The organism is Aureimonas sp. AU22, from assembly GCF_001463745.1.
GTDB lineage: Bacteria > Pseudomonadota > Alphaproteobacteria > Rhizobiales > Rhizobiaceae > Aureimonas.
In genome coordinates this window covers 56677-107329 of sequence record NZ_BBWJ01000019.1, presented here as the reverse complement: position 1 = coordinate 107329, position 50653 = coordinate 56677, and the positions used below count along the sequence as shown (strand labels likewise).

The window sequence follows — 50653 nt, the reverse complement described above, 5'->3', positions numbered from 1 at the left end:
TCGAGGTCGACCAGACAAACACCGGAGCCCGGCCCTAGCGGCCGGGTTTTTTGTTTCGCGCTGGGAGACCTTCCCGGAACTCGTCCGGCAAGGCGTCGTTAGGCACGCATTCATCCCTCAGGAGAAATCCGAATGCGTAAGATGCTTCTTGCCGCCGCTGGCCTGTTCCTCTTGTCCGGCGCGGCTGCGCAGGCCCAGGGCGCCGCCCTGGTCGAGGTCGACGGCAGCGTGATGCTGATGCCGTGGAACAAGACGGCCGATTCGATCGAGGACGCAAAGGTCCTGAAGAGCGGTGACGGCGTGGAACTCGGCGAAGTCGAGGAAGTGCTCGGCACGGACGCCAAGACGCCCGTCGCCCTCGTCGTGGATTTCGCCGGCACGACGACCGGCTTCACCGGCCGCAAGGTGATCCCGATCGAGCGCTTCTCGCCGGACGGCAACCGCCTGACGCTGACGACCTCGGCCGCCGAGGTCGCGTCCTTCCCGGCCTACGAAGACTGATCAAACACAAAAGGGGCACCGCAAGGCGCCCCTTTTTCTTCAGAACCGCGTTGGAGAGCGTCAGGCTGCGAGCTTACCCTCGATCGCAGTGATCGCCTCGCCGGCCTTGTCGGCATCGGGACCACCCGCCTGTGCCATGTCCGGCCGGCCACCGCCGCCCTTGCCGCCGATGGCTTCGGACGCCGCGCGAACGAGGTCGACCGCGCTGAACCGCCCCGTCAGATCCGCCGTCACGCCGACCACGACGCTCGCCTTGCCGTCCGCCACGCCGACGAACGCCACGACGCCGGAGCCGAGCCCCGCCTTCACCTCGTCCACCAATCCCTTGAGATCCTTCGCCGCCACGCCGTCGAGCACCCGACCGACGAAGGCGACGCCGCCGATCTCCTTGGGAGCGGACGAGGAGGCCGAGCCGTCGCCGGCGAGCGCCAGCTTCTTCTTCGCCTCCGTCAACTCGCGCTCCAGACGCCGGCGCTCCTCGACGAGCGCCTCGACACGATCGGCGATCTCGGCGGGGCCGACTTTCAGCGACCCCGCGATGCGACGCACGCGCGCGTCCTGCTCGAGGAAATAGTCCCGCGCCGCCTCGCCGGTCAGCGCCTCGACACGGCGCACGCCGGCACCGACCGCGCTTTCGGACACGACGTGGACGAGCCCGATGTCGCCGGTTGCGCGCGCATGGGTGCCGCCGCACAGTTCGATCGAATAGGCGGCCTTCGCGCTGCCCTCCTTCGCGCCGCCCATGGACACGACGCGGACCTCGTCGCCGTACTTCTCGCCGAACAACGCCATGGCGCCGAGCGCGATCGCGTCGTCCACCGCCATCAGGCGCGTCTCGACTGGGGTGTTCTCGCGGATCACGTCGTTGGCGAGCGCCTCGATGCGCGCGAGTTCCTCGGCCTCGACCGGCTTGGGATGCGAGAAGTCGAAGCGCAGGCGGTCGGGCGAGACCATCGAGCCCTTCTGGGCGACGTGGGTGCCGAGCACCTCGCGCAGGCCCTGGTGCAGAAGGTGCGTCGCCGAGTGATTGGCGCGAATGCGCGACCGACGGCCATGGTCGACCACCAGTTCCAGCGCCGCGCCTTTCTTCAGCGTGCCCTCGGCCACCGTGCCGCGGTGGATGAAGAGGCCGTCCGCGACCTTCTGCGTATCGGTGACGGTGAAGCGGACGCCCTCGCCCTTCATCGTGCCGGTGTCGCCGACCTGGCCGCCCGACTCGGCGTAGAACGGCGTCTGGTTGAGGACGACGGTCGCCTCCTCGCCGGCTCCCGCAGAGGCGATTTCCTTGCCGTCACGCACGAGCGTCAGGACCTGGGCTTCCGCAGTCTCGGTATCGTAACCGAGAAACTCCGTGGCGCCCTCGCGCTCGCGGATTGCGAACCACACCGTCTCGGCCGCCGACTCGCCCGAGCCCGCCCAGCTCGCACGGGCTTCCGCCTTCTGGCGCTGCATGGCCGAATCGAAGCCGGACAGGTCCACGCCGACGCCGCGCGCACGCAAGGCGTCCTGCGTCAGATCGAGCGGAAAGCCGTAGGTATCGTAAAGCTTGAAGGCGGTCTCGCCGTCGAGCATGTCGCCGTTCCCGAGCGAGGACGACGCGTCGTTGAGAAGCGACAGGCCGCGGTCGAGCGTGACGAGGAAGCGCTTCTCCTCGAGCTTCAGCGTCTCGGAGATCAGCGACTCGGCGCGGGTGAGTTCGGGATAGGCGCGGCCCATCTCGGCGACGAGCGTCGGCAGGACCTTGTAGATGACGGGCTCGCGGGCGCCGAGCAGCTTCGCGTGGCGCATGGCGCGGCGCATGATGCGGCGGAGCACGTAGCCGCGGCCCTCGTTCGACGGCAGCACGCCGTCGGCGATCAGGAAGGCGGTGGCCCGCAGGTGATCGGCGATGACGCGATGGGAGGCCAGCGCATCCCCTTCGGCACGCGAGCCGATGGCCTCCTCGACGGCGGCGATCAGGCGGCGGAAAAGGTCGGTCTCGTAGTTCGAGGTGACACCCTGCAGGATCGCGGCCATGCGCTCCAGGCCCATGCCGGTGTCGATCGACGGGCGCGGCAGGTCGAGGCGCTCGCCGGGCGAGACCTGCTCGAACTGCATGAAGACGAGATTCCAGAACTCCAGGAAACGGTCTCCGTCCTCCTCTGCCGAGCCCGGAGGGCCGCCCCAGACGCTCTCGCCCTGGTCGTAGAAGATCTCGGAGCACGGACCGCAAGGGCCGGTCTCGCCCATGGTCCAAAAGTTGTCGGAGGTCGGGATGCGGATGATACGATCGTCGGAAAAGCCGGCGATCGACTTCCAGAGGCGAGCCGCCTCTTCGTCTTCCGAATAGACGGTGACGAGCAGGCGCGACTTGTCGAGCGCGAACTCCTTGGTGACGAGGTTCCAGGCGAGGCTGATCGCCTCCTCCTTGAAATAGTCGCCGAACGAGAAGTTGCCCAGCATCTCGAAGAAGGTGTGATGGCGCGCGGTGTAGCCGACGTTGTCGAGGTCGTTGTGCTTGCCGCCGGCGCGCACGACCTTCTGCGCCGTCGTCGCGCGGCTGTAGGGACGCTTTTCGAGGCCCGTGAAGACGTTCTTGAACTGCACCATGCCGGCGTTCGTGAACATCAGCGTCGGGTCGTTGCGCGGCACTAGCGGCGAGGAGGCGACCGGCTCGTGTCCGTTCTTCGCGAAGTACTGGAGGAACGTCGACCGGATCTCGTTCACGCCGCTCATGGCAAAACCTTAACCTATGCTGAGGAACGGCCGGCGGGAAAACGCTGGCGCAGCCGCCTTTTACCCAGCGTGCCAGGGGCTGTCCATGCCGCCGCGCGGCGTGGCGCGACGCGTTTCACGGCCGGATAATCAGTTCCATCCGCTCCGCCGGGAAGCGCGTGCGAAGCGCCTGCACCGGGCGACCGTCCGCATCCACATCGATGGCCGCCGAAACGAGGACGATGCTATCAAGCGGCAGTTCCAGATGCTCGGCGTCGACGGGATTAACGCGTTCGGCGGTGATCCGCGTCTCTTGACGGCGGTAGTCCATGACCCCGTGCAGCTTGAGGGCCTCGGTGACCGATCCGGTTTCGGCATAGCCGCGCACGATGTTGGGGAAACGGTCGGCCGGAAAGTACCCGGTGGAAACCGACAGTGGCAGGCCGTTGGCGACCGACAGCTTGTCGAGGCGAAACAGCGCAGCGCCCACCGCGCAGTCGAGCATGTCGGCAAGGGCCTTGTCGGCCCTGACGGACTCCGATCGAATCAGCCGTCCGCTCGGCCTGCGTCCCTGCGCCGTGACGTTCTCCGAGAAGCGCGTTCTCGGCCCGACCGGGTAGGATAATCGGGGCGCCGGTGCGTTGACGAAGGTCCCGCGCCCGCGCTCGGACCGCAAAAGCCCCTCGGCGGCCAGTGACTGGATCGCCCGGCGCACCGTGTGGCGGTTCACTGCGTAGCGTTCCGCGAGTTCGGTTTCGGGCGGCAGTTGCTCGCGCACCGTGCCGTCCGCGATCGCTGCGCGGATCCTGTCCGCCACGCGCCGCCAGCGCGTTACGCCTTCGTCCGCTTCGTTCATGCCTCAGGCTCCGCCGCGATGCTTGCCGCCGTCATAGTGTTGTCACCGACGGCACGCTATATCAGAGCCAACAAGACGGATGTCTAGACAAATAGACAAATCGGATCGACATGCTCAACATGACCTCGAACTCCGACGACGCTGGACACGACACCGCGCGGCGCCGCGCGATGAGTGCCGTGGCGCTCGCTCCGACGGCATTCCTGAAGGCGCGATACGCTGATGTCGCGGCGGCCTCGCCTGCCGCAGTCCCCGTTCGCGGACCGGAGGTCGGCCTCGTGATGCTGCGCGGTCGAGCCGGCGGAGGCGGCGCGGCGTTCAACCTCGGCGAAGCCAGCGTCTGTCGCGCAACCGTGCGGCTGGAGACCGGAGAGGTCGGACACGCGATGATCCTCGGTCGCGACGCCGAGAAGGCGCGGATTGCAGCCTATATCGATGCGCTCTGGCAAATCGACGCCTGGCGCGAGCGGATCGAGGTGGAGATCGTCGGCCCGGCTCTGGCAGCCGATGCCGAAGCGTTGAAACGCCGGGCGGAGGAGACCGAAGCGACCCGGGTGGACTTCTTTACCGTGGCCCGGGGCGAGGACTGATTGGCATGAGCGTTTCCCTGTCCACCTCCATCGTCTCCAGCGGCTTCGCCGATCCGACCCTCGGCTCGCAGGCGGCGTTTCGCCGGATCATGGATGCCTTCGCCAATCCGGGAACGATCGCCGACCTCGGCGGCTTCGTATCCGCACCCGCCCCGCTGATGCCCGCCGCCGCCGCGCTCATCGCAACCCTCGCCGACGCCGATGCACCGGTGTTTCTGGACGGTGCGGGACTGGACGACGCGACGCGCTGGATCTCCTTCCAGACCGGCGCGGCGGTGGTCGCCGAACCTGCCGACGCCGCCTTCGCCCTCCTGTCGCCGGGGTCGGCTTCGGACGGCTGGAACCGTTTCCCTTTGGGCACCGATGCCTACCCGGACCGCTCCACAACGCTGATTCTGCCGGTGGACGGCTTCGAGGGTGGCCTCGGCCTTATGCTCACAGGCCCCGGCATCGAGACGAGCCTGCGGGTTGCCCCCCGTGGCTTGCCCAAGGACTTTCTGGCGGCACGCGCCGCCAACGCCGCGTTGTTCCCGCGCGGTCACGACCTCGTGCTCGTTTGCGGCGAACGTTGCCTCGCGCTGCCGCGCACCACCCGCATCGTGGAGGCCTGACATGTATGTTGCGGTGAAGGGCGGCGAAGCCGCCATCGACAAGGCCCACAAGCTTCTGGCCGACCGGCGACGCGGCGATCGAAGCGTGCCCGCGCTGACGATCGAGCAGATCGCCTCGCAGCTTGCGCTGGGGGTCGACCGGGTGATGGCGGAGGGCTCGCTCTACGATCCCGATCTCGCGGCGCTCGCCATCCGTCAGGCGCGCGGTGATTTGATCGAGGCGATCTTCCTGTTGCGCGCCTTCCGCACGACCCTGCCCCGCTTTCGCGCGGCCGCGCCGCTCGATACCGGAGCCATGCGGCTGGAGCGCCGGATTTCCGCGACCTACAAGGACCTTCCCGGCGGCCAGCTTCTCGGCCCCACCTTTGACTACACTCACCGCCTGCTCGACCCTGCGATGGCGCGCGACGAAGCGGTGGCGGAACCGGAGCGCCGCCGCGGAGCCGCGAGTGAAGCCGCGCCTCGCGTCACCGACCTTCTCGGCGCCGAAGGGCTGATCGAGAGCGATGGAGACGCGAACGGCGAACCTGGCGATATCACGCGCGACCCGCTCGATTTTCCGGCCGGACGCGACCTCCGCCTCCAGGCGCTGGCGCGGGGCGACGAAGGCTTCCTTCTGGCTCTCGGCTATTCCACCCAGCGCGGCTACGGGCGCACGCACCCGTTCGTCGGCGAAATCCGCATCGGCCTCGTCGATGTGGAGGTGGAGTTACCCGAACTCGGGTTCGCGGTCACCGTCGGCCGCGTGCGGATCACCGAATGCCAGATGGTGTCGCAGTTCACTGGCGGCGACGACGAGCCCGCCCGGTTCTCGCGGGGCTACGGCCTCGTCTTCGGTCAGTCCGAACGCAAGGCGATGGCGATGAGCCTCGTCGATCGCGCGCTGCGCGCCGACGAATACGGCGAGGAGCGCCAGTCGCCCGCGCAGGACGAGGAATTCGTCATGGAGCATTGCGACAACGTCGCTGCGACCGGCTTCGTCGAGCACCTGAAGCTTCCGCACTACGTGGATTTTCAGGCCGAACTCGACCTCGTTCGCCGGCTCAACGCCGAGCGCCAGTCCCGCCAGGAGGCTGCGGAATGAGCACCGACCTTCCCGCCGTCAACTTCGCCTATCTCGACGAAGCGACCAAGCGGATGATCCGCCGCGCGATCCTGAAGGGCATCGCGATCCCCGGCTATCAGGTGCCCTTCGCCAGCCGCGAGATGCCGATGCCCTACGGCTGGGGCACCGGCGGCGTACAGGTGACGGCGGCGATCATCGGACCGGACGACGTGCTGAAGGTGATCGACCAGGGCGCCGACGACACGACCAACGCGGTCTCGATCCGCGCTTTCTTCCAGACCGTCGCGGGTGTCGCCACCACCACGAAGACGGCCGACGCCACGATCATCCAGACCCGTCACCGCATTCCGGAGGCCCCACTGCACGCGGGCCAGGTCCTCGTCTACCAGGTGCCGATCCCCGAGCCCCTGCGCTTCCTGGAGCCGCGCGAGACGGAGACGCGCACGCTCCACGCGCTCGAGGAGTACGGCCTGATGCACGTGAAGCTTTACGAGGACATCGCGCGCCACGGCCATATCGCCACGACCTACGCCTATCCCGTCAAGATCGAGGGGCGTTACGTCATGGACCCCTCACCGATCCCGAAATTCGACAATCCGAAGATGCACCGTTCGCCGGCCCTGCAGCTCTTCGGCGCGGGCCGCGAGAAGCGGATCTACGCGCTGCCGCCTTTCACCGAAGTGCGGAGCCTCGATTTCGAGGATCATCCCTTCCGCGTCCAAAGCTTCCGCAACCCTTGCGCGCTCTGCGGCTCGACCGGCGTCTATCTCGACGAGGTGATCACCGACGATCGGGGTGGGCGGATGTTCGTCTGCTCCGATACCGACCATTGCGAAACGCAGCGCCAGGCCGGCCATGCGGGATCGGCGCTCGGGGAGGCCGCGGAATGACGAGCCCAACGCCCCTCCTCCAGGTCCGCGACCTCGAGAAGCTCTACGGCACCCGCGTCGGCTGTACCGGCGTCTCGTTCGACCTTTGGCCCGGTGAAGTGCTGGCCATCGTCGGGGAATCCGGGTCCGGAAAGACGACGCTCCTCTCCTGCATCTCGGCCCGGCTGGAGCCGACGTCGGGGAGCGTCGCCTATGCCATGCGCGACGGCGTCACCCGCGATCTCGCCACGCTGTCGGAGGCGGAGCGACGCCTTCTGATGCGCACCGATTGGGGCTTCGTGCACCAGAATCCCGCCGATGGGCTTCGCATGCGCGTCTCGGCCGGCGCCAATGTCGGCGAGCGTCTGATGGCGGTCGGCGAGCGGCACTACGGGCGTTTGCGCGAGACGGCGGGCGACTGGCTCGGTCGCGTCGAGATCGCCGAAAACCGCATCGACGATCGGCCGACGGAATTCTCCGGAGGCATGCGCCAGCGCCTCCAGATCGCACGCAACCTCGTCACCCACCCGCGCCTCGTCTTCATGGACGAGCCGACCGGCGGTCTCGACGTCTCGGTTCAGGCCCGCGTGCTCGACCTCCTGCGGGGGCTCGTGGCCGATCTCGGCCTCTCCGTGGTCATCGTCACCCACGACCTCGCCGTGGCGCGGCTCTTGTCGCAGCGGATGATCGTGATGAAGGAAGGTCGCGTGGTCGAGGAAGGGCTGACCGACCGGGTCCTCGACGACCCGCACCACCCCTACACCCAACTCCTCGTCGCCTCGATCCCGGAGTCCTGACGATGTCCTCTCCGCTCCTGTCCGTCGAAGGCGTCGCCAAGTCCTTCACCATGCACCTGCGCGGCGGGCTCAGGCTTCCCGTGGTCGAGAACGTCGCCTTCGATCTCCGACCCGGCGAATGCGTCGTGCTGGGCGGCCCCTCCGGCGTCGGCAAGAGTTCGATCCTGCGCATGATCTACGGCAACTATGCCGTCGATCGCGGCGCGATCCTGGTTCGCGATGTCGCGGACGGGGTGATGCGCGATCTCGGTGCGGGTGATCCGCGCACCGTGCTCGGCCTTCGCGAGCGTTCCATCGGCTATGTCAGCCAGTTCCTGCGCGCCGTGCCCCGCGCCTCCGCGCTGGAAGTCGTCGCCGATCCGCTCGTGCGCCTCGGGACCGCACGGGACGAAGCCCGGGAAAAGGCGGCGGACATGCTCCGCCGCCTCAACCTGCCGGAAGCGCTGCACGATCTGCCGCCGGCGACCTTTTCCGGTGGCGAGAAGCAGCGCGTCAACATCGCACGCGGCTTCCTGACCGACCATCCGATCCTGCTTCTCGACGAGCCGACCGCCTCGCTCGATGCCGCCAATCGCGACGTCGTGGTGTCGATGATCCGCGAGAAGCTGGCGCGTGGCGTCGCCATCCTCGGCATCTTCCACGACGAGCCGGTGCGCGCCGCCGTGGCGACACGCATCCTCGACGTCTCGACCTTTTCCGCCCGGAGGGCTGCCTGATGCCGAAGCTGAGCGAACACGCGCCGCGGGTCCATCCGAGCGCCGAGATCGAGACGACGACGTTCGGACGGTACACCGAGGTCGAGGCACGTTCGGTCCTTTCCGAGACCGTGCTCGGCGACTACTCCTACGTCATGCAGGACTGCCGGATCTTCGCCGCGCAGATCGGAAAGTTCGCCAACATCGCGGCGAGCGTGCGCATCAACGCGACCAACCATCCCGTCGAGCGCGCCACGCTGCACCACTTCACCTACCGCGCCGGCGACTATTTCGACGGTGCGGCCGACGAGGCCGACTTCTTCGAAGCACGGCGCCGGAATGTCGTGACAATCGGCCACGACGTGTGGATCGGCCACGGCGTGACCGTGCTGCCGGGCGTGACCATCGGCAATGGCGCGGTCGTGGGTTCCGGTGCCGTGGTGACCCGCGACGTCGCACCCTACACGATCGTCGGCGGCGTACCCGCCCGGGTCATCCGTGACCGCTTCGCTCCGGGCGTCGGGGCGCGCATGGACGCTCTGGCGTGGTGGGACTGGCCGCACGACGCGCTGCATGCTGCGCTCGATGACTTCCGCAATCTCGACGCCAGCGCATTTCTGGATCGCTACGAAGGCGTCACGCAAGCTTCATCCGCGCGTCACGCGAACCGCATCGCGTCGTGACACTGTCCGCGAAAATCGGAAGGACGACCGCCATGACCGCGATCTCCGTGTCTCGCCTCTCCAAGCGCTTCGGCACGACGCAAGCCCTTTCGGATGTCGATCTGTCCATCGAGGCCGGGGAGATGGTCTGCCTGATCGGCGCGTCCGGCTCGGGCAAGTCCACGCTCATCCGCCACATCGCGGGTCTCGAACTCGGCGACGGGGCACGGAGCCAGGTCGCGATCTTCGATGCGCCGACCCAGGCCGGCGGGCGCATGCTGCCCGGCGCCCGTGCGACCCGGCGCGACGTGTCGATCCTGTTTCAGCAGTTCAACCTCGTGTCGCGCCTCTCCGTGATGACCAACGTGCTGATCGGCAAGCTCGGGCGAATCCCGCGCTGGCGCGGCACACTCGGCGTCTTCAACAAGAGCGAGAAGGACGAGGCGAAGGCAGCCCTCGCCCGCGTCGGCATCGCCAAGGTCGTGCGCCAGCGCGCGTCCACCCTTTCGGGAGGCCAGCAGCAGCGCGCGGCCATCGCCCGGACCCTGGTCCAGCGCTCGCGCATTCTCATCGCCGACGAGCCGATCGCCTCCCTCGACCCAGCCTCGGCGCGCCGGGTGATGGACATCCTCTCCGACATCAACCGCACGGACGGCATCACCGTCCTCGTATCCCTGCATCAGGTCGAGTACGCGCGCCGCTATTTTCCGCGCACGATCGCCATGCGCGAGGGACGCGTCGTCTTCGACGGACCGTCCACGGCCCTCACCAACGCCTTCCTGTCCGAGCTCTACGGCGCGGCCTCGGAAGAACTCGTCCTGCCGGATACCCCGGCAGCGCATGCGGAACCCCGGCCCGCGCCGGTACCGCACAAGCGGCTTGGAGCCTTCGAGGCCGCCTAAGCCATTTCTCACCACCGGAGACGACAATGAACGCGATCCTCAAGGGAATGGCGGCGCTCGCGCTCGCCTCGACGCTCGCAGGCACCGCCTTGGCCGAGACCATCAACTTCGGCATCATCTCGACCGAGTCCCAGCAGAACCTGCGCACCAAGTGGCAGCCGTTCCTGGACGACATGGAGAAGGAGACGGACCTCGAGGTCGAGCCGTTCTTCGCCACCGATTATGCCGGCGTGATCGAGGGCATGCGCTTCGGCAAGGTGCAGATGGCCTGGATGGGCAACAAGTCGGCCATGGAAGCCGTGGACCGCGCCAAGGGCGAGGTCTTCGCCCAGTCGGTGCCCGAGAGTGGCGAGGCCGGCTACTACTCGCTGATCCTCGCGCCCAAGGACTCGGCTCTCACCAGCGTCGACGATCTCCTGAAGTGCGATCAGTCGGTGAACTTCGGCCTGGGTGATCCGAACTCGACCTCGGGCTTCCTGGTGCCGATGACCTTCGTCTTCGGCGCCAAGGGCGTCGATCCGAAGACCTGCTTCAATAACGTGACCAACGCCAATCACGAGACCAACGCGATGGGCGTCGCCAACGGCCAGCTCGATGCCGCCGCCAACAACACAGAGAATCTCGCCCTCATCGAGAAGAACCAGCCGGCCGCATTCGAGAAGATCAAGATCATCTGGAAGTCGCCGCTGATCCCGTCGGATCCGCTGGTCTGGTCGCAGGAGCTTTCGTCCGAAACCAAGGACAAGCTGCGGACCTTCGTTCTCGGCTACGGTACCGACCAGTCCAAGGGCGACAAGGCGGCAGAGCTGAAGACGCTCGCGGGCCTCGAATGGGCGCCGTTCCGCGCCTCGACCGACGACCAGCTTCTGCCGATCCGCGTCATGGAAGTCTCGAAGTCGATGGCGCAGGTGAATGCCGACGCTTCGCTCGCGGCCGACGCGAAGGCCACGAAGCTCAAAGCGCTCGAGGAACAGAAGGCCAGCTACGAGGCCAAGCTCGCGACGGCCCCGCAGGGCTGAAGTTCCAGGAACCAGGTCCGCTGTCGCCGCGCCCTCGGGGCGGCGGCGGTGGAGCCCGGCCTCAAGGAGTGGTCATGACCCAAGCACCCATCACCGAGGCCACGCCGGCTTCCTTCACCGAAGTGGCGCCCAAGCGATCGCTTGCCAGTCTTGCGGTCTGGGTCGGGCTCGCGCTTCTCCTCGCCTGGAGCTGGGGACCAGCCGACATGGACAGCTGGACCCAGCTGTTCAACGATTCCGGCAACATGGCGGAATACGCGTCGGGCTTCCTCTCCCCCGATTTCACGGACTGGCGCTATTATCTCGAGGAAATGGTCGTCACCGTGCAGATCGCCATCTGGGGCACGTTCCTTTCCGTGCTGCTGTCGATCCCGTTCGGCATCCTGTCGGCGAGCAACATCGCGCCATGGTGGCTGAACCAGCCGGCGCGGCGCCTGATGGACCTCTTCCGCGCCATTCACGAAGTCGTCTTCGCCGTGCTGTTCGTCGTGGCCGTCGGCCTCGGGCCCTTCGCCGGCGTCATGGCACTCTTCATCCACACGACCGGCATTCTCGCCAAGCTGTTCTCCGAGGCCGTCGAGGCAATCGATCCGCGGCCGGTCGAGGCGATCCGCACCACCGGCGCGTCCCGGCTTCAGGAGATCGTCTTCGGCGTCATCCCCCAGGTGCTGCCGCTCTGGATCTCCTTCTCGCTCTACCGCCTGGAGTCCAACGTGCGCGCCGCCACCGTTCTCGGCGTCATCGGTGCGGGCGGCATCGGTCAGGTCCTGTTCGAGACGATCCGCGGGTTCTATTATCCGCAGGCCTCGGCCATTCTCATCGTCGTGGTCGCGACGGTCACGGTGATGGACCTCATTTCGCAAAGCCTTCGAAAGCGGGTCATCTGATGCGTGCCGCCATCTACTTCACGCCGCCACACGATGCCGAGTTGACCCGCATCGCCGCCGACTGGCTGGGACGCGACGCCTTCTCAGGCCAAGGGTCCGGCGTGACCGACCCGCTAGTCGCTGAGCCCGCGCGCTACGGCTTCCATGCGACGATGAAGCCGCCGTTTCGGCTGGCGGACGGCAAGACGCTGGACGATCTTGACCAGGATCTCGCGGCGTTCTGTGCCGAAACGCCCGCGGTCACGATAGAGCGCCTAGCCTTGCGCCGTATCGGCCGGTTCTTCGCGCTTGTTCCCGAGACGCCTGCGGAAGATCTCTCCCGCCTCGCCGACGCGGCGGTGCGCCGCTTCGAGACCTTCCGCGCTCCGCTGACCGACAGCGAACTAGCCCGTCGCGCACCGGAGCGCCTCACGCAGCGCCAGCGTGAACTGCTCCAGGACTGGGGCTACCCCTATGTCTTCGACGAGTTCCGCTTCCATATGACCCTGACGGGCCCCGTCGCCGACGATGAGGCGCCGCGTGTCGAGGCGCGGCTCGCCGAGCGCTTCGCTCCCGTCCTCGGCCGAGCGCTCCCCGTCGATGGGCTCGCCCTCTTCGTGGAGGACGAGGCTGGCGCGCCGTTCCGGGTCCACGCCCTTCATTCCCTTTCTTCCGCTTCCCCAACGAGCCCGACATGAGCAGCCATCCCTCCGAAGAGGTCTTCACCAACGCCCGCATCGTTCTGAAAGACGAGGTCGTTGCCGGCAGCGTCCTCGTGCGGGGCGGACGTATCGCGGACATATCGAGCGGTGCAACGAGGACGGGGACCGACTGCGGCGGCGACCATCTCCTTCCCGGTCTCGTCGAACTGCACACGGACCATCTGGAAGGCCACTACCTGCCGCGACCCAAGGTGCGCTGGAACATCCACGCGGCTCTTCAGGCGCACGACGCGCAGGTTTGCGCTTCCGGCATCACTACGGTCTTCGATGCGCTGCGGGTGGGCATGGACGAGGATGCGGCCTTGAGCTCGGCCGACATGGGCGCGATGGCTGAGGCGATCACCGAGGCGACCGACGACGACCGGCTGAGGGCCGAGCACTTCATCCATCTGCGCTGCGAGGTCTCCGCGCCTGACGTTCTGTCGAGCTTCGAATCCTTGATGGGCAGCGAACGCGTCCGCCTGGCATCGCTGATGGATCACGCCCCGGGCCAGCGGCAGTTCGTGGACCTGCAGACCTATCGGACCTACTACCAGGGCAAGATGCGGATGACAGACGCCGCGTTCGACGCGTTCTGCGCCCGTCGCGTCGCCGAATCGGAAGCGAACTCCCCCGGCAACCGCCGCGCGATCGCCGAGCGCTGCCGCGCAACCGGCATCACCCTGGCCAGTCACGACGACGCGACGGCGGCGCATGTCGAGGAAAGCCGGGCTCTCGGCATCGCGCTCGCCGAGTTTCCGACGACGCTGGAGGCTGCGCGGCTTTCCCGGGAGTCGGGACTTTCCGTCCTGATGGGCGCCCCGAACGTGGTGCGCGGCGGCTCGCATTCCGGCAACGTCTCGGCCAAGGAACTCGTGGAGATCGGAGTGCTCGACGTCCTGTCGTCCGATTACGTGCCCTTCAGCCTGATCCAGGCGACGTTCCTCATGGCCGGGTCGATCGGCCTGCCGCAGGCCGCCGCAATGGTCACCCGCACGCCGGCCCGGGTAGCCGGGCTGGACGATCGCGGCGCGATCGAGCTCGGCCTGCGTGCCGACCTCGTTCGTGTGCGGGCGGAGCCCGGGGCCGCGACGCCGCCGGTCGTGCGAAGCGTCTGGCGCGAGGGTCGGCGCGTTGCGTGAGGATCGCCTGCGGGCGGGCCTGCTAGTGGCCGTGGTCGGGCCCAGCGGCGCCGGCAAGGATACGCTGATCCGCCTCGCCTTCGAGTCCCTCGCCGGCGAGCCGCGCATCCAGCTAGCCCGGCGCGTGATAACGCGGCCTTGCGATGGGGGAACGGAAGAGCACGACAGCCTCGACCCCGAAGCCTTCTCGCAGGCGGAAGCAGCGGGCCGGTTCTGCCTGACCTGGCGGGCGCATGGCCTTGCCTATGCGCTGCCCCGCGCGGTGGAAGAGAGCGTTCGCGCCGGCAACCTCGTCGTCGCCAATCTCTCCCGTCGCTCGCTCGGCGAAGCCGACGCTCGGTTCGGCGGGATCGCGATCGTCGAGATCACCGCACCTCGCGCCGTTCTGGTCGCGCGCATCGCGGCGCGCGGACGCGAAACGCCGGCCGAGGTCGAAGCCCGTCTTGCGCGGCAGGTGGGCCTGGATGTGCCGGATGGAGCCCGCAGCGTCGTCTCGATCGACAATTGCGGTGCACCCGAGGCCGGTGCGGAGCAGCTGCGGCGCCAGCTTGTGGCGCTTGCGGCGAGCGTCGATACCCCGTCCTTCCGACGTTCCGGTACCTAGCAAAGGCTGGGTCGATGGGCACACGGTCTTGACCGTCGAGACCGATTGCGTTCGAGAGATGCCGTCGACTTACGGGACGCGCGCATCATGAAAGCCATGGTCTTCGAAGCCTTCGGGAGGATGCCCGAGATCCGCCATGTGCCGGACCCTGTGCCCGCACCCCACGGCGTCGTCATCGAAGTGATGGCGACCGGCCTATGCCGAAGCGACTGGCACGGCTGGATGGGGCACGACACCGATATCCGTTTGCCTCACGTGCCCGGGCACGAGTTCGCCGGCGTCGTAACGGCGGTCGGATCCGAGGTCAGGAACTTCCATGCGGACGAACGGGTGACCGTACCCTTCATCGCGGCCTGCGGTCGCTGCCGCGAATGTCATGCGGGACACCAGCAGGTCTGCGAGGCGCAGTTTCAGCCGGGCTTCACGCACTGGGGCTCGTTCGCCGAGTACGTCGCCATCGATCGCGCCGACAACAACCTCGTACGTCTGCCCGACGCCATGGACTTCAAGACCGCCGCCAGTCTCGGCTGCCGGTTCGCGACGTCGTTCCGTGCGGTGGTCGACCAGGGCCGGGTCCGCGGCGGCGAGTGGGTCGCGGTCCACGGTGCAGGCGGCGTCGGCCTGTCGGCGGTGATGATCGCCTCGGCGCTCGGCGCGCAGGTGGTCGCCGTGGACGTGGCGGACAGCAAGCTGGCGCTCGCCCGGGCGATGGGTGCCGCCGCCACCGTCAACGCGCGCTCGGTGCCGTCCGTCGTCGAGGCTGTGCGCGAGATCACCAGCGGTGGCGCTCACGTGTCGCTCGACGCGCTCGGACATCCCGAGACCTGTTTCAACTCGATCGCCAACCTGCGCCGACGTGGCCGCCACGTGCAGGTCGGGCTGATGTTGGCCGAGAATGCGCAGGCCTCGATCCCCATGGCGCAGGTCATCGCCCACGAACTGGAGATCTATGGGAGCCACGGCATGCAGTCATGGCGCTACGCGGCGATGCTCGAGATGATCCTCGCAGGAACGCTGCGTCCCGATCGTCTCATCGGTGAGACGCTCTCGCTTGAGGCCGCGATCCCTGCCCTCGTCGCCATGGGCGCGACGGCGCCGGACGGCATCACCATGATCGACCCGCGGATCTAACCACGTTCGTTCTTTGCGCAAAAAGAAAGGGCGCCCCGGGGCGCCCTTTTCCAAATCGATCATTCCGCGTCGTCGTTGGGATCCGGCCCACCGTTCTGCAGAAGCTGCTCGGCGATCAGCCCGGCGTTCTGACGGATGGCGGACTCGATTTCGGCCGCCACAGCCGGATTGTCCCGCAGGAACTGCTTGGAGTTCTCGCGGCCCTGACCAAGGCGCTGGGAATTGTACGAGAACCAGGCGCCGGACTTCTCGACAATGCCCGACTTCACGCCGAGATCGACGAGTTCGCCGACCTTGGACACGCCCTCGCCATACATGATGTCGAACTCGACCTGCTTGAACGGCGGCGCCAGCTTGTTCTTCACAACCTTCACGCGGGTCTGGTTGCCCGTTACCTCCTCGCGCTCCTTGATGGAGCCGATGCGGCGAATATCGAGGCGGACCGACGCATAGAACTTCAGCGCGTTACCGCCCGTCGTCGTCTCGGGCGAGCCGAACATGACGCCGATCTTCATGCGGATCTGGTTGATGAAGACGACCATGCACTTCGAGCGCGAGATCGAGCCCGTGAGCTTGCGCAGCGCCTGGCTCATCAGGCGCGCCTGCATTCCCGGCAGCGAGTCGCCCATCTCACCTTCGATCTCGGCACGCGGCGTGAGGGCAGCGACCGAATCGACGACGAGAATGTCGATCGCACCGGAACGCACCAGCGTGTCGACGATCTCGAGCGCCTGCTCGCCCGTGTCGGGCTGGGAAATCAGGAGGCTGTCGAGATCGACGCCGAGCTTGCGGGCGTAGACCGGATCAAGCGCATGCTCCGCGTCGACGAAGGCGCAGATACCGCCGGCCTTCTGGGCCTCTGCGATCGTGTGTAGCGCCAGCGTCGTCTTGCCGGACGATTCCGGTCCGTAGATCTCGACGATGCGTCCCTTCGGCAAGCCGCCGACCCCGAGAGCGATGTCGAGGCCCAGCGAACCGGTGGAGATCGTTTCGATATCGAGCTTCTCGGTCGCACCGAGCCGCATGATGGAGCCCTTGCCGAAAGCCCGCTCGATCTGAGACAGGGCTGCGTCGAGCGCCTTTGATTTGTCCACCGATGTATCCTCAACGAGACGGAGTGAATTCTGGGCCATGGGGCAGGACCTTATTCCATGTGGGATGGTGGGGTGCAACGTGAATGCCGTGGATCTTCATGTACCCTTTTTGTTCTCATTTCACAAGCGGTGATCTCGTTTTGTTCCTCCATTTGATCGATGATTCGCTGCAGCCGGGAACGGGACGATGCCTAACAAAGCGTTAATGCGGGAATGCCCGCGCCGCCCTCTCGTTGTCGCCATCGGTGCTGCCCAGATCGGACGAACGGCCGACACCGATATCGCTCCTCAGCGGAGTGCAGCGTGTCCCCTCCAGACCGCCGGACGGATCGGTGGTGCCGCGTTCCAGGCGGCTGCGGCGCTACGCGCACGCGGCGCGGACGTTCACTTCGTCAGCGCCGCCGGCGGCGACGCTGCCGCCGAACGCATCGGCGAGGAACTCGAACGGCTAGGGATCGGTGACGGGCGCATCATATGGCTGGATCGTCGCTCGCCGGATTGGACTGAGCCTTCGAATTTTCCAGGCGGCAACGCCGGCGGTGTCTTCGAAACGGAGCTTTACGATCGCTTGGTGCCGAGGATCCTCTCGCGTCGACATCTGAGGGCGCGGCTGGAAGCAGCCGACGGCCTTCTCGTCGATGCGAATCTTCCGGCGGCCTCCATCCGATATCTAAAGGCGGCTCACCCGAAACGGCCACTCGCCGCCATCGCCGTCTCGTCGGAAAAGGCGCCGAGGTTGGCAGACACGCTGCCTCGGCTCTCCATGCTCTTCGCAACCCGTCGAGCCGCCGAGAGCGTTCTCGACCTGGCCCCCGACACGCAGGATAACGAAATCGTCCGCGCAGCGATTTCGGCCGGCGTGCAAAGAGCGGTCATCACCGACGGTCCACGCCGCGTCCTCGTCGTCGACGGCGACGTCGCGTGGCGGCAGCCATGCCCTCCGGCGGAGCTTAGGCACCGTGTCTTGGGTTCGGTCGGTACGCTCGCCGGAGCCACCTTCGCTGCACGGCTGACGGGACGCCGCTTCCTCGAGGCCGCACGGAGCGGTTTGGCGGCAGTCACCTTAAGCGGGGAAACCCAAGCCGACGCCGTTTCGATCGTGAAGATCGATACTGCCTACCAGGACTTGCCGGTGCCGGAGGTCGTGATCAGTTGAACTGCGGAACTCGAAGGCCCTAAACCTCCCGGCTCTCTACAACTTCCCAAAGGCCATGAAGTAGTGATCGCAAGCTATTAATCGCTAAGGCATTTTAGTCGTGACCGACACCCCGTAGCGCGTTCCTTAATCCATCACGCGCCTGACATCCGCCTGCCACCTACTCCTCAAGCGCTTCCTTCACCGCGACCGCCAACTCCCTCAAAGAGAACGGTTTGGGAAGGAAGCCGAACTTCTCGCCTTCGGGCAGGTTCTTGGCAAAGGCGTCTTCGGCATAGCCCGAGACGAAGATGAATTTGAGGTCAGGCCGCTGCTTGCGCATCTCGCGCAGAAGCGTCGGGCCGTCCATCTCGGGCATCACGACATCGGACACGACGAGGTCGACCCTGCCGTCGATTTCCTCCATCACCTCCAGCGCCTCGATACCGCTGGCGGCTTCATGGACCTCGTAGCCGCGCATCTTCAGCGCCCGCACATTGCCGGCTCGCACGTTGTCCTCGTCCTCGACCAGGAGGATGGATGCCGTTCCCGACAGGTCTTGCTTGGCGTTCGACGCGGCGGGCGTCTGCCCTTCGATCTTGGTGGCCGGCGACTCTGCCGGAATATGGCGAGGCAGGAAGATGCGGAACGTCGTGCCTTCGCCGGGCTTGGTCTCGACGAAGATCGATCCGCCGGACTGCTTGACGATGCCGTACACCATGGACAGGCCGAGCCCGGTGCCCTTGCCGATCTCCTTGGTCGTGAAGAACGGCTCGAAGATGCGTTCCGCGACATCGGCGGGCATGCCGGAGCCGGTGTCGGACACCTCCATCAGAACGTAGTCGCCCTCGCCGAGCTCCGTGTATCCGAACTGGGCCGCCTCCGCGGCCGGCACGTTGCGCGTAGAGATGATGACGCGGCCATTCGTGGACATCGCGTCCCGTGCATTCTGCACGAGGTTGGTGACGACCTGCTCGAACTGGCCGATGTCGGCCATCACGGGCCAGAGATCGCGGGCGTGCTGACGCTCCAGCTTCACGTGGTCGCCGGAAATGCGCTTCAGGAGAAGATGCATGTCGGCGATCACGTCCGTCAGGTTCAGCATCTTGGGACGCATCGTCTGGCGACGGGAATAGGCGAGCAGCTGACGCACCAGCGACGCCGCGCGGTTGGCGCTCTGCTTGATGAGAAGCAGGTCCTGGAACGACGGGTCCCCGGTGCGGTGGTTCAGGAGCAGGAAGTCGACGGAGGCCGTGATGATCGTCAGGACGTTGTTGAAGTCGTGCGCGATGCCGCCCGCGAGATTGCCGATGGCCTGCATGCGCTGGGCCTTGGCGAACTGGTCCTCCAGCGTGCGCTGCTGCGTAATGTCGACGCCGTAGAGGATCGCAACCTCGCCGGACCCGTCGCTGATGTCGGCGTTGGCGCTGAGATATAGGCGGGCCGAACGGGAGGGTTCGCCGATGAGGTCGGCATCGAGCGAGGGGATGCCCGCCTGCCCCCGCATGGCGGCCGAGACCGCATGGCGCAGCGCCTCGCGGTTCTCCTCGCGCAGGCAGTCCGACACGGCGGTGCGTCCGCGGGCCGCTTCGTCGCCGAAGAGGTTGGCGAAGGCCGCGTTGGCGCGCGTGACGCGGCCATGCACGTCCATCGCCGCGATGGCCATGGGCGAGGAATTGAAGAAGCGGGTGAAGCGGATTTCGGCGACGCGCAGCGCGTTCTCGTCGTTGCCGCGCGGCGCGCGGTCGAGCACGAGCGTGCGCGTCAGGCCTGGCGCGCCATCGGCCGTGCGCGTGGCGTTGCGCAGGAGACGCACCGGCAGTCGCTGTCCCGCCGACGTCACGAGATCGAGATCGAAGCTCTCGACCGTGCCCGGAGCACGCGGCTCTCCGGCGCGGCGCAGGAAACTGGCGGCGCCTTCACCCAGGTAGTCGGTGATCGACCGCGAATAGGGCTTGAAGGTCGCGAGATCCAGCGACAGCCAGTCCGCCAGCGTCGCATTGATATAGGCGATCCGCCCGAGCTCGTCGGCTGCGAAGAAACCGGCGGGCGCGTGGTCGAGATAGTCGATCGCGTGCTGCAGGTTCTTGAAGAAGGATTCCTGCTCCTCCCGCTCCGGCGTGATGTCGGCGATCTGCCAGAGCTGAAGGCCGGCCGCCTCATCACCGAACGGTCCCACCGAGGCGCGATACCAGTGGGGCGACGAGGGTCCGGTACTGCCGAGCCGCCGCGTCAGGCGAAACTCCTCCTGGCCGGACTTGTTCTCGCGTGCAAGGTTCGCCAGCCGATAGATGGCCTCGGATGCCTCCGCTTCGCGCGACAGCAGCCGCTCCAAGCTGCGCACCGATGCCGGACCCGAGGCGCCGGTTTCCTCGCCATAGGCGTTGTTGGCGTAGATGATGCGGCTCTTGCGGTCGGTGACCAGCATGCCGATGGGCAGGGAATTGAGCGCCTCGCGCGCAATGTCCGCGCCGGCCTCGCGCGGACCGAACCGCAGGAAGCCGAGCGCCAGCCCGAACACGGCGATGATACCGCACATCGCCAGGATGGCGAACATCGCCAGCAGAGCGACGGCACCATAGGAATGGCCGAGAAGCGCGAGCGTGGCCGAGAACACGAAAACGAAGCCGGCAAGGAACAGGAGCCGACGCACGCTGCTGGAGTCCGCCCGTCCGTCGATCAGGGGTTTGTCGCTCAAGGGCGGCACGGAAGCGGGCGTCTGGTCCACAGCAGAAGTTCCATATGCGAACGATCGACCCTTCCGAGGCAAAGCCGAACAGATTAGAGCGGAACGGCACGGGCACGAGAATCTGTCGAATTTGCGCCATACGCAATCGTTCGACATGATGGCACGGCACTATGTTCCGAAGCTGACGTGGCGCTGGAGCCCCGCCAGCCGAACCCTAGATTGCAGAAGCGGCGTCGTACGCGCGGGACAACCTCGGTCCTTCGCATCCGGCGACCCAGGAGGATATGGTAAATGCGTGAGTGGCTCGCGAGCATCGTCGGCGACAGCCTGGCCCCGATCATGACGGTGATTCTGGCGGCTGCGCTCGTGGTGCTGCTGGCGTTGGTGCTGATCGGCCTGGCCAAGCGGATCTTCGCCGGAAGCGGCGGTATCGGCGGACGCTCGCGAGCGCCTCGCCTCGCGGTTCTCGACATGGCACCCGTGGATCCGAAGCGCAAACTCGTGCTGGTGCGGCGCGACGATGTCGAGCATCTCATCCTGATCGGCGGCCAGAACGATCTGGTGGTGGAACCCGGCATCGTTCGCGGACAGGCACGTCGCCCGCGCCAGGAGCCGGGCTTTGCGGAGCCCGAGCAGCGCCACCCGCAGCAACCGCTGCCGCACAGGCGCACGCCCCGTCCCGACGTGCAACCGGTGCCGAGCGATGCGCAGTCGCCTCGCGAGCATCCGGCGATCGCGCCGGTGGCCGAAGGTCGCACCAGCGCGATTGCGGAAAACAGGGTTGAGCCTTCCCCGCGCGCGCCAACTGTGATGCCGGAACGCGGCTTTCCCAACGAGGGCCGTGCGCCCAACGTCGCTCAGGGTCCGTCGACCGCCTCGCCGGACAATCGGCCCGCCCCGGCTTCGAACCCTTCGGCACCTGCCTCGATGCCCGCCACGCCTGTCTCCGCACCGCCGGTCTCGCCCGCGGTTCGGATGGCGGAAGACGTCGCGCCGGCGCGACGGGCCGATGCTGCGGTTCCGGCCGAGCCCAACCCGGCCGCGCCGCGATACCAGGAGGCTGCGGTTGAGGCACCGCAGGTTGCGACCCCGCAGTCGCGCCCCATTCCGCCTGCAGCCCCGATGGCTCCCGTGCCCCGACGCGCCGAGCCCGTTCCTCCGATGCCGGAACGTGTGGAGCCGTCGCTGACGCTTCCCGAACCGACACAACCCGCGGCGGTCGCCCCACCCGTCATGCCGCCACGACCAGCGGCGCTTCCGGTCGCGCAGACGATGGTGCCCGCAGCACCCACGGCACAGCCTACGGCGCCCGCCATCTCGGCATCGGCGCCGTCCGTCCCGAAGCCGGCAGCACCTCCGATCACCCCGCCTGCTCCTTCCGTCGCGGCAACGCCTTCCAGCCCGGCGCCGATCGTGCCTCGCTCCATGGCGACCCCTACGCTGCCGCAGCTTTCACGCGCGACGCCCGTCGTTCCGCAGCCACGCCCCGAGCCGGAGATCTCGCCGGCACGGTCTCTGTGGGCGCCCAATCCGGGCATCATGGTCACGCCGCCGCTGCCGAACGCGCCGGTCGACGCACCCGCGCCTTCGGAGCGCGACGCTTCGGTAGGGAGCGCGGCCCCGCCCCAGCCTTTGCTGCCGGAACGCGTTCCCGTACGCTGGCCGCCGGCACCGATCGCCCCGCGAGCGGACGAGACCACGAAGGCCGAGGTCGGGTTCGCCGGCCCGGCCGCCGATGCGGGCGAGCCCGGTCCTGCACCGCTGTCGGTGAAGAGCTTCGCGACCACGATCCAAGAGCGACGCGCCACCGTTCCCGTGGAACCAGCCGTCGCCCCCGTGCCGCCCGTCCGTCCGCCACCCCCCCCACAGCCGGAGGTTCTGCCGAGCCCGGTCTCGGTGCCGCAGCGCGAACCGGAAACAGCGGACGCAAAACCCGAAGACTCCGAGCGGCCTCTGACCCTCGAGGAGGAAATGGAGCGACTTCTTCACGACTTCACGATCGACGTATCCGAACGTCGCTAGGTCCGACGGCACGGACGAAAACGGGCCGCATCAGCGGCCCGTTTTCGTTCCAGATGTCTGCTTCTCGACGGACGCTATTCGTCCCGGTACACCTTCTCGCGACGCTCATGCCGCTCCTGCGCTTCGAGCGACAACGTGGCGATCGGACGCGCATCGAGGCGGCGCAGGCTGATCGGCTCTCCGGTCTCCTCGCAATAGCCGTAGGTGCCATCATCGATCCGCTCAATCGCCGCATCGATCTTCGCGATCAGCTTGCGCTGGCGGTCGCGCGCCCGCAGCTCGATGGCACGATCCGTCTCCGACGATGCGCGATCGGCGGCATCCGCGAGGTTTGCGTTCTCGCTGGCCAGGGCTTCCAGCGTCTCGCGCGATTCACGCAGAATGTCCGCCTTCCATGCGAGGAGTTTCTTGCGGAAATACTCCTTCTGGCGGTCGTTCATGAAGGCCCCGTCTTCCGGCAAGCCGGTTCCCAACGGAAGGGTTTCACTCATGCGGATCCTCCATCTGCGCTTTGCGCGGGCTTATAGCGAGCGTTGATGAAGCGGACAAGTTGGCGGTCTGGGTGATCATCGGCACCTCGAGGAACGCTAAACCGCGATAATCGCAGCAGGTTCGTGACCTAAAGGTGAACGTCGCGGTGCGGTGTTCAGCTTCAGGACAGCTGGCTCTCGGACACGACGCGAGCCGCTGGAACCCACACGCAGGCGTTGCGACATGCCGTAGCGATAACCCAAACGAAACTCGACCTGGCCTCGCGGGTGTCCTATCGAAGTTTCATGACGGTTGGACAAACGATCCATATCCTGCGCCACGCGCATTCGTCCTGGGCCGTACCGGGGCAGCGCGATCACCAGCGCGTGCTCGACGACCGAGGGCAAGAGGACGCGATCCGGCTCGCCTCGCGCGTCGAGGCGAACGCCGTTCGGATCGGGCGCGTCGTGTGCTCGACCGCCGTTCGGGCGCGGCAAACGCTCGACCTCGTGCGCAAGGCGTTGCCGGCGAGCGCGGACATCCGCTTCAGCGACAAGCTCTATGCGCTCGGCTCCGTTGCGTACGAAGCCGAAATCAGGGACGCGGAAGGGGAAGGTGAACTCCTGCTCGTCGGCCACAACCCGACGATCGAGCAGCTCGTCTTCGACATCTGCACAACCGATACGGACGTACTGCGCGCCGCGCGAGCGGGGATCGGCACCGCCAACTGGCTGATCGTCGATCTGGATCCCGCAAGCCGGAACGGCGCCCTGCGCGGCACGCTGCGCGCGCTCCTGAAACCTTGAGACTCCCACCGGCCTGTCGAGCGTGGCCCGAGCCGACTATATGCGGTGCTCCTGCCCGGCCATTCGAGACCCGATCGGTTCCCCATGCCATCCATTGCCGACGAAGCGCGTATCGTCTTCGACAACCTCTCGGATCGTGGCGCGGGGTTGTTCCATCCGACCCTTCGGCTCGGCGTCGCCGGTCTTTCGCGCGCCGGCAAGACGGTGTTCATCACCGCGCTGGTGCACAACCTCCTTCACGGCGGCCGACTGCCGGTGTTCGAGGCGCAAAGCTCGGGACGGATCTCTCGCGCCTACCTTGAAGAACAGCCTGACGACGCGGTGCCGCGCTTTCAATACGAAGAGCATCTGCGTGCGATGCTGGAGGAGCGCATCTGGCCGCAGTCGACGCGGGCGATCTCGGAACTCCGGCTGACGATCGAGTACGAGTCGGCATCGGGATGGATGCGCTTCCTGTCACCGGGCAAGCTGTCGATCGACATCGTCGATTATCCCGGCGAATGGTTGCTCGACCTTCCGCTCCTCGAAAAGGACTTCGCGACCTTCTCGCAGGAATCGCTGGAGCGTGCCCGGCTGCCTTCGCGCGACCGCATGGCCCGGCCGTTCCTCGACGCGCTCGCCGCGATCGATCCGGCTTCGGCCGCCGACGAGCCGACCAGCCAACGGCTGAGCGCGACGTTCGCCGATTACCTGCGGGCCTGCCGCGAGGACCGCACGGCGCTCTCGACCCTGCCGCCCGGCCGGTTCCTGATGCCCGGGGATCTCGAAGGCTCACCGGCGCTGACCTTCGCGCCACTCGTTGTGGAACCGGGCCGCATCTATCCGAAGGGCAGCTACGGTGCGGTCCATGCACGGCGCTACGAAGCCTACAAGACCGTCGTCGTGCGGCCCTTCTTCCGCGAGCACTTCGCACGCCTCGACCGGCAGATCCTGCTCGTCGACGCGCTCCAGGCGATCAATGCAGGGCCGGAAGCGGTGCAGGACCTCGAGACCGCACTCGCTGACATCCTCGCTTGCTTCCGCCCCGGCAAGGCATCTTGGCTCGGATCGCTGCTGACACCGCGGATCGACCGCATCCTCGTCGCGGCTACCAAGGCCGACCATCTTCATCGCACGAGCCATCAGCGGCTGGAGAATGTCGTCCGACGCCTCGTCGACGGCGCGGTGAACCGAGCGAAGCTGTCCGGCGCACAGACGGAAGTCGCCGCGATGGCGGCGGTGCGCGCGACGCATGAGGCGACCGTGACCGACCGGGGCGAAACGCTGCCCGTCATCGTCGGCACGCCGATCGCCGGCGAGGAAATCGCGGGGCAGCGCTTCGACGGCAAGACCGAAACCGCCGTTTTTCCCGGCGACCTACCGGAAGATGCCTCACGCATCCTGCAGGCGCGCGAAGACGGATCCGGCGCTTTGGATCCGATGACCTTCGTGCGCTTCAGGCCGCCCCGCCTCGAACGCACGGCTGAAGGCCTGACGCTGTCCCTGCCCCAGATCCGGCTCGACCGCGCGCTTCAGTTCCTTCTCGGAGACCGTCTGGCATGAGCGACCTGCCGCCCCGGCGTCCCGCCGCCTTCTCCGTCGAGCCGCCACTCGTCCCGGCTCCGCCCCAGCCGCGCATGCCACGGAGCTTCTCCGACCTCGAACGGGTCCGGATCGAGCCGGACGACGCGTTGGAGGCAGAAGCGGCGGCCGCGCTCGACGCGGAGCCGGCACTGCGGCGGCGCGGCAGCTTCTCCTTCGGCAAGCTCGCCCTCGGTGCGCTCGGTGCCCTGGTTTCGATCGCCTTCGGCCTGGCGCTCGACGCGTTCATCCGCGATCTCTTCCAGCGGGCGGACTGGCTGGGCTGGACGGCGCTCGGTCTGGCATTGCTGCTTCTGATCGGGCTCCTCGGTGTCGTCGGGCGGGAAGCGCTGGGGATCATGCGGTTGAACGACGTGGAGCGCGAGCGTGCCGACGGGCGTCGGGCCTACGAGACCGACTCCGCAGCGGACGCGAGCGCCGTGGTGGCACGTCTCGTGAAGCTGGTTTCGGCGCGCCCGGAAACGGCCGCTGGACGCGAGCGCCTGCACGCCGTGCGGGACGACGTGATCGACGGACGCCACCTCGTCACCCTGGCCGAGCGAGAACTATTGCTTCCGCTGGATGCGAGGGCGCGCGCGCTGGTGCTCGCCTCGTCGAAGCGCGTGTCGGTGGTGACCGCTGTCAGCCCGCGCGCCTTCATGGATCTCGCCTTCGTGCTGTTCGAGACGGTCCGGCTGATCCGTGCAATCTCGACCCTGTACGGCGCTCGCCCGGGTACGATCGGCCTCCTCCGGCTGGTTCGCGACGTCCTGGCGCATCTTGCCGTCACAGGGTCCATCGCGATCGGGGACGGCCTCGTGGGTCAGGTCGTCGGGCATGGACTGGCCGCCCGGCTTTCGGCCAAACTCGGCGAGGGTCTCGTCAACGGCCTTCTCACCGCGCGCGTCGGCATCGCCGCCATGGACCTTTGTCGCCCCCTGCCATTTCTCAGCGTCCAGCGCCCGCGTATCGGGGATTTCCTGAACGATCTCAAACCCATGGGCGGTGAGTGAGCCGGCACCCCGCGTGAACGTCGAAGTCCGGTCGAAAGGTTCGGTTAACCGTTCCGAGCGATAGATACCGTCCATGTCCTTGCCGCTCCGAAGGCCCGCCATGCTCCGCCCCATCGTCGCCGGTTTGTCGCTTCTGTCTCTCGCCTGCACCGCGGCCCTCCCTGCGCGCGCTGCCGACGTGGACGAGACCTTCTTCAAGACCGTGTTCGGTCGCTGGACCGGGCCCGGGGAAATCGTCGCCGGAAAATACAAGGGCACCAAGTTCGTGTGTGACCTCGCCGGTCTCCAGCCTGCAAAGGCCGTCGGCATGGCGCTGGACGGATCATGCCGGGTCGGCATGTTCTCGCAGCCGATGAACGCGACCTTCACCAAGGGCGGCACATCCTACAAGGGAACGTTCCTCGACGGGTCGGGCGGCAAGGGTCTCGACATCGTTTCCGGCGACGTTTCCGGCAACAAGGTCGTGGTTGGCCTCGACCGGAAGCAACTGAAGGGTGCGATGGTCGCGCGCCTCGAAGAAAAGAACAAACTTATGATCACGATCTCGGTGCAGGTCGCCGGCGAGCTCGTGCCCGTGATCGGCATGACGCTGAAGCGCGACGAGAGCATCAAGAAGGCCTCGCTCGCCGACTGACCCTCAGGCGACGCGCCACCAGTCGGGCGGCGCGTCGATGCGCACGATACCGGTCGTGTCCAGGCCTGCCAGGCGCTCTGCGACACCCATCCCCCCGACGGAAAACGCCGGTGCGATCTCCGCCAGCGGAACGAGCACGAAGGCGCGTTCGGCCATGCGCGGATGCGGCAGGGTCAGCCGTTCGCTCCGCACGCTTTCACCGCCGAAGTCCAGCACGTCGAGATCCACCGTCCGCGGGCCCCAACGCACGCTCCTGTCCCGATGCAGTGCCGCCTCGACGGAGAGGCAGAGCGCCAGAAGGGCCTGCGCCGACCTCGCGGTTTCGATCCGAGCGCAGGCGTTCATGAAGGGCGGCTGCTCCACCGGCCCCCACGGTGGCGTCCGGAACACGGGCGAAACCGCGACCATTCGCGTTTGCGCGTCGGCATCGAGAGCGCGCAGCGCTTCGGCCATCGCATGGATCGGATCGCCGAGGTTTCCGCCAAGACCGAGATAGGCCGTCGTCATGGCCGCCCCCGCTCGAGCGCGGCATCGACGATCGCCAGCGCATCGCGCGTCGGTGCGACGGCGTGGACGCGCAGGATCGAGACGCCACGCTCGCGCAGGAGGACGCTCGTCGCAGCGGTCGCCACATCCGCGTCGCCGGCCTCGGCGGTCAGAACACCGCGCACGAAGCGCTTGCGCGACGTGCCGGCGAGAATCGGAAAGCCGAACTCGACGAGTTCGCCGATCCGCATCATCAGTTCGAAGTTCTCGTCCGCGGACTTGGCGAAACCAAATCCAGGATCCAGCACGATGTGTTCGTCTGCAACTCCGGCAGTGCGTGCGATCTCGATCGAACGGCCGAGGAAGGCGCGCTGGTCCGCGATGACGTCGGGCAGCTTCTGCCGTTCGCGGCCCGTATGCATGAGGCAGAGACCCGCGCCCGTGCGTGCGGCAACTTCTGCAATGGCAGGATCCTTCTGCGCGCCCCAGACGTCATTCACGATCGTGGCGCCGGCCTCGACCGCGAGCATCGCGGTCTCGGCGCGGTAGGTATCGATGGAGATCGCGACCTCGCTGCGCGCCCGCAACGCGCGGATCGCGGGCAGGACGCGCCGCTGCTCCTCGGCGGCATCGACCGGTTCAGCTCCGGGACGCGTCGATTCTCCGCCGATGTCGATGATCGACGCACCTTCAACAACCATGGCAAGTGCCGCTTCGACGGCATGCCCCACATCACCGTCGTATCGCCCCCCGTCGGAGAAGCTGTCCGGGGTGACGTTGAGGACGCCCATGATCAAGGCCTTCCGGCCGATCGGGAGGCTGCGCCCTTCCGCAAGCCGCCAGTGGCGTTCGCGCATCATACTGGCACCACCCATCTGGCAGGTCGTGCGAACCGGTCGTGCACGATCTTAATTATTCCGCAATCCTCCCTTGTATCTCTTTTGAACCCGCGTAGCGTAAGGGTGTGGTGTTTCAAGGGTCGAGGCCAGCGACGATGCGGCGACTTCTGATCTGCGGCCTTGCGGCGGGATGCATGTCCACGGGTCTCGCGCACGGCGCGGAGATCACGGAACGCACGACATACTTCATGGTGAAGGGCGCTACGTTCGCCGATCTGGATAGCGCCTTGGGGGCGACCGGTCCGCTGCTCTCCGGCGGCGAACGTCATGCCGGGTCGACTAAGGTCACGTTCATGCGAGACCTCGAATTCGCGTCGCAGAAGACCGGATGCCGCGTCTCGCGTACGAACCTGCGCCTGGACCTCGTCACCACCCTGCCCCGCTGGAACGCGCCGCAAAAGGCCGATCCACGGACGCGCACCATGTGGAAGATCCTGCAGCGGGACATCGCCGAGCACGAAGCGCACCATTCGGCGATCGCCAAGACCTGGCTCGACCGGATGAACCAGGAGCTGCTCGCGCTGCCGGCCGAAGCGAGCTGCGCGCGAATGGAAATCGTCGCCACCCGGCGTTCGCAGGAGCTTCAAATGGCCCACGCGAAGGCACAGCACGGGTTCGACCGAACCGAAGCGCGCGTCGTGGACTCCCGGCTCAACGACAAACTGGCCGCTGCGACGAAGCGGAACGCCCATTAGATCGGCGAGACCGGCACTCACGCCTGACGCTGGGGTACCGTGAGCGTCAGGCCGGCGAGATCGGGTCGCACCCGGATCTGACAGGACAGGCGGGACGTCGGCCGTACGTCGAGCGCGAAGTCGAGCATGTCCTCTTCCATGGCTTCCATTACATCGAGACGGGCGAACTGCGCCTCGTCCACATAGACATGGCATGTGGCGCAGGCGCAGGCTCCGCCGCAGTCGGCGTCGATACCCGGTACGTCGTTGCGGATCGCCGCCTGCATGACGCTGGCGCCGTCCGGCGCATCGATCTCATAGCGGGTGCCGTCGGGAGCAATGAAGTTGATCGCGGTCATGCCCCGGGGGTTAGAACGCCGGACCGCAGGGGTCAACCGTCACGCGCAACCAAGGTGAAGACGGCACCGGACCGGTTTATCAACAGACACTTGCGGGCCTGGCGAACGGTCGCGAAGTCGGTGTGATCGTCCGCAGCGGACATTCGGACGCACCCGTCCCGCAGCGTCGAGGCGGACGGATAACCGACCTATCTCCTCTCGAAAGTCCGCGCTACGCGACGTCAGGTTCGGCGGGAACCGCAAATGCGAGCGTCGCCCCCAGCGTCAACAGACCGATAGCGCCTTGGTCGGCATTTCGTTTTCGACGTTAACCAAATGTTTAAACTTGTATCAAAGCCCGGAATTGCGGGTTTCCTTCCGCCACGCCGCCCTCTAATTTGGTGGAATGCAAGAGGCTCGCCTTCCGTGTTCGGGAGGGCGGCATGTTGATGGCGGAACGGAAGGCGGCTCGCAACACGGCAGCGAGCGTCGACCCCGCCGATGAGTAACGAGTACGGGGCGGCGGGTCATGTCGAAGATCAAGACGGCTGAACAGCTATCGGACGAAGCAGTCACCGAACTGGAGGCTGCGCTTCAGGACACGGATTTTCTGGGCGCCGACACGGAGGAAGGCCGCATCTCCGGCACCGCCGACGGGCACGTCGAGAACGAGACGCTTTCCCCCTCCGAGATGAACATCGAGTTCGCCCTGAATGAATTCGACCGCTCCGTCGAGGAAGCGACCAGCGCGTTGCGGGAGGACGCCGTCGCCGAGCCGGTCGCTGCGGCAGGTTCGAACGTCGAGGACTCCGAACTGCCTCCCGAGCCGGAGTTCCAGCTGGCCGAAGAGGAGCTGATCGCGTCCATGGCGGAGGCCGATCAGGTCGAGCCCTCGATCGTCGCCGATCGTCTGGGAAGCGCCGTTCCCCCGGTGGCCGCAGCCATCGCGGCCGGCACCGCTTCCGCCGCCGACCGTGACGCCTCGCGCGCCCGTGCCGGGCAGCAATCGACACGGCAGGAGCCGCAGGCTGCCGCCGAGCCTGTCCGGGCGTCCCGCACCCGCGATTTCAAGTCCACCGTCGCCAACGACGAGCAGCGCTCCGCCGCCGTGATGGCCGACGCTCTCCTCACCCGACGCTCCTCCCGTCGCACCCTCGTGATCGGCAGCGTCGTTGCCGCCGCGTGGGTCGTGCTGGCGGGTGCCGCCTCCTTCGCCTTCCTCGAGGCTGGCGGGCCGCCCGCTCCGGCCGGCCTCTCGCTGGCGCTTGCCGCCTCCGCCGTGGTGCTGCCTGCCCTCCTGATCCTGGCCTTCGCCGTCATGGTCCGCCGCTCGCAGGATCTGCGGCTGATGAGCCGATCCCTCGCAGAGGTCGCGCTGCGCCTTGCGGAGCCGGAGAATATCGCTTCCGAGAAGGTCACCAGCGTCGGCAACGCTATCCGTCGCGAAGTCGCGGCACTCGGCGAGGGCGTCGAGCGCGCCCTGTCCCGCATGGGCGAACTCGAAGGCATCGTGCATTCCGAGGTCTCCTCGCTCGAGCGCGCCTATGCCGACAACGAGGTCAAGATCCGCTCGCTCGTCAACGACCTGTCGAGCGAGCGCGAAGCGATGCTGGCGCACGCCGAGCGGCTCCGGTCCTCGGTGGTGGGCTCGCACGATCGCCTGATCGGCGACGTGGACACGGCGTCCACCCGCATCATCCATCAGGTCGAAGAGGCAACGCAGCGCTTCCATGCCCTGCTCGACGAACGGGGCGCGTCCCTGTCGCAGGCCTACGAGGACCGCAGCCAGACCCTGACGGCCATGTTCGACAGCCGCAGCCGCGAGATCGAGGCCGAGCTCAGCGGAAGCAGCGCCAGCGTGATCCAGCGCATCGGCGAGACGGCCGAGGAGACCACGCGACGCCTGGCCCAGACCGGCGAAGAACTGGCGCGCTCGCTTCGCGTCCAGGCCGAAGAGCTCCAGGCGCGCTCGGACGAACTGGTCCAGCGTGTCGCCGCGATCGGCGAGCAGTCCGGCGAACGCCTGCGTCAGTCGAACGAAGCGGTGCTGAACGCGCTGGCCGAGCGTACGGAAAGCCTGGCGTCGGGATCCGAGACCTTCGATCGGCGGCTCAGCGAAACTCTCGACGAGCGTTCCACGCGCATGCTGGCGGACAATGAAGCGCTGGTCGCCTCGCTCACCGGCGGTCTCGACCAGCGCATGTCGCACCTCGCCTCCGAGACGGAGCGCCTGCTGCGCAATCTCGACGCGGCCTTCGACACCCGCATTCAGCAAGCGACCGCTCTTCTCGGCGCCCGCAACGAGGATGTGCTCGGGCGCTTCGACGAGCGTCTGGCGCAACTCGAGGGCGCACTGTCCGGCAAGGGAGCGCAGCTCGTTCAGACGATCGAAGGTCAGGCTCTGGCGATCGATCGCTCGGCCGACCGTTTCGCGGTGGCCCTGTCCGAGACGACCGGCAGCTTCACGCGCAACGTGGCGGAGCGTGCGGACGAAATCCGTCAAGTCATCGAGGGTGGCCGCGAGCAGCTGACCGCCGCCACCAATAGTGCGCGCCAGGGCATCGACGCGAGTTTCGCGGCGCATTCCGACCACGTCCGGTCGAGCTTCGATGCGCAGATCGGTTCGCTCGGCGCCGTGCTCAGCGACCGCGCCGCTGACATCGACACCTCGCTCGCCTTCGCTCAGCAGACGCTGCTCGCTCAGTTCGAGGAGCGCGGAACGGCCCTCGCGCAATCGATCGAGGAGAACGTCTCGCGCATGGAAGCGGTCATCGGCAACGCCGAGGGTCGCATGGTGTCCGGCGTGGACGCGCGTGCCGAACGCCTGGAAGCCGCCCTTTCCGCCGCCGACAGCCAGGCCGACCAGCGCTTCCAGACCCGCCTGGAACGCATGAACGCACTGCTTGCCGAGCGCGGATCGGCCATCGAGGTTGCCCTCGACGAACGCACGCAGCTCCTGTCGTCGGAGTTCGAGACGCGCCTTCAGACGCTCGATCAGATGCTGGATCAGCGCACCAGCCGCTTCGTCTCCGAGTTCGACGAGCGCAACGAGGTGCTGACGACCGGTCTCGCCGACCGCCTGGCCGCCTCCGAAGCGTTCATGCGCGACAGCGGCGAGCGGCTTTCCAACACGCTGGAACTCTACACCTCCCGTGTCGGTGACGACGTCATCGGTCGCCTCGAAGCGGCTCTGATGACCGGCGACGATCGCCGGCAGGAGTTCCTGGCGAGCCTCGAAACCCGCACCGCCGGCATCGAGGCGAGCTTCGAGGAGTCCGTCGAGCGTGTCGTCGGCGAACTTGCCGCGCGTGTTCGCGACCTTTCGGCGGCTGTCGATAGTTCGCATGCTGGACTGACGGAAACTCTGGACGAACGGACGAAGCGCTTCGCCCGCGACATCGATCACAACGCCGGAACCGTTCTGTCCGCCGTGGAGAACGCGCTCTCGCTGCTGATCCAGGGCCTCGACGGTCGTGGCACGGCTCTGCGCGACGCCGTCGAAAGCGCCCGCAGCGCGATCCTCGACGGCCTGGACGACCGCGTCGTGTCCATGCGCCGCATGGTGGATGCATCGGAAAGCTCGCTCATCGCCGACCTCGACGATCGCGCCGGCCGCATCGCCTCGACGCTCGAGAGCGGCAACGCCACCATCCTGTCGACGCTGGAGACCCGCATCGCGGCCCTGCGCCAGGCCCTGATCGAGTCCGATGGCTTCCTAGCCACCGCGATGGACGAACGCCGCGACAACCTCACTTCGGCAATCGAGGATGTGGCGGGATCGCTGGCTGCAACGCTGGGCGACCGTGCCGACGACGTGCGCCGCGTGCTCGAGCAGAGCGCCGGCAACGTGACCACTGCGCTGGAAACCAAGCGCGAGGAGATCGCAGCCGCGCTGGCCGCCGGAACCGTGAGCCTTGCCGCGGCAGTGGACGAGCGGACGGAAGCGATCACGGCCAGCCTCGAGCGCGGCCTTGGCAATGTCGAGCGCACGCTCTCGGGCCGCACCTCGATGATCGCCGACACCCTGCGGGAATCGATCGTGGCGGCTTCCGCCACGATGGGCGAGGAGGCCGATCGCGCCCGCGCCGGTCTCGAGACCGAGACGCAGAAGATCGCCATCATCATCGGCGAACTGGGCTCGACCTTCCGTGCCTCCTCCGCCGAGGCCCAGTCCGAGTTCGTGGCTGAAGCCGAACGCTTCGAGGAGCGTATCCGTGCGGTGGTTCAGTCCGTTCAGGAAACGAGCCAGGCCGCTCGCAGCGAACTCACCGGCGAGAGCGCACAGATCGCTGAGGGTATCGCCCTCTCCGCCGAATCGATCCGCCGTGTCGGCCAGGAAGCGCAGGAGCGTTTCGCTGCCGAGGCCGAGCAGCTCGGTCGCCAGGTCACCGACGTGGCGGGCCGGATGCGCGCCGACGCGGAAGAACTGCGCGAAGCTCTCGCGCTGGAAGGCGACGCCTTCACCACACAGATCGGCGGAGCGTCGCTTGCGATGCGCAGCGAGGCCGAGACGGCACGCGAGCGCCTTTCCGAGGTCGCGAGCGAGTTCGCCGGCGGTCTGGAGGCGATGGCCGCCCGTCTGCGTGCTGACGCGGAGGCTGCACGGGTGATCGTCCTGCAGCAGGCGGAATCGTTGTCTGGCGACATCGGCAACGCGTCGGATCGCCTGCGCCTGATCGGCGACAAGACCCGCGAGCAGTTCGCCGCGGATGCCGTGCAGATCCGCGAAGAGGTCGCGTCGGCCGCCCTGCAGGTTCGCGAGCAGTCCGACGGGCTGCGGCGCGAAGTCGCCGAACAGACGGCGGCGATCGGCGCCGAGTTCACGAGCGCCAGCACCCATCTGCGGGAAGCGGGCGAGCTTTCGCGTCGCAACCTCCTGGAAGATGCCGGGCGCATCACCGGCGAGGTCGCGCGCGTCGTCGAGGCCATGCGCGGCGAGACGGACCGGGTGCGCGACCAGATCGGCGAAACCGCCAGTCAGCTCGTCGCCGAACTCACCGGCGCGACCGATCGCTTCGAGGCGAGTTCCGGCGAGGCGCGCGAGCGCATGGCCTCCGACGCAGCCCGGATCGTCGGCGAGATCGACGCCGTGGCCCTCTCGATGGCCGAACAGGCAGAGAGCGCTCGCCAGCGCTTCCTCGGCGACGCCGAAGGTTTCGCCGAGCGGGTTCGCGGCACAGCCGGCATCATCCGGGACGAGACCGGACGCAGCGTCTCGCTTCTTGGCGAACGCGCGGACGGCTTCGTGGCCGAGCTGACGTCGCTCTCCGAGCGGCTCACGGAAACGCTGTCGAGCACGACGGGTGGCCTCAACGACAACCTGTCGCGCTCGGTCGCCGCCCTGCGCGACGAAATCGACGGAACGTCGTCGCGCATCCGCGGCGAGATCCTGTCGGTTGCCGGCAGCATCCGCGACGAGACGGCCCAGGTTTCGGGAACGATCCTGCGCGAAGCGGAAGAGGCACGCGCCGCCTTGGCCGACGAAGGCTCGCAGGTCGTGCTGGGTCTTTCGGCCGCCGCCACGGCACTGCGCGTGGAAGCGGAGCGTGCTCGCGATCAGATGGCTGAGGTCAGCGCCGGCTTCGGAGCCGAGATTGCGGAACGTGTCGCGTCGTCGGAACGCGAACTCTCGGACAGCGCCGACCGTGTCGGCCAGACCATGACCGAGCGCACCCGCGCCCTGTCGCAGCTTCTGGCAGATCGCAATTCGGACCTTGCCAACCTCATCGAGACGCGGACGCGCCCGATCGTCGAGCGCCTGTCGGAAACCGGCATTGCAGCGATCCAGGCCCTCGAGGGAACGTCCGGTCAGGTGGCCGAACGCCTGCGGGCCGAGAACGCAGCCGTGGTGGCGAGCTTCATCCAGCGCACCGAGGAGACGGTGGAACGCCTCGGCCGTTCGTCGAGCGAACTTCTGTCGGCTCTCGACACGCGCTCGGAGGAGACGGTCACCCGCGTGTCCGGTGTCCAGGGCCAACTCGGCCAGGAAGTCACGCAGCTGCTCGAGCGCTTGGACAACAGCAACGAGACGCTGCGCGCGATGCTCGAGGATGCCACCGGCTCCATCGGCCGCGTGGAGACGTCGCTCATCGACACCCGCGATCGCTTCCGGACGGAAGCGCTGCGCGTCGAAGACGAGATCACCTCCTCGTCCGATCGCCTGGAACAGTCGATCGCCCGGATGGACGGCGTCACCTCCACGGCCTTCACGCAGATCGGCGGGATGACGGAGAAGTTCGCGGAGCATGGGCGTCTTCTGTCCGACGCCGCCCGTCTTCTCGACGAGACCCAGACCAACCTGCAGTCGACGCTGGAAGAGCGCCACGAGGGGCTCACCCTCCTCGCCGGCACGCTTGCGGATCGCTCGCGCGACATCTCCACGATGCTCGACACCTTCGAGGGCGTCGTCGACCGGCTCTTCTCGCAGGCGGAGACGCGCGCCCGCGCCGTTGCCGGGACGGTCTCGAGCGAGTTGGGCTCCAGCCTCGGCGAAGCCGAGCAGCAGCTCGAGGAAACCGAGCGCCGTTCGCAGGCTGCCGCCGAACAGATCCGCGAGGCTCTGCGCTCGGTGATCGAGGAAGCGTCGGAGAAGTTCTCCGGCGCCACCGCCGACATGCGGAAGGCAGCCGGCGACATGCGCCGCGAACTCGAGACGGCCCGTACGGAGATCCGTCGCGGCGTTTTCGAACTGCCGGAAGAGACCCGCGAGAGCACCAAGGCGATGCGCCGCGCCGTGTCCGATCAGATCCGCGCCCTGCGCGAGCTGAGCGACATCGTGTCGACCTCCGGCCGAGCGATGGACGTCCGCAAGCCCGCCACCGACAGCCGTGCGGCGCGCTCTTCGGCGGCCCCGGTCGAGGCGGAGCGTCGCCCGGCGCCTCCTGCGGTCGGCGGCAACCTTGCGTACGACCTGCGCGGCGGCCCGGATGCCGCGCGCATGCTGGGAACGCCGCAGGCATCGCCGGACGTCCAGCCCGCGCGGACCGGCGAGTTCTCGCCCCTTCGGCCGGCGGCGCCGACCGAACGTACGGCGCCTGCGGTGCCGGCGGCTCGTCCGGCATCGGACGAGAACGAGGGTGGCTGGGTGTCCGACCTGCTGCGGCGTGCTTCGCAGGACGAAGAGGCGGAGGCGAACGTCGCCCCCGCCGGTTCGGCTCCGGCTGCTTCCCCGGCGGCTGCGGGCCCTGCGCGCACCGAGCGTAGCCAGGCGCATGTGGTCGACTCGCTGAATTCGCTGTCGGTGGATATCGCCCGTGCGATCGATCACAACGTGTCGGTCGAGCTGTGGGACCGCTATCGCAGCGGCGAACGGAACGTCTTCACCCGCCGCCTCTACACGATGAAGGGGCAGCAGACGTTCGACGAGATCCGCCGGAAGTACCAGCGGGATGCCGACTTCCGCCATGCCGTGGATCGCTACATCGCGGACTTCGAGTCGCTTCTGCAGGATGCCTCCCGCCGCGATCCCGACAACACGCGCAGCAAGTCGTACCTGACCTCCGACACCGGGAAGGTCTACACGATGCTGGCCCACGCCTCGGGTCGCTTCGACTGAGGTCGGGCATCGAGGCTGGAACGGAATAGGGGCGGCGCCGTAAGGCGTCGCCCCTTTCTTTTGGTTGGTCCGATGGACCCTTTCGCCCGCACCATCACGGCTCAAGGTTCGGGGAAAACGGAACGATCAGACGTAGTCGTCGCAGCCGACTAAACTCGACGTTGGCCGAGCCGTCGGATCGCGCAGGCGCCGCGTGGGCACGAGAGGTGCACCCGGCGCACTGCAAACGCCTGACAGCGACGACCGAAGTCGCGGGGCCGAGGTCGCCATGCTCCCGAACATATCCGCTCTCCCCACCTGACGACCTTTCCGCCTCAGTGGTTACGGCGACCTCGCTTATACCGAGCGCATCTGCAGTTGCGGGCGGCAAACTTGCGTTCGGTTCCCCGTTTAGGCCTCGGAAGGGCGAAGGCGACTTGAACGCGATCGGACGACCGGGTGTTGAAAGGTCGAGCCGGCATATTCGCCAGATCAGCAATCGCCATGGACCGTTGGATCGCGCTTTCGCAGCCGGCGGTATCAAAAGGTCGCTCGGCAGAGGCCATCATCGCAGTCGACCGAATACCCGAAACTTCCCGACGCACAAAAAAGCCCGCCGAAGCGGGCTTTCGAAGCGCATGGGACAGGTCGATCAGATCAGGCGGATCATCCAGGCCACGATCTCGTCCGCGACCTGACCGAAGGCCGCGTCGAGCGACGTGACGTACCCCGACGGCTGACCGTTCGCGACCGGCACCGACGCCTGGAAGACCCGGGATCCGCGGACAACTCCAGTGCGATCGTTCAGCGCCTTCACCGAGATCTCGACGACCGCCGTCGCGCCCGGCTGGAAGGCGATCTCGAAGCGCCGAAGCTCTGTCACGACCTGATAGTCGATCGCCAAGCCCTGCCCCGGCAGGCCGGCGGCGCCGATACGACCGGTGTTCTGGAACGCCTGGAGCAGCCGAAGCTGCACGAGGCGCGGAAGGCGATCGCTCCACTGGCTGTCTGCGAGGTTCTCGATCGTCTGCGGCGTCGGCTTGACGACGATCTGCTGGCTGTCGAGCGCGCTCGTCGCCGTGGGTTCGGGCAGCAGGATCTGGGATCGCGTTGAGGCCGAGCCGACGGCCGCTGACCGGGGCGGCGAAAGCTCGAAGGTCGCCGGCGGCGTCTTCAGGGACGCGCAGGCCGACAGTGCGAACGCTGCCACCAACAGGCTGGACCATTTCGCCGCAGCATTTCCTGCCATATCGATCCTCGACGCATATACAGACGGGTCGCCGAAGCTGACGTGCTTCCCGCGGGTTTCAAAGACACGAAGATCCCGAGAGGAGCGCTTCGCATAAGACTGTTGCCGGCGGGCCACCCGCCGGTATCGACGCTTTCGATCAGCGCCGCGTACGACCGTCGAACTGACGCACCTCGCCGCCCCCGCTTCCCCCGTAGATGACGCGGCTCGGGTTGTTGGCGAGGTCGAGAATGGCTCGCTCGATCCGGGTGACGGCCTGCGTCGTCTCGCGGATCAGATTGCGCGCATCCTGCAGGCCCTGCCCCGTGAAGTTCTGGAGGTTCGCTGCGATGGGACCGACCGAGCGTTGGATCGTCTCCGCCGTCTGCCGGATGCTCTGCAGCGTCGCGCGGGCCTCCGTCGTCAGCCCCTGGCCGTCGGGACTGTTCACCAAGCCGTTGACCGAATTGATCAGCGTCTGGACCTGGTTGGACGCGACCTTCAGGCTGGCGCTCGTGTCTTCGACATTGGTGATGATGTCGTTGATGTCGTCGCGACGCGAGTTGATGTTGTCGGCGACCCCACGCACAGAGTCGGCCGCCGCGGCGATATTGTTGGTCGCGGAGGACACGTCGTTGACGGCCCGGTTGATCGTCGATGCGCTGACGGCGCCGAGGAGCGTGTCGATGCGCGCACGCGTCCCGTTGAGGCCTTCCAATGCGCCGTTCAGCGTCTGCAGCATCGTGTCGGCACCCGCGACCACCGACCCGACACGGCCAGACTGGGCGTTCAGCGCGTCGGTGAAGCCGCTGACGCTGTTGATCGTCGAGCGCACCTGATCGGGGTTCACCGCCGCGGTGATCTCGGAGACGTTCGCCAAGGTCGAGTCGAGACGCGTCGCCACGCTCGAAGCGGTTTCGGAGATGGGTCCGAGCCGCTGGAGGAAGGCCTGAACGCTCGGCAGGTTCTGGTTGAGGGTATCGCCGACCGAACCGAACCCGGCAACGGCCGTCGAGACGGACTCGATCGCGCGCGTGACGTTGTCGGTCTGGCCGCGGAGCGACTGGGTGATCGCAGCGACGTTCTGGATCGACTGGTTGACGGCCGCCACGTCCAGAGCGCCGATGAAGCCGCTGGCGCGGCTCATGAGATCGGGTAGTTGCACCGCCACGTTGTTGGCGCTGCGCGACAGGTCGGCGAGGCTGGAAAGGAAATCGTCGATCTGATCGGCGTTTGCCGCGAGGCTGTCGGTGAAGACCCGCACGTTCGTGGAGGTCTGGGCGACGTTGTCCGCAGTGGTGCGAACCGACGGACCGATCGCCTGAACGATTTCCTCGAACTCGCTGAGGATGTTGTTGGCACGGTCGGCGATGTCGCGCGCCGTCGCCAGAATGTCCGTCACATCGGACGGGTTGGCGGTCATCACGGGCGTCGCGCCCTGCTCGAGCGCGGATTGAATGATGTTGCGATCGTTCACGTTGCCGCCGGTCAGGCCGATGAAGCCTTGTCCGGTCAGGCCCGCAAAGCCGATCGTCGCGGTGGTCGACGTGGTCACCGGCGTGGTGCGATCGATCTGCGTCGTGGCGATGACCACGCGCGGATTGTTGGGATCGATCCGCAGGTTGGTCACCGTTCCAACGCCGAGGCCGTTGAAGAGGACCTGGCTGCCCTGGCTGAGGCCGGACACCGATCCTTCGATGCGAACCAGCAGGGGCACGCGGGAATCACGATCGGAAACGTTCGCGGACCAGTAGACGAAGCCGAAGCTTGCCAGAAGCACCGCGACGGTGAAGACACCGACGAGGATGTAGTTGGCTCTGGTTTCCATCACGCGTTCCCGTTGTAGTACGGATTCTCGTCCTTGGACACGACGGTGCGTGCCCGCTTTCCGTGGAAGTACGACCGAACCCAGTCGTCGTCGAAGTCCAGCATGGTCTGGAGCGGTCCTTCCACGAGGACCTTCTTCTTGCCGAGCACCGCGATCCGGTCGCAGGCCTGGAACAGGCTGTCGAGGTCGTGGGTGACCATGTAGACGGTCAGGCCCAGCGTATCGCGCAGCGTCATGATCAGTTCGTCGAAGTCGGCGGCGCCGATCGGGTCGAGGCCCGAGGTCGGCTCATCGAGGAAGACGATGTCCGGGTCGAGCGCGAGGGCACGCGCCAGCGCGGCGCGCTTGATCATGCCGCCGGAGAGTTCGGACGGATATTTCTCGGCCGCGTCGGGTGCGAGACCCACGAGGTCGATCTTCAGCCGCGCCAGGTCGTTCATGAGCTTGGGCGAGATGTCGAGATACTCGCGCATCGGCACCTGGATGTTCTCAAGCACCGTCAGCGAGGAGAAAAGCGCGCCCTGCTGAAACAGGACGCCCCAACGCTGCTCGACGCTGAGGCGCGCGGCCTCGTCGGCGCGCTCGTAATCGACACCGAAGACCTCGATCGTCCCCGACTGCTTGGCGTTCAGCCCGAGGATCGTTCGCAGGAGCACGGACTTGCCGGTGCCCGATGCACCGACGAATCCGAGGATCTCGCCACGTCGAACATCGAGCGAGAGGCCATCGAGGATCGTCTTCGATCCGAAGCGAACCGTCACGTCTCGCGCACGAATGATGACGTCGTCGTCGCCGGATTGCGGTTTGGTATCAATATCCGATGGCGGCATAGAAAATCGCGAAAACGGCATCCAGAAAGATGACCAGGAAGATGGATTTGACGACGGAGGCCGTCACGTGTTGACCGAGGCTTTCGGCGCTGCCACCGACCTTGAGGCCCTCGAGCGAGGCGACGACGCCGATGACGATCGCCATGAAGGGTGCCTTGATCAGACCGGCGAACACGGTTCCGACGTCGATGGCGCCGCGCAGACGGGTGATGAAGGCGTCCGGCGTGATGCCGGAATAGGCCCAGCTCACCGTGATAGCCCCGAGAAGACCGGTGATGTCGGCGATGAAGGCGAGGAGCGGAAGCACGATCGTCAGCGCAACCAGCCTGGGGAAGACGAGGACCCCGATCGGATTGAGGCCGATCACCTGAAGCGCGTCCACTTCCTCGCGCATCCGCATCGAGCCGATCTCGGCGGTGATCGCACTGCCCGAACGGCCCGCGATCATGATGGCCGTGAGAAGCACGCCGATTTCGCGCAACTGGAGGATGCCGACGAGATCGACGACGAAGATCTCGGCGCCGAAATTGCGCAGCTGGAAGGCGCCCTGCTGCGCGATCACCGCACCGATCAGAAAGCTCATCAGCGCGATGATCGGAACGGCGCGAACACCCATCCGGTCCATCTGGCTGACGATGGCGGCAGGTCGCCAGCGCTGCTTGCCCGTGATTCGACGGCCGGCGCCGTAAAGCGACGCACCGATGATGTTGAGGCCGAGCATCGTCTCGCGTCCGACGGCGAAGACGTTGGCGCCGATCCCGGCGAAGAAGTCACCCAGCGCCGAGGTTTGCTTGGCCTTGCTCTCGGACCGGGGCGTGTCGAGCGCCTTGCGAACGGCGTCGAAGAGCATGGACTCCGCATCGCCGAGCCCGTCCGAACGGACGTCAGCGCCCTTCTCGCTGAGGCTGCGTTGCAGCCGCTCGATCAGGAGCGCGCCCGACGTATCGAGCCGACCGACCGCGGACAGGTCGAAGGTCACGGACTTTCCAAGATCCGCCTTGCGCGTATCCTCGACGACCTTTTCAACCGCACCGATGGTGCGGGCGAGCCAGTCGCCGGCGAAATGCAGCACGACCCCGCCGTTGCCCTTCTCGGCTTCGAGCGAAGGGGCTGCGCCGTCGGGGCGCCCGTCCTTCTTCGAAGCCCTTTCGGGTTGCGGCGTATCCAGCATGCAATCGCTCAGGTCGGAGGTTGGCGGTATAGGAGATCGTCGGCGGACGGATCGTCGCCAGCTCGAGGCAGTGCAACCAGAGTTAGCTTGCGTCGTGTGCGATGCAATGCCCGTTAAGATTTGGCAAGGAAATATGATGGCGCGTCGTCTTTCGGTCACAGTGGATCGCTTCCCGCTGGCACGCCGCTTCACCATTGCACGGGGTTCGAAGACGGAGGCGGTGGTCGTCACCTGCCGGCTCGAAGAGGGGTCGGCGACGGGATGGGGCGAATGCGTGCCCTACGCGCGTTACGGGGAGAGCGTCGAAAGCGTGCGTGCCGCGATCGAAGAGGTGCGTGGCGAGGTGGAGGCCGGGGCGGATCGCGAGGCGTTGCAGTCGCTCCTGCCGGCGGGCGCCGCCCGCAACGCCCTGGACTGCGCGCTTTGGGATCTCGAAGCGAAACTCTCCGGGCGGAGCGTCGCAGAGCGCCTCGGACTGGACCGCCCGCGCGCGATCGACACGGCCTTCACCATTTCGCTCGATACGCCGGACGAAATGCACAAGGCGGCCACGGCCGTCGGCGCGCGAAGCGTTCTGAAGGTCAAGGTCGGAGCGCCGGAGGGGGACGCGGAGCGGATGCGCGCGGTGCGGGCGGCGGCTCCGCAGGCCCGGCTCATCATCGACGCCAACGAAGGATGGCGACCGGAGACGATCCGCGAGCTGATGCTGGCGGCGGCCTCCATCGGCGCCTTCGTGGTGGAACAGCCCCTCCCCGCCGGACAGGACGAGATCCTCGCCCGCATGCCGCGCCCGGTGCCCGTCTGTGCCGACGAATCGGTTCATGGCAGCGCGGACCTCGAGAGCCTCGTCGGGCGCTACGACTACGTGAACCTGAAGCTCGACAAGACAGGTGGTCTGACCGAAGGGATTCGATTCCTCGCGGAGGCGCGCCGCCTCGGCTTCGGCGTCATGGCCGGCTGCATGGTCGGCTCGTCGCTCGCCATGGCGCCTGCGGTGCTTCTGGCGCAGGATGCGGAGCTGTGCGACCTCGATGGCCCCCTTCTGCTTCTGGAGGACCGCGCGGAGGGGCTGCCGTACGAAGGCTCGCGGGTCGGCGTGCCGGGCCCGGCGCTCTGGGGCTGACGCGCCTCAGGCCGCCTTTGCCGGTTCGAGCGCCGGTGCATCCTGGAGCTGCGGCACCTCGACAAGATGCGGCACCGTCGCCTGCGCGCCGGTCCATGTGAGGAGCTCGAGCGAGCCGTCGTTGCGCTCGGCGATGGCCGAACAGCTTTCCACCCAGTCGCCGCTGTTGACGTAAAGAATGCCGGCCCGCTGCGCGATCTGGGGATGGTGGATGTGCCCGCAGACCACCCCGTCGCACCCCATGCGCTCGGCTTCCGACGCCAGGGCGGTCTCGAAGGCACCGATGAACGACACGGCGTTCTTCACCTTGAGCTTCGCCCAGGACGAGAAGGACCAGTAGCCGAAGCCGAAACGGCGCCGCAGCTGGTTGAACACGAGGTTGATCGCGATCGCCGCGTCGTAGGCCCAGTCGCCGAGATAGGCGATGAGGCGTGCGTTTCGCACGACGACGTCGAACTCGTCACCATGCATCACGAGGAGCCGCCGGCCATCGGCCGTCTCGTGGACGTCGGTCAGGCGAACTTCGATCCCGCCGAAATGCTGACCCGGGAAGCCGCGCAGGAACTCGTCGTGGTTGCCGGGAACGTAGATGATCTGCGTGCCCTTGCGGGCTTTTCGCAGAAACGCCTGGACGACGTCGTTATGCGACTGCGGCCAGTGCCACGCGCGCTTGAGCCGCCACCCGTCGACGATGTCGCCGACGAGGTAGATCTTCTCCGCGTCGTGCGATGCGAGGAACGCCAGCAGCGGCTCCGCCTGCGCGGCCTTGGAGCCGAGATGCACGTCGGAGATGAAGAGCGTCCGGAAATGCCGGTGTGAACCCGGCGGTGTCGTCGGCGTCATGGGCGTCGACCCCTTCGCTTGCCAATGGTGCGAGAGTCGCCGCTTTGCATTGCATCCATGTGACGCCGGGCCCATTCGGCTGAAGGTTGTTTACCACCGGCCCGGCTGGCATTAGTCGGACGACGCATATCGATACCGGCCCGGCGCATCACGGCGGCGCGGTCAGAAGGACGGAGAATCACTGATGGCGAGCGCCGACGAGACCAGGACGGACACCGCGAAGCGGGATCTGGACGAGCAGGCGCTCTTCTACCATCGCCATCCGAAGCCCGGTAAGCTCGGCGTGCATGCGACCAAGCCGCTCGGCAACCAGCGCGATCTGGCGCTCGCCTATTCGCCGGGCGTCGCCGCGCCCTGCCTCGCCATTGCCGACGATCCGTCGGTGGCGGCCGACTTCACCAGCCGCGCCAATCTCGTCGCCGTGGTATCCAACGGGTCTGCGGTCCTCGGCCTCGGCAACATCGGCCCCCTCGCCTCCAAGCCGGTGATGGAGGGCAAGGCGGTCCTGTTCAAGAAGTTCGCCGACATCGACGTCTTCGACATCGAGATCGACGCGACCAGCATCGAGCGGATGGTGGACGTTGTCTCGGCGCTGGAGCCGACCTTCGGCGGCATCAACCTCGAGGACATCAAGGCGCCCGAGTGCTTCGAGGTGGAGGAGCAGCTCCGCGCAAAGATGGGGATTCCCGTCTTCCACGACGACCAGCACGGCACGGCGATCATCGTGGCGGCTGCCGTGCGCAACGCTCTGCTGCTGGCCGGCAAGCGCATCGAGGACGTGCGGATCGTGACGTCCGGTGCGGGCGCGGCTGCGCTCGCCTGCCTCAATCTTCTCGTGTCGCTCGGCGCCAGGATCGAGAACATCACCTGCACCGACAAGGACGGCGTCGTCTACGAGGGCCGCGAGAAGGGAATGGACCGCTGGATGGCGGTCTATGCCAAGGCGACGGAGGCGCGCACGCTGTCCGATGTCATCGGCGGCGCCGACATCTTCCTCGGCCTGTCCGCCGGCGGCGTCCTGAAGCCCGAGCTTCTCGAATCGATGGCCGAGAAGCCGCTGATCATGGCGCTTGCCAATCCGACGCCGGAGATCATGCCCGACCTCGCGCGCGCCGTGCGCAAGGACGCGATGATCTGCACGGGACGCTCGGACTTCCCCAACCAGGTCAACAACGTCCTCTGCTTCCCCTACATCTTCCGCGGCGCGCTCGACTGCGGCGCCACCTCGATCAACGAGGAGATGAAGATCGCCGCTGTGGATGCGATCGCCGCCCTGGCCCGCGAAGAAGTGTCCGAGGTCGCGGCCAAGGCCTACGGGTCCGAAACGCCCGTCTTCGGCCCGGAATACCTGATCCCCTCGCCGTTCGATCCGCGGCTGATCCTCAAGATCGCACCCGCCGTAGCTCGCGCGGCGGAGGCGACGGGCGTCGCGCTGCGCCCGATTGCGGACTGGGACGCCTATCTCGACCGGCTGAACCGGTTCGTCTACCGCTCCGGTCTCGTGATGAAACCGATCTTCGCGATCGCGCGAAACTCGGAGAAGCGCGTCATCTTCTCCGACGGCGAGGACGAGCGCGTGCTGCGCGCCGCGCAAGTCCTTCTGGAGGACAAGGTCTGCCGCCCGATCCTGATCGGCCGCCCGAGCGTCATCGAGACGCGCCTCCAGCGCTTCGGTCTGCGGATCCGTCCGGCGCAAGACTTCGAGGTCGTGAACCCGGAAGACGATCCGCGCTACCGCGACTATGTCGACCACTACTTCTCGAAGGTCGGCCGCCGTGGCGTGAACCCGGATACGGCGCGCGCTCTCGTGCGCACGAACACCACCGTGATCGGCGCGGTGTCCGTGTCGCGCGGGGACGCCGACATCCTGATCTGCGGCCTCGCCGGACGCTTCTCGCGCCAGATCCGCGATATCCGCCAGATCATCGGCGTGGCGCCGGGCGTCGGCCGCTTGTCGGGCCTCAGCCTCCTGATCTCGCAGAACGCCACGACCTTCTTTGCCGACACCTACGTGCAGGACAGCCCTTCTGCCGAGAACCTCGCCGAAATCGCGCTCCTCGCAGCGCGGATGATCCACCGCTTCCGCATCCAGCCGCGTGCGGCGCTCCTGTCGCATTCCAACTTCGGCACGGCCGACACGCCGGACGCGCGAAAGCTGCGGGCCGCGCTGACACTGGTTCGCGAGGCGATGCCGGACCTCGAGATCGACGGCGAGATGCACGGCGACGCGGCGCTGTCGCGTGAGCTGCGCCAGCGGGTCATGCCCAACTCCACGCTGACGGAGGACGCCAACCTCTTGCTCTTCCCGACGTTGGACGCAGCCAACATCACGATGAACGTCGTGAAGTCGATGACCGACGCCCTGCACGTCGGCCCGATCCTGCTCGGCACCGCCAAGCCCGCCCACATCCTGACGCCGTCGGTCACCTCGCGCGGCGTCGTCAACATGGCGGCGATCGCGGTGGCGGAAGCCGTTCAGCGCGACGAGGAAGCCAAGGGCTGATATCGGGCTGGCCCGGCGCCCTCAGGGGCGTCGGGCGGTGGCGCGCTCGACGCCGATCAGCGGCAGAAGATCGGCCAGCTCCGGACCGTGCTCCAGGCCGGTCAAGGCGACGCGCAGCGGCATGAACAGCGCCCGGCCCTTGCGCCCGGTCTCGGCCTTGACCCGGTCGGTCCAGGACTTCCAGGTCGTGCCATCCCAGGGTGCGGGCGGCAGGAGATCGAACGCGCGCGCCACGAACGCCCGGTCATCGTCCGAAAGCTCGGGTGCGGTCGCCGGTTGCCCGAACACGATCTCGCGCCAAACGGCGGCGTCCCGGACGCGGGCGCAGTTGCGCCGCACTGCGCCCCAGAACGCCTCGGCTTCGTCATCCGGCACACCGAGATCGCGCAGGCGCTCGGCCACCGTCGCATAGGGCATGGCGTGGACGAGTTCGGCGTTCAGCCGCTCCAGTTCGGCGGGATCGAATTTCGAGCTGGATGCCGAGACATGTCCGAAATCGAGCCGTGTTCCGAGCGCCGGGAGATCCGGCATCGCCTCGATCGAGCCCGACAGCCCGGTGAGAACCGCAAGCGAGGCGACGGCCATTGGCTCGAGCCCGTCATCGCGCAGCGAACGCAGCGAAAGCGCGCCAGTGCGCTTCGATAGCCCCTCGCCGTCGATCGTCGTCAGGAGGTTGAAGTGTCCGAAAGCGGGCACCGGGTGATCGAGTGCCTCGAAGATCGCGATCTGGACGCCCGTATTCGTCACGTGATCGTCGCCGCGCAGGACGTGCGAGATCCCCATTTCGCCGTCGTCCACGACCGAACAGAACGTGTAGAGGTACGTGCCGTCCTCGCGCACGAGGACGGGATCCGACAGCGAGGCGAGGTCCACCGTCTGGAGACCGCGCACGACGTCGTCCCAATGGACGTCCGTGCGCGACGGTCGAAGCGGATCGTCGACGAAGTTCGGAAGCCGGAAGCGCCAGTGAGGCCGAAGGCCCTCCGCTTCCAGCCGCGCGCGATCCTCTCCGGTGAGACGAAGCGCCTCCCGCCCATAGACGGGCGGCTGGCCCCGGGCCATGCGGCGCTTGCGCATCCGCTCAAGCTCGTCGGCGGTCTCGTAGCAGGGATAAAGGACCCCGCTGTCGCGAAGGAGATCGGCGGCCGCATCGTAGTGCGACAGGCGATCGGACTGCCGCGCGACGGCGTCGGGCCGGATGCCGATCCAGGCGAGATCGTCGGCAATGGCTTGCGCGTATTCCGGCTTGGATCGTTCGCGATCGGTGTCGTCGTAGCGCAGCAGGAACCGGCCGCCATGCGCCTGCGCGAAGAGCCAGTTGAACAGGGCCGGCCGGAGGTTCCCGATATGGAGGTATCCGGTGGGCGACGGGGCGAAGCGAACGAACACGGTCATTGCTCCGCGATAGACCCCGACGCCGCGCGTGGCAATCGAGGCGTCAGGCGCCGGACCGCGAATGCCGCTGCGACCAGAGGGACAGGACGATCGCCCCCGCCAGGCAGTAGCATCCCATGGCCGCGATCTGGAGCGGATAGGATACGCCTCGATCGATCAGAAAGCCGGTGAGACCGGGGCCGAGCGCGCTGCCGAACACCAGCATCGACAGGACGACGGACCGAATCGCGCCAAGATGGCGCACACCGTAGAGTTCCGGCCAAAGCGCGCCGAAGAGGGTCGCCGCGAAACCGTTGGAGATTCCGACGAGCCCCATGAAGATGAAGACCGCAACCGGGGACACGACCAGCGAGATGACGAAGCAGGCAAAGGTCAAAGGGAGGAGGAAGAACGGCAGGACCCGCACCGCGGTGTAGCGATCGATCAGCCAGCCGCACGTCAGCGCGCAAGCCGCCGTGGCCGCCGACATGAGCACGAAGCCGGACGCGAACAGTTCCACGGGCCAGCCTCGGAGGTTCGAAAGGTAGATCTGGTGGAAGAAGATGGTGGTGACGATGAAGGGCGGTGCGACGACACCGGCGCAAAGAAGGTAAAAGCTCGGGCTCCTCATGACCTCGTACAGCTGTCGGTCGCCGGCTGCGGTCTTCGGCGACGCGGTGCCCCCGGTCCCCTGCGGATCCCGCTCTCGACTGACGAGGGCGTAGATGACAGGCAACCCGAACGCGACAAGGAACGCGGCGGACGCAAACCAACTCCCCCGCCAACCGACCAGGCCGACCATTGCGATGAAGATCAAGGGCAGGCTCGCCTCACCGGCCTGATAGCCGATCGTAACGTAGGAGACCGCCCGCCCGCGCTGGGCAAGAAACCAACGCCCGACGGCGGTGAAGGCCGTCTGGGACATCATTCCCTGCCCGCAGAGGCGCAGGAGATACAAGGCGACGAGGAGCAGCGGAACGGATGGCACGGTCGCCATGACGAGACAGGCGGCCGCCAGCCCCAGGATCGTGGCCGCAGCGACGTATCGCGTCGAAAAGCGGTCGATCGCTCGCCCGAGGAACGGCAGCGTCACGGCGCTGGCAAGCGTCGCCAGCATGTAGAGGAGCCCGAAATCGCCGTGGCTCAGACCGAGCTCGCGTCGGATGTCGCCGCCCGACAGCGAAATGAAGAAGGTCTGGCCGAAGGACGAGCAGAGACACAGGAGAAACGCACCTCCGAGCCATCGTCCGTTCGCGAGAATGAAGGATCCGGCACCATCGGTGCCTCCTGGCGTGCTCAAGCGAAGCTTCCCGCCTTGAAGGGCGCGGGCCAGCCGAACAAGGTAGATCCACCGAGCCAGACCGCGAGGATCGCGGCCAGCGCGAGAAAGAATAGCGCGAGGTAGAGTTGTCGCGCGGCATGGCGCCGATTCGGTTCCAGCTGTGGCCCGTACCCCAGAGGTCGCGTCACGTCACGCCAAGCCTGCTTGTCCGGCCGCCATCCGGATCCCGGTTCCATGCGAATGCGACGCAGGGCCAGCGCAAAGCGTACGAGGAACAGGATTCCGACCGCGAAGGCCGCAGCGAGTATGTCCGTCGGGGCCGGAAGCTCCATGGCGTTCATCTGTCCGGGTTCCTCTCAGCCGCCCTGTGACGGCGCGACTGCTGCGCTCCGTCGTATTTCGGCGGTGTGACAGCATGCCATCGGGGCTCACGCAATGGAGAGATGCGGCCTTGGCGCTTGCCTCCCCTTTGCAAATCGCGCATTCCGCCCGACATAGGGCGCGACGGGATAGCCTCGCATGACGACGCCTGCGGAGACCGCGTGTACGAAATCCTCTCTCTGATCGACCGGTTCGGTCCCGGCATCGTGTTCGCCGGGACGTTCTTCGAAGGTGAGGTCTTCGCCATCATCGGCGGCTTCCTCGCCTATCGCGGTTCCTACCCGATCGAACTGATGGCCGGCCTCGCCTTCGTCGGATCGTTCTGCGGCGACCTCGCGGTGTTTCTGTTCTCGCGCTACTTCTCGGACAGCCGCTGGGTCGTGCGGTGGAAGAAGAAGCCGAAGTTCGCCAAGGCTTTGCGGCTCGTGGACCGGTTCCAGGCCTACTTCGTGATCGTGAACCGCTACGTATACGGCTTGCGCATGCCGGGGTTGATCGCGCTCGGCCTGTCGTCCATCACGGTTCCGCGTTTCCTGATCCTGAACTTCATTGGCGCCGGCATCTGGGCAGGCCTGTTCACCACGATCGGCTACGTCTTCGGCTATTCGATCACGTCCGTCTTCCTGCGTCTGGAGCAGATGGAGCACGGCGTGATGATCGGGCTGGCGATTCTCCTGGGTCTTCTCGGACTGTTCTTCGCCTGGCAGCAGGGCGGCTCGGTGGTGCGCGACAAGCTCTTCTCGCGCGGGCGCGACGACGACGACGGCGAGGCGCTGGAAGCCGTCCGGTCGCAGGCGCCGACAGCGAAGCGCGAACCGAAGGACTGAGTCTCGGCGCCAGAATGGCCGCCAGACGAGAAAGGCCGGATGATCCCATCCGGCCTTTCGCTTGTTCCGATCTGAATGCCGATCGGCTCAGAAGCCGACGGCCTGCGGAGGCCGATAGGACTCCTGCTCCTTCTTGATCCGCTCCGCGGTGAGGAAGGCGAGTTCCAGCGCCTGGTTCGCGTTGAGCCGCGGGTCGCAGTGC

The 50653-nt window shown here is 67.0% G+C and carries 43 protein-coding genes (1 of these 43 cut by a window edge); 26 read left to right on the top strand and 17 right to left on the bottom strand.

Annotation, left to right across the window (positions count from 1 at the left end; all coding sequences use genetic code 11):
• Nucleotides 1–132: 132 nt before the first annotated feature.
• A complete protein-coding gene (locus AUL34_RS07915) occupies nt 133–501 on the top strand; it encodes a hypothetical protein (RefSeq protein ID WP_061932947.1) in 369 nt (122 codons plus the stop codon).
• 60 nt (nt 502–561) lie between these two features.
• Here AUL34_RS07915 and alaS read toward each other — a convergent pair whose 3' ends face one another.
• Nucleotides 562–3216, bottom strand: a complete 2655-nt coding sequence (alaS, locus tag AUL34_RS07910; RefSeq protein WP_061932945.1) for an alanine--tRNA ligase — start codon at nt 3214–3216, stop codon at nt 562–564.
• Between the two features lie 115 nt (nt 3217–3331).
• On the bottom strand, nt 3332–4051 hold the full coding sequence (gene phnF, locus AUL34_RS07905; protein ID WP_061932943.1) for a phosphonate metabolism transcriptional regulator PhnF: 720 nt from the start codon (nt 4049–4051) through the stop codon (nt 3332–3334).
• Between the two features lie 110 nt (nt 4052–4161).
• Here phnF and phnG point away from each other — a divergent pair, with 110 nt between their 5' ends.
• From phnG to AUL34_RS07835, 14 genes are all read left to right on the top strand, one after another.
• Nucleotides 4162–4641 (top strand): phosphonate C-P lyase system protein PhnG, encoded by a 480-nt coding sequence (phnG, locus tag AUL34_RS07900; protein ID WP_061932941.1) that lies wholly within the window; start codon nt 4162–4164, stop codon nt 4639–4641.
• A gap of 5 nt (nt 4642–4646) precedes the next feature.
• Nucleotides 4647–5252: a phosphonate C-P lyase system protein PhnH gene (phnH, locus tag AUL34_RS07895; protein ID WP_061932939.1), complete on the top strand. Its 606-nt coding sequence runs from the start codon at nt 4647–4649 to the stop codon at nt 5250–5252.
• Nucleotide 5253: 1 nt separating this feature from the next.
• Nucleotides 5254–6336 (top strand): carbon-phosphorus lyase complex subunit PhnI, encoded by a 1083-nt coding sequence (locus AUL34_RS07890; protein WP_061932937.1) that lies wholly within the window; start codon nt 5254–5256, stop codon nt 6334–6336.
• Nucleotides 6333–7208 carry an alpha-D-ribose 1-methylphosphonate 5-phosphate C-P-lyase PhnJ gene (locus tag AUL34_RS07885; RefSeq protein WP_061932935.1) on the top strand — a complete coding sequence of 292 codons (876 nt, stop codon included), beginning with the start codon at nt 6333–6335 and terminating at the stop codon, nt 7206–7208. The genes AUL34_RS07890 and AUL34_RS07885 overlap by 4 nt, the downstream gene beginning before the upstream one ends.
• Nucleotides 7205–7984 (top strand): phosphonate C-P lyase system protein PhnK, encoded by a 780-nt coding sequence (phnK, locus tag AUL34_RS07880; RefSeq protein ID WP_061932933.1) that lies wholly within the window; start codon nt 7205–7207, stop codon nt 7982–7984. Before AUL34_RS07885 ends, phnK begins: the two co-directional genes overlap by 4 nt.
• Nucleotides 7985–7986: 2 nt before the next feature.
• Nucleotides 7987–8700 carry a phosphonate C-P lyase system protein PhnL gene (gene phnL, locus AUL34_RS07875; protein WP_061932931.1) on the top strand — a complete coding sequence of 238 codons (714 nt, stop codon included), beginning with the start codon at nt 7987–7989 and terminating at the stop codon, nt 8698–8700.
• Nucleotides 8700–9362: a DapH/DapD/GlmU-related protein gene (locus AUL34_RS07870; protein WP_061932929.1), complete on the top strand. Its 663-nt coding sequence runs from the start codon at nt 8700–8702 to the stop codon at nt 9360–9362. Before phnL ends, AUL34_RS07870 begins: the two co-directional genes overlap by 1 nt.
• Nucleotides 9363–9394: 32 nt before the next feature.
• Complete coding sequence (gene phnC / locus AUL34_RS07865) at nt 9395–10243, top strand: phosphonate ABC transporter ATP-binding protein (protein WP_061932927.1); 849 nt, start codon at nt 9395–9397, stop codon at nt 10241–10243.
• A 26-nt stretch (nt 10244–10269) separates the two neighbouring features.
• Nucleotides 10270–11262, top strand: coding sequence for a phosphonate ABC transporter substrate-binding protein (gene phnD / locus AUL34_RS07860; protein WP_156420830.1), 993 nt, complete (start codon nt 10270–10272; stop codon nt 11260–11262).
• A gap of 74 nt (nt 11263–11336) precedes the next feature.
• Nucleotides 11337–12149 carry a phosphonate ABC transporter, permease protein PhnE gene (phnE, locus tag AUL34_RS07855; RefSeq protein WP_061932919.1) on the top strand — a complete coding sequence of 271 codons (813 nt, stop codon included), beginning with the start codon at nt 11337–11339 and terminating at the stop codon, nt 12147–12149.
• On the top strand, nt 12149–12826 hold the full coding sequence (locus AUL34_RS07850) for a DUF1045 domain-containing protein (protein ID WP_061932917.1): 678 nt from the start codon (nt 12149–12151) through the stop codon (nt 12824–12826). The genes phnE and AUL34_RS07850 overlap by 1 nt, the downstream gene beginning before the upstream one ends.
• Nucleotides 12823–13971 carry an alpha-D-ribose 1-methylphosphonate 5-triphosphate diphosphatase gene (locus tag AUL34_RS07845; protein WP_061932915.1) on the top strand — a complete coding sequence of 383 codons (1149 nt, stop codon included), beginning with the start codon at nt 12823–12825 and terminating at the stop codon, nt 13969–13971. Before AUL34_RS07850 ends, AUL34_RS07845 begins: the two co-directional genes overlap by 4 nt.
• Nucleotides 13964–14575, top strand: a complete 612-nt coding sequence (gene phnN, locus AUL34_RS07840; protein ID WP_244492483.1) for a phosphonate metabolism protein/1,5-bisphosphokinase (PRPP-forming) PhnN — start codon at nt 13964–13966, stop codon at nt 14573–14575. The genes AUL34_RS07845 and phnN overlap by 8 nt, the downstream gene beginning before the upstream one ends.
• Nucleotides 14576–14662: 87 nt before the next feature.
• Nucleotides 14663–15706 carry a zinc-dependent alcohol dehydrogenase family protein gene (locus AUL34_RS07835; protein WP_061932913.1) on the top strand — a complete coding sequence of 348 codons (1044 nt, stop codon included), beginning with the start codon at nt 14663–14665 and terminating at the stop codon, nt 15704–15706.
• Between the two features lie 59 nt (nt 15707–15765).
• On the opposite strand, the gene recA is transcribed toward AUL34_RS07835, so the two are convergent.
• Entirely contained in the window at nt 15766–16839 is a 1074-nt protein-coding gene (recA, locus tag AUL34_RS07830) for a recombinase RecA (RefSeq protein WP_061932911.1), read from the bottom strand.
• Between the two features lie 148 nt (nt 16840–16987).
• Here recA and AUL34_RS07825 point away from each other — a divergent pair, with 148 nt between their 5' ends.
• A complete protein-coding gene (locus AUL34_RS07825; protein ID WP_156420829.1) occupies nt 16988–17956 on the top strand; it encodes a hypothetical protein in 969 nt (322 codons plus the stop codon).
• Between the two features lie 160 nt (nt 17957–18116).
• On the opposite strand, the gene cckA is transcribed toward AUL34_RS07825, so the two are convergent.
• Complete coding sequence (gene cckA, locus AUL34_RS07820; RefSeq protein ID WP_244492482.1) at nt 18117–20663, bottom strand: cell cycle histidine kinase CckA; 2547 nt, start codon at nt 20661–20663, stop codon at nt 18117–18119.
• 252 nt (nt 20664–20915) lie between these two features.
• On the opposite strand from cckA, the gene AUL34_RS07815 reads away from it, so the two are divergent.
• Nucleotides 20916–22646, top strand: a complete 1731-nt coding sequence (locus AUL34_RS07815; protein WP_061932907.1) for a flagellar biosynthetic protein FliO — start codon at nt 20916–20918, stop codon at nt 22644–22646.
• A 74-nt stretch (nt 22647–22720) separates the two neighbouring features.
• Here AUL34_RS07815 and dksA read toward each other — a convergent pair whose 3' ends face one another.
• On the bottom strand, nt 22721–23137 hold the full coding sequence (gene dksA, locus AUL34_RS07810; protein WP_061932905.1) for an RNA polymerase-binding protein DksA: 417 nt from the start codon (nt 23135–23137) through the stop codon (nt 22721–22723).
• A 285-nt stretch (nt 23138–23422) separates the two neighbouring features.
• Here dksA and AUL34_RS07805 point away from each other — a divergent pair, with 285 nt between their 5' ends.
• The 4 genes from AUL34_RS07805 to AUL34_RS07790 all read left to right on the top strand — a co-directional run bounded on the left by AUL34_RS07805 (nt 23423) and on the right by AUL34_RS07790 (nt 27130).
• Nucleotides 23423–23923: a histidine phosphatase family protein gene (locus tag AUL34_RS07805; protein WP_061932903.1), complete on the top strand. Its 501-nt coding sequence runs from the start codon at nt 23423–23425 to the stop codon at nt 23921–23923.
• An 84-nt stretch (nt 23924–24007) separates the two neighbouring features.
• Complete coding sequence (locus AUL34_RS07800) at nt 24008–25465, top strand: YcjX family protein (protein WP_061932901.1); 1458 nt, start codon at nt 24008–24010, stop codon at nt 25463–25465.
• Nucleotides 25462–26496: a YcjF family protein gene (locus AUL34_RS07795; protein WP_061932899.1), complete on the top strand. Its 1035-nt coding sequence runs from the start codon at nt 25462–25464 to the stop codon at nt 26494–26496. Before AUL34_RS07800 ends, AUL34_RS07795 begins: the two co-directional genes overlap by 4 nt.
• 100 nt (nt 26497–26596) lie before the next feature.
• Nucleotides 26597–27130, top strand: coding sequence for a hypothetical protein (locus tag AUL34_RS07790; RefSeq protein WP_061932897.1), 534 nt, complete (start codon nt 26597–26599; stop codon nt 27128–27130).
• Nucleotides 27131–27133: 3 nt separating this feature from the next.
• On the opposite strand, the gene folK is transcribed toward AUL34_RS07790, so the two are convergent.
• On the bottom strand, nt 27134–27637 hold the full coding sequence (gene folK / locus AUL34_RS07785) for a 2-amino-4-hydroxy-6-hydroxymethyldihydropteridine diphosphokinase (protein WP_061932895.1): 504 nt from the start codon (nt 27635–27637) through the stop codon (nt 27134–27136).
• On the bottom strand, nt 27634–28491 hold the full coding sequence (folP, locus tag AUL34_RS07780) for a dihydropteroate synthase (protein ID WP_244492481.1): 858 nt from the start codon (nt 28489–28491) through the stop codon (nt 27634–27636). The genes folK and folP overlap by 4 nt, the downstream gene beginning before the upstream one ends.
• A gap of 212 nt (nt 28492–28703) precedes the next feature.
• On the opposite strand from folP, the gene AUL34_RS07775 reads away from it, so the two are divergent.
• Nucleotides 28704–29210: a DUF922 domain-containing protein gene (locus tag AUL34_RS07775; RefSeq protein WP_192845715.1), complete on the top strand. Its 507-nt coding sequence runs from the start codon at nt 28704–28706 to the stop codon at nt 29208–29210.
• Nucleotides 29211–29227: 17 nt separating this feature from the next.
• Here the strand turns inward: AUL34_RS07775 and AUL34_RS07770 are convergent, their stop codons facing one another.
• Nucleotides 29228–29548, bottom strand: coding sequence for a 2Fe-2S iron-sulfur cluster-binding protein (locus tag AUL34_RS07770; RefSeq protein WP_061932889.1), 321 nt, complete (start codon nt 29546–29548; stop codon nt 29228–29230).
• A gap of 508 nt (nt 29549–30056) precedes the next feature.
• Here AUL34_RS07770 and AUL34_RS07765 point away from each other — a divergent pair.
• Nucleotides 30057–37082, top strand: a complete 7026-nt coding sequence (locus tag AUL34_RS07765) for a hypothetical protein (protein WP_061932887.1) — start codon at nt 30057–30059, stop codon at nt 37080–37082.
• A 631-nt stretch (nt 37083–37713) separates the two neighbouring features.
• Here the strand turns inward: AUL34_RS07765 and AUL34_RS07760 are convergent.
• From AUL34_RS07760 to AUL34_RS07745, 4 genes are all read right to left on the bottom strand, one after another.
• Entirely contained in the window at nt 37714–38271 is a 558-nt protein-coding gene (locus AUL34_RS07760) for an ABC-type transport auxiliary lipoprotein family protein (protein ID WP_244492485.1), read from the bottom strand.
• A 178-nt stretch (nt 38272–38449) separates the two neighbouring features.
• Nucleotides 38450–40117: an MlaD family protein gene (locus AUL34_RS07755; RefSeq protein WP_061932883.1), complete on the bottom strand. Its 1668-nt coding sequence runs from the start codon at nt 40115–40117 to the stop codon at nt 38450–38452.
• Complete coding sequence (locus AUL34_RS07750) at nt 40117–40947, bottom strand: ABC transporter ATP-binding protein (protein WP_061932881.1); 831 nt, start codon at nt 40945–40947, stop codon at nt 40117–40119. Before AUL34_RS07750 ends, AUL34_RS07755 begins: the two co-directional genes overlap by 1 nt.
• Complete coding sequence (locus tag AUL34_RS07745) at nt 40928–42118, bottom strand: MlaE family lipid ABC transporter permease subunit (protein ID WP_061932879.1); 1191 nt, start codon at nt 42116–42118, stop codon at nt 40928–40930. Before AUL34_RS07745 ends, AUL34_RS07750 begins: the two co-directional genes overlap by 20 nt.
• A gap of 136 nt (nt 42119–42254) precedes the next feature.
• Here AUL34_RS07745 and dgcA point away from each other — a divergent pair, with 136 nt between their 5' ends.
• A complete protein-coding gene (gene dgcA / locus AUL34_RS07740; RefSeq protein ID WP_061932877.1) occupies nt 42255–43241 on the top strand; it encodes an N-acetyl-D-Glu racemase DgcA in 987 nt (328 codons plus the stop codon).
• A 6-nt stretch (nt 43242–43247) separates the two neighbouring features.
• On the opposite strand, the gene AUL34_RS07735 is transcribed toward dgcA, so the two are convergent.
• The gene (locus AUL34_RS07735) at nt 43248–44084 is read right to left on the bottom strand and encodes a UDP-2,3-diacylglucosamine diphosphatase (protein WP_061932875.1); all 837 of its coding nucleotides are present in this window, start codon (nt 44082–44084) and stop codon (nt 43248–43250) included.
• Between the two features lie 184 nt (nt 44085–44268).
• On the opposite strand from AUL34_RS07735, the gene AUL34_RS07730 reads away from it, so the two are divergent.
• Nucleotides 44269–46587 carry an NADP-dependent malic enzyme gene (locus AUL34_RS07730; RefSeq protein WP_061932873.1) on the top strand — a complete coding sequence of 773 codons (2319 nt, stop codon included), beginning with the start codon at nt 44269–44271 and terminating at the stop codon, nt 46585–46587.
• Between the two features lie 21 nt (nt 46588–46608).
• Here AUL34_RS07730 and gltX read toward each other — a convergent pair whose 3' ends face one another.
• From gltX to AUL34_RS07715, 3 genes are read right to left on the bottom strand one after another with little or no spacing between them, the layout of a single operon-like run.
• Entirely contained in the window at nt 46609–47982 is a 1374-nt protein-coding gene (gltX, locus tag AUL34_RS07725) for a glutamate--tRNA ligase (protein WP_061932871.1), read from the bottom strand.
• Between the two features lie 43 nt (nt 47983–48025).
• Nucleotides 48026–49261 (bottom strand): MFS transporter, encoded by a 1236-nt coding sequence (locus tag AUL34_RS07720; protein WP_061932869.1) that lies wholly within the window; start codon nt 49259–49261, stop codon nt 48026–48028.
• Nucleotides 49258–49584, bottom strand: coding sequence for a hypothetical protein (locus AUL34_RS07715; protein ID WP_061932867.1), 327 nt, complete (start codon nt 49582–49584; stop codon nt 49258–49260). The genes AUL34_RS07720 and AUL34_RS07715 overlap by 4 nt, the downstream gene beginning before the upstream one ends.
• Nucleotides 49585–49785: 201 nt before the next feature.
• Between AUL34_RS07715 and AUL34_RS07710 the strand changes: the two genes are divergently transcribed.
• A complete protein-coding gene (locus AUL34_RS07710) occupies nt 49786–50451 on the top strand; it encodes a DedA family protein (protein WP_061932866.1) in 666 nt (221 codons plus the stop codon).
• Nucleotides 50452–50538: 87 nt separating this feature from the next.
• On the opposite strand, the gene AUL34_RS07705 is transcribed toward AUL34_RS07710, so the two are convergent.
• Nucleotides 50539–50653 carry the 3' end of a class II 3-deoxy-7-phosphoheptulonate synthase gene (locus tag AUL34_RS07705; RefSeq protein WP_061932864.1) on the bottom strand. Its footprint extends 1265 nt past the window's final position, so 115 of the gene's 1380 nt are visible here — the last part of the coding sequence; its start codon lies off the right edge, out of view — the gene reads right to left on this strand; it ends in the stop codon at nt 50539–50541.

What these genes read in the sequence shown, in the direction of transcription:
- AUL34_RS07915 (WP_061932947.1), top strand. Translation starts at nt 133, where the DNA reads ATGCGTAAGATGCTTCTTGCCGCCGCTGGCCTGTTCCTCTTGTCCGGC.
- alaS (WP_061932945.1), bottom strand. Translation starts at nt 3,216, where the DNA reads ATGAGCGGCGTGAACGAGATCCGGTCGACGTTCCTCCAGTACTTCGCG.
- phnF (WP_061932943.1), bottom strand. Translation starts at nt 4,051, where the DNA reads ATGAACGAAGCGGACGAAGGCGTAACGCGCTGGCGGCGCGTGGCGGAC.
- phnG (WP_061932941.1), top strand. Translation starts at nt 4,162, where the DNA reads ATGCTCAACATGACCTCGAACTCCGACGACGCTGGACACGACACCGCG.
- phnH (WP_061932939.1), top strand. Translation starts at nt 4,647, where the DNA reads ATGAGCGTTTCCCTGTCCACCTCCATCGTCTCCAGCGGCTTCGCCGAT.
- AUL34_RS07890 (WP_061932937.1), top strand. Translation starts at nt 5,254, where the DNA reads ATGTATGTTGCGGTGAAGGGCGGCGAAGCCGCCATCGACAAGGCCCAC.
- AUL34_RS07885 (WP_061932935.1), top strand. Translation starts at nt 6,333, where the DNA reads ATGAGCACCGACCTTCCCGCCGTCAACTTCGCCTATCTCGACGAAGCG.
- phnK (WP_061932933.1), top strand. Translation starts at nt 7,205, where the DNA reads ATGACGAGCCCAACGCCCCTCCTCCAGGTCCGCGACCTCGAGAAGCTC.
- phnL (WP_061932931.1), top strand. Translation starts at nt 7,987, where the DNA reads ATGTCCTCTCCGCTCCTGTCCGTCGAAGGCGTCGCCAAGTCCTTCACC.
- AUL34_RS07870 (WP_061932929.1), top strand. Translation starts at nt 8,700, where the DNA reads ATGCCGAAGCTGAGCGAACACGCGCCGCGGGTCCATCCGAGCGCCGAG.
- phnC (WP_061932927.1), top strand. Translation starts at nt 9,395, where the DNA reads ATGACCGCGATCTCCGTGTCTCGCCTCTCCAAGCGCTTCGGCACGACG.
- phnD (WP_156420830.1), top strand. Translation starts at nt 10,270, where the DNA reads ATGAACGCGATCCTCAAGGGAATGGCGGCGCTCGCGCTCGCCTCGACG.
- phnE (WP_061932919.1), top strand. Translation starts at nt 11,337, where the DNA reads ATGACCCAAGCACCCATCACCGAGGCCACGCCGGCTTCCTTCACCGAA.
- AUL34_RS07850 (WP_061932917.1), top strand. Translation starts at nt 12,149, where the DNA reads ATGCGTGCCGCCATCTACTTCACGCCGCCACACGATGCCGAGTTGACC.
- AUL34_RS07845 (WP_061932915.1), top strand. Translation starts at nt 12,823, where the DNA reads ATGAGCAGCCATCCCTCCGAAGAGGTCTTCACCAACGCCCGCATCGTT.
- AUL34_RS07835 (WP_061932913.1), top strand. Translation starts at nt 14,663, where the DNA reads ATGAAAGCCATGGTCTTCGAAGCCTTCGGGAGGATGCCCGAGATCCGC.
- recA (WP_061932911.1), bottom strand. Translation starts at nt 16,839, where the DNA reads ATGGCCCAGAATTCACTCCGTCTCGTTGAGGATACATCGGTGGACAAA.
- AUL34_RS07825 (WP_156420829.1), top strand. Translation starts at nt 16,988, where the DNA reads ATGCCTAACAAAGCGTTAATGCGGGAATGCCCGCGCCGCCCTCTCGTT.
- AUL34_RS07815 (WP_061932907.1), top strand. Translation starts at nt 20,916, where the DNA reads ATGCGTGAGTGGCTCGCGAGCATCGTCGGCGACAGCCTGGCCCCGATC.
- dksA (WP_061932905.1), bottom strand. Translation starts at nt 23,137, where the DNA reads ATGAGTGAAACCCTTCCGTTGGGAACCGGCTTGCCGGAAGACGGGGCC.
- AUL34_RS07805 (WP_061932903.1), top strand. Translation starts at nt 23,423, where the DNA reads ATGACGGTTGGACAAACGATCCATATCCTGCGCCACGCGCATTCGTCC.
- AUL34_RS07800 (WP_061932901.1), top strand. Translation starts at nt 24,008, where the DNA reads ATGCCATCCATTGCCGACGAAGCGCGTATCGTCTTCGACAACCTCTCG.
- AUL34_RS07795 (WP_061932899.1), top strand. Translation starts at nt 25,462, where the DNA reads ATGAGCGACCTGCCGCCCCGGCGTCCCGCCGCCTTCTCCGTCGAGCCG.
- AUL34_RS07790 (WP_061932897.1), top strand. Translation starts at nt 26,597, where the DNA reads ATGCTCCGCCCCATCGTCGCCGGTTTGTCGCTTCTGTCTCTCGCCTGC.
- folK (WP_061932895.1), bottom strand. Translation starts at nt 27,637, where the DNA reads ATGACGACGGCCTATCTCGGTCTTGGCGGAAACCTCGGCGATCCGATC.
- folP (WP_244492481.1), bottom strand. Translation starts at nt 28,491, where the DNA reads ATGGGTGGTGCCAGTATGATGCGCGAACGCCACTGGCGGCTTGCGGAA.
- AUL34_RS07775 (WP_192845715.1), top strand. Translation starts at nt 28,704, where the DNA reads ATGGTGAAGGGCGCTACGTTCGCCGATCTGGATAGCGCCTTGGGGGCG.
- AUL34_RS07770 (WP_061932889.1), bottom strand. Translation starts at nt 29,548, where the DNA reads ATGACCGCGATCAACTTCATTGCTCCCGACGGCACCCGCTATGAGATC.
- AUL34_RS07765 (WP_061932887.1), top strand. Translation starts at nt 30,057, where the DNA reads ATGTCGAAGATCAAGACGGCTGAACAGCTATCGGACGAAGCAGTCACC.
- AUL34_RS07755 (WP_061932883.1), bottom strand. Translation starts at nt 40,117, where the DNA reads ATGGAAACCAGAGCCAACTACATCCTCGTCGGTGTCTTCACCGTCGCG.
- AUL34_RS07750 (WP_061932881.1), bottom strand. Translation starts at nt 40,947, where the DNA reads ATGCCGCCATCGGATATTGATACCAAACCGCAATCCGGCGACGACGAC.
- AUL34_RS07745 (WP_061932879.1), bottom strand. Translation starts at nt 42,118, where the DNA reads ATGCTGGATACGCCGCAACCCGAAAGGGCTTCGAAGAAGGACGGGCGC.
- dgcA (WP_061932877.1), top strand. Translation starts at nt 42,255, where the DNA reads ATGGCGCGTCGTCTTTCGGTCACAGTGGATCGCTTCCCGCTGGCACGC.
- AUL34_RS07735 (WP_061932875.1), bottom strand. Translation starts at nt 44,084, where the DNA reads ATGACGCCGACGACACCGCCGGGTTCACACCGGCATTTCCGGACGCTC.
- AUL34_RS07730 (WP_061932873.1), top strand. Translation starts at nt 44,269, where the DNA reads ATGGCGAGCGCCGACGAGACCAGGACGGACACCGCGAAGCGGGATCTG.
- gltX (WP_061932871.1), bottom strand. Translation starts at nt 47,982, where the DNA reads ATGACCGTGTTCGTTCGCTTCGCCCCGTCGCCCACCGGATACCTCCAT.
- AUL34_RS07715 (WP_061932867.1), bottom strand. Translation starts at nt 49,584, where the DNA reads ATGAACGCCATGGAGCTTCCGGCCCCGACGGACATACTCGCTGCGGCC.